The organism is Streptomyces sp. NPDC050535 (assembly GCF_044457665.1).
Lineage (GTDB): Bacteria > Actinomycetota > Actinomycetes > Streptomycetales > Streptomycetaceae > Streptomyces.
In genome coordinates, this window is sequence record NZ_JBITHE010000009.1 from 229,009 (window position 1) to 285,868 (window position 56,860).

General features: G+C 70.4%; 51 protein-coding genes and 1 pseudogene (2 of these 52 running past the window's edge). 28 read left to right on the top strand and 24 right to left on the bottom strand.

From position 1 onward, the window contains the following. Positions 1-653: the 3' portion of a uracil-DNA glycosylase gene (locus ACIBLC_RS21880; RefSeq protein WP_399212853.1), read on the top strand. It extends 121 nt beyond the left edge of the window; 653 of the gene's 774 nt are visible here — the last part of the coding sequence; its start codon lies off the left edge, out of view; it ends in the stop codon at positions 651-653. A 21-nt stretch (positions 654-674) separates the two neighbouring features. On the opposite strand, the gene ACIBLC_RS21885 is transcribed toward ACIBLC_RS21880, so the two are convergent. Continuing rightward, positions 675-1,334 (bottom strand): GntR family transcriptional regulator, encoded by a 660-nt coding sequence (locus ACIBLC_RS21885; RefSeq protein ID WP_399212741.1) that lies wholly within the window; start codon positions 1,332-1,334, stop codon positions 675-677. A 160-nt stretch (positions 1,335-1,494) separates the two neighbouring features. On the opposite strand from ACIBLC_RS21885, the gene ACIBLC_RS21890 reads away from it, so the two are divergent. The 6 genes from ACIBLC_RS21890 to ACIBLC_RS21915 all read left to right on the top strand — a co-directional run bounded on the left by ACIBLC_RS21890 (position 1,495) and on the right by ACIBLC_RS21915 (position 8,398). After that, positions 1,495-2,958: an NCS1 family nucleobase:cation symporter-1 gene (locus ACIBLC_RS21890; RefSeq protein WP_399212742.1), complete on the top strand. Its 1,464-nt coding sequence runs from the start codon at positions 1,495-1,497 to the stop codon at positions 2,956-2,958. Positions 2,959-2,960: 2 nt separating this feature from the next. Beyond that, positions 2,961-3,755 (top strand): aspartate/glutamate racemase family protein, encoded by a 795-nt coding sequence (locus tag ACIBLC_RS21895; RefSeq protein WP_399212744.1) that lies wholly within the window; start codon positions 2,961-2,963, stop codon positions 3,753-3,755. A gap of 90 nt (positions 3,756-3,845) precedes the next feature. Beyond that, entirely contained in the window at positions 3,846-4,577 is a 732-nt protein-coding gene (locus ACIBLC_RS21900) for a hypothetical protein (protein ID WP_399212745.1), read from the top strand. A gap of 623 nt (positions 4,578-5,200) precedes the next feature. Next, a complete protein-coding gene (locus ACIBLC_RS21905; protein ID WP_399212746.1) occupies positions 5,201-7,075 on the top strand; it encodes an FUSC family protein in 1,875 nt (624 codons plus the stop codon). Between the two features lie 305 nt (positions 7,076-7,380). Beyond that, on the top strand, positions 7,381-8,067 hold the full coding sequence (locus ACIBLC_RS21910) for a DUF899 domain-containing protein (protein WP_399212747.1): 687 nt from the start codon (positions 7,381-7,383) through the stop codon (positions 8,065-8,067). 157 nt (positions 8,068-8,224) lie between these two features. Then, the gene (locus ACIBLC_RS21915) at positions 8,225-8,398 is read left to right on the top strand and encodes a hypothetical protein (RefSeq protein WP_399212749.1); all 174 of its coding nucleotides are present in this window, start codon (positions 8,225-8,227) and stop codon (positions 8,396-8,398) included. A 26-nt stretch (positions 8,399-8,424) separates the two neighbouring features. Here ACIBLC_RS21915 and ACIBLC_RS21920 read toward each other — a convergent pair whose 3' ends face one another. The 3 genes from ACIBLC_RS21920 to ACIBLC_RS21930 all read right to left on the bottom strand — a co-directional run bounded on the left by ACIBLC_RS21920 (position 8,425) and on the right by ACIBLC_RS21930 (position 11,703). Then, positions 8,425-10,287: an ABC transporter ATP-binding protein gene (locus ACIBLC_RS21920; protein WP_399212854.1), complete on the bottom strand. Its 1,863-nt coding sequence runs from the start codon at positions 10,285-10,287 to the stop codon at positions 8,425-8,427. A gap of 289 nt (positions 10,288-10,576) precedes the next feature. Further along, a complete protein-coding gene (locus ACIBLC_RS21925; RefSeq protein ID WP_399212750.1) occupies positions 10,577-11,029 on the bottom strand; it encodes a hypothetical protein in 453 nt (150 codons plus the stop codon). Next, the gene (locus tag ACIBLC_RS21930) at positions 11,026-11,703 is read right to left on the bottom strand and encodes an ATP-binding protein (protein WP_399212751.1); all 678 of its coding nucleotides are present in this window, start codon (positions 11,701-11,703) and stop codon (positions 11,026-11,028) included. Before ACIBLC_RS21930 ends, ACIBLC_RS21925 begins: the two co-directional genes overlap by 4 nt. A gap of 202 nt (positions 11,704-11,905) precedes the next feature. On the opposite strand from ACIBLC_RS21930, the gene ACIBLC_RS21935 reads away from it, so the two are divergent. Then, complete coding sequence (locus ACIBLC_RS21935) at positions 11,906-12,766, top strand: helix-turn-helix domain-containing protein (RefSeq protein ID WP_399212752.1); 861 nt, start codon at positions 11,906-11,908, stop codon at positions 12,764-12,766. Continuing rightward, positions 12,767-13,030 carry a DUF397 domain-containing protein gene (locus tag ACIBLC_RS21940; protein WP_399212753.1) on the top strand — a complete coding sequence of 88 codons (264 nt, stop codon included), beginning with the start codon at positions 12,767-12,769 and terminating at the stop codon, positions 13,028-13,030. Positions 13,031-13,212: 182 nt separating this feature from the next. Here ACIBLC_RS21940 and ACIBLC_RS21945 read toward each other — a convergent pair whose 3' ends face one another. Then, the gene (locus ACIBLC_RS21945; protein ID WP_399212754.1) at positions 13,213-14,622 is read right to left on the bottom strand and encodes a PLP-dependent aminotransferase family protein; all 1,410 of its coding nucleotides are present in this window, start codon (positions 14,620-14,622) and stop codon (positions 13,213-13,215) included. Positions 14,623-14,663: 41 nt separating this feature from the next. Here ACIBLC_RS21945 and ACIBLC_RS21950 point away from each other — a divergent pair, with 41 nt between their 5' ends. Continuing rightward, positions 14,664-15,188 carry a carboxymuconolactone decarboxylase family protein gene (locus ACIBLC_RS21950; RefSeq protein WP_399212755.1) on the top strand — a complete coding sequence of 175 codons (525 nt, stop codon included), beginning with the start codon at positions 14,664-14,666 and terminating at the stop codon, positions 15,186-15,188. Positions 15,189-15,264: 76 nt separating this feature from the next. Here the strand turns inward: ACIBLC_RS21950 and ACIBLC_RS21955 are convergent, their stop codons facing one another. The 3 genes from ACIBLC_RS21955 to ACIBLC_RS21965 all read right to left on the bottom strand — a co-directional run bounded on the left by ACIBLC_RS21955 (position 15,265) and on the right by ACIBLC_RS21965 (position 18,491). Further along, positions 15,265-16,755, bottom strand: coding sequence for a glutamate synthase subunit beta (locus tag ACIBLC_RS21955; protein ID WP_399212756.1), 1,491 nt, complete (start codon positions 16,753-16,755; stop codon positions 15,265-15,267). A 197-nt stretch (positions 16,756-16,952) separates the two neighbouring features. Continuing rightward, positions 16,953-17,432, bottom strand: a complete 480-nt coding sequence (locus ACIBLC_RS21960; RefSeq protein WP_399212856.1) for a DUF1772 domain-containing protein — start codon at positions 17,430-17,432, stop codon at positions 16,953-16,955. A gap of 348 nt (positions 17,433-17,780) precedes the next feature. Next, entirely contained in the window at positions 17,781-18,491 is a 711-nt protein-coding gene (locus ACIBLC_RS21965; RefSeq protein WP_399212757.1) for an NAD(P)-dependent oxidoreductase, read from the bottom strand. Positions 18,492-18,743: 252 nt separating this feature from the next. Between ACIBLC_RS21965 and ACIBLC_RS21970 the strand changes: the two genes are divergently transcribed. The 3 genes from ACIBLC_RS21970 to ACIBLC_RS21980 all read left to right on the top strand — a co-directional run bounded on the left by ACIBLC_RS21970 (position 18,744) and on the right by ACIBLC_RS21980 (position 20,403). Continuing rightward, positions 18,744-19,385, top strand: coding sequence for a uridine kinase (locus ACIBLC_RS21970; protein WP_399212758.1), 642 nt, complete (start codon positions 18,744-18,746; stop codon positions 19,383-19,385). Positions 19,386-19,444: 59 nt separating this feature from the next. Further along, positions 19,445-19,840 carry a PPOX class F420-dependent oxidoreductase gene (locus ACIBLC_RS21975; RefSeq protein WP_399212759.1) on the top strand — a complete coding sequence of 132 codons (396 nt, stop codon included), beginning with the start codon at positions 19,445-19,447 and terminating at the stop codon, positions 19,838-19,840. Between the two features lie 125 nt (positions 19,841-19,965). Further along, positions 19,966-20,403 carry a CBS domain-containing protein gene (locus ACIBLC_RS21980; protein WP_399212760.1) on the top strand — a complete coding sequence of 146 codons (438 nt, stop codon included), beginning with the start codon at positions 19,966-19,968 and terminating at the stop codon, positions 20,401-20,403. 167 nt (positions 20,404-20,570) lie between these two features. On the opposite strand, the gene ACIBLC_RS21985 is transcribed toward ACIBLC_RS21980, so the two are convergent. Further along, complete coding sequence (locus tag ACIBLC_RS21985) at positions 20,571-21,698, bottom strand: magnesium and cobalt transport protein CorA (RefSeq protein WP_399212761.1); 1,128 nt, start codon at positions 21,696-21,698, stop codon at positions 20,571-20,573. A gap of 189 nt (positions 21,699-21,887) precedes the next feature. Here ACIBLC_RS21985 and ACIBLC_RS21990 point away from each other — a divergent pair, with 189 nt between their 5' ends. Continuing rightward, positions 21,888-22,682, top strand: a complete 795-nt coding sequence (locus ACIBLC_RS21990) for a class I SAM-dependent methyltransferase (RefSeq protein WP_399212762.1) — start codon at positions 21,888-21,890, stop codon at positions 22,680-22,682. A 290-nt stretch (positions 22,683-22,972) separates the two neighbouring features. On the opposite strand, the gene ACIBLC_RS21995 is transcribed toward ACIBLC_RS21990, so the two are convergent. From ACIBLC_RS21995 to fdhA, 3 genes are all read right to left on the bottom strand, one after another. Continuing rightward, on the bottom strand, positions 22,973-23,935 hold the full coding sequence (locus ACIBLC_RS21995; RefSeq protein WP_399212763.1) for a carbohydrate kinase family protein: 963 nt from the start codon (positions 23,933-23,935) through the stop codon (positions 22,973-22,975). Further along, positions 23,932-24,840, bottom strand: coding sequence for a pseudouridine-5'-phosphate glycosidase (locus tag ACIBLC_RS22000; protein ID WP_399212764.1), 909 nt, complete (start codon positions 24,838-24,840; stop codon positions 23,932-23,934). Before ACIBLC_RS22000 ends, ACIBLC_RS21995 begins: the two co-directional genes overlap by 4 nt. A 248-nt stretch (positions 24,841-25,088) precedes the next feature. Continuing rightward, positions 25,089-26,315, bottom strand: coding sequence for a formaldehyde dehydrogenase, glutathione-independent (gene fdhA / locus ACIBLC_RS22005; RefSeq protein WP_399212765.1), 1,227 nt, complete (start codon positions 26,313-26,315; stop codon positions 25,089-25,091). 169 nt (positions 26,316-26,484) lie between these two features. Here fdhA and ACIBLC_RS22010 point away from each other — a divergent pair, with 169 nt between their 5' ends. Then, the gene (locus ACIBLC_RS22010) at positions 26,485-26,847 is read left to right on the top strand and encodes a cupin domain-containing protein (RefSeq protein WP_399212766.1); all 363 of its coding nucleotides are present in this window, start codon (positions 26,485-26,487) and stop codon (positions 26,845-26,847) included. A 407-nt stretch (positions 26,848-27,254) separates the two neighbouring features. Here the strand turns inward: ACIBLC_RS22010 and ACIBLC_RS22015 are convergent, their stop codons facing one another. Continuing rightward, positions 27,255-27,809 (bottom strand): methylated-DNA--[protein]-cysteine S-methyltransferase, encoded by a 555-nt coding sequence (locus ACIBLC_RS22015; RefSeq protein ID WP_399212767.1) that lies wholly within the window; start codon positions 27,807-27,809, stop codon positions 27,255-27,257. Positions 27,810-27,891: 82 nt separating this feature from the next. Beyond that, a complete protein-coding gene (locus ACIBLC_RS22020; protein WP_399212768.1) occupies positions 27,892-28,761 on the bottom strand; it encodes a glycerophosphodiester phosphodiesterase in 870 nt (289 codons plus the stop codon). 330 nt (positions 28,762-29,091) lie between these two features. Here ACIBLC_RS22020 and ACIBLC_RS22025 point away from each other — a divergent pair, with 330 nt between their 5' ends. From ACIBLC_RS22025 to ACIBLC_RS22050, 6 genes are all read left to right on the top strand, one after another. Further along, positions 29,092-29,958 (top strand): MHYT domain-containing protein, encoded by an 867-nt coding sequence (locus tag ACIBLC_RS22025; protein ID WP_399212769.1) that lies wholly within the window; start codon positions 29,092-29,094, stop codon positions 29,956-29,958. Between the two features lie 40 nt (positions 29,959-29,998). Beyond that, positions 29,999-32,128 carry an excinuclease ABC subunit UvrB gene (gene uvrB / locus ACIBLC_RS22030; RefSeq protein ID WP_399212771.1) on the top strand — a complete coding sequence of 710 codons (2,130 nt, stop codon included), beginning with the start codon at positions 29,999-30,001 and terminating at the stop codon, positions 32,126-32,128. 165 nt (positions 32,129-32,293) lie between these two features. Next, on the top strand, positions 32,294-32,908 hold the full coding sequence (locus ACIBLC_RS22035; RefSeq protein ID WP_383682253.1) for a TerD family protein: 615 nt from the start codon (positions 32,294-32,296) through the stop codon (positions 32,906-32,908). Positions 32,909-32,953: 45 nt separating this feature from the next. After that, complete coding sequence (locus tag ACIBLC_RS22040; RefSeq protein ID WP_399212773.1) at positions 32,954-34,978, top strand: TerD family protein; 2,025 nt, start codon at positions 32,954-32,956, stop codon at positions 34,976-34,978. Positions 34,979-35,265: 287 nt separating this feature from the next. Beyond that, entirely contained in the window at positions 35,266-36,297 is a 1,032-nt protein-coding gene (locus ACIBLC_RS22045; RefSeq protein WP_399212774.1) for a TerC family protein, read from the top strand. 247 nt (positions 36,298-36,544) lie between these two features. After that, entirely contained in the window at positions 36,545-37,645 is a 1,101-nt protein-coding gene (locus ACIBLC_RS22050; protein WP_399212775.1) for a calcium:proton antiporter, read from the top strand. 138 nt (positions 37,646-37,783) lie between these two features. Here the strand turns inward: ACIBLC_RS22050 and ACIBLC_RS22055 are convergent, their stop codons facing one another. After that, on the bottom strand, positions 37,784-39,091 hold the full coding sequence (locus ACIBLC_RS22055; protein WP_399212776.1) for an MFS transporter: 1,308 nt from the start codon (positions 39,089-39,091) through the stop codon (positions 37,784-37,786). A gap of 59 nt (positions 39,092-39,150) precedes the next feature. Further along, positions 39,151-40,197: a S66 peptidase family protein gene (locus ACIBLC_RS22060; RefSeq protein ID WP_399212777.1), complete on the bottom strand. Its 1,047-nt coding sequence runs from the start codon at positions 40,195-40,197 to the stop codon at positions 39,151-39,153. Between the two features lie 102 nt (positions 40,198-40,299). Here ACIBLC_RS22060 and aroQ point away from each other — a divergent pair, with 102 nt between their 5' ends. Continuing rightward, positions 40,300-40,773 carry a type II 3-dehydroquinate dehydratase gene (aroQ, locus tag ACIBLC_RS22065; RefSeq protein WP_399212778.1) on the top strand — a complete coding sequence of 158 codons (474 nt, stop codon included), beginning with the start codon at positions 40,300-40,302 and terminating at the stop codon, positions 40,771-40,773. Positions 40,774-40,806: 33 nt separating this feature from the next. Here the strand turns inward: aroQ and ACIBLC_RS22070 are convergent, their stop codons facing one another. From ACIBLC_RS22070 to ACIBLC_RS22090, 5 genes are all read right to left on the bottom strand, one after another. Then, complete coding sequence (locus ACIBLC_RS22070) at positions 40,807-41,559, bottom strand: amino acid ABC transporter ATP-binding protein (RefSeq protein WP_399212780.1); 753 nt, start codon at positions 41,557-41,559, stop codon at positions 40,807-40,809. Then, positions 41,556-42,458 carry an amino acid ABC transporter permease gene (locus tag ACIBLC_RS22075; protein WP_399212781.1) on the bottom strand — a complete coding sequence of 301 codons (903 nt, stop codon included), beginning with the start codon at positions 42,456-42,458 and terminating at the stop codon, positions 41,556-41,558. The genes ACIBLC_RS22070 and ACIBLC_RS22075 overlap by 4 nt, the downstream gene beginning before the upstream one ends. Continuing rightward, a complete protein-coding gene (locus tag ACIBLC_RS22080) occupies positions 42,455-43,333 on the bottom strand; it encodes an ABC transporter substrate-binding protein (RefSeq protein ID WP_399212782.1) in 879 nt (292 codons plus the stop codon). Before ACIBLC_RS22080 ends, ACIBLC_RS22075 begins: the two co-directional genes overlap by 4 nt. Positions 43,334-43,668: 335 nt before the next feature. Then, entirely contained in the window at positions 43,669-44,325 is a 657-nt protein-coding gene (locus tag ACIBLC_RS22085) for an MBL fold metallo-hydrolase (RefSeq protein ID WP_399212783.1), read from the bottom strand. Positions 44,326-44,334: 9 nt separating this feature from the next. Beyond that, positions 44,335-45,021 carry a maleylpyruvate isomerase family mycothiol-dependent enzyme gene (locus ACIBLC_RS22090; protein ID WP_399212784.1) on the bottom strand — a complete coding sequence of 229 codons (687 nt, stop codon included), beginning with the start codon at positions 45,019-45,021 and terminating at the stop codon, positions 44,335-44,337. Positions 45,022-45,244: 223 nt separating this feature from the next. Between ACIBLC_RS22090 and uvrA the strand changes: the two genes are divergently transcribed. Next, positions 45,245-48,346, top strand: a complete 3,102-nt coding sequence (uvrA, locus tag ACIBLC_RS22095) for an excinuclease ABC subunit UvrA (RefSeq protein ID WP_399212786.1) — start codon at positions 45,245-45,247, stop codon at positions 48,344-48,346. Positions 48,347-48,448: 102 nt separating this feature from the next. Here the strand turns inward: uvrA and ACIBLC_RS22100 are convergent, their stop codons facing one another. From ACIBLC_RS22100 to ACIBLC_RS22110, 3 genes are all read right to left on the bottom strand, one after another. Further along, positions 48,449-49,360 (bottom strand): carbohydrate kinase, encoded by a 912-nt coding sequence (locus ACIBLC_RS22100; protein ID WP_399212787.1) that lies wholly within the window; start codon positions 49,358-49,360, stop codon positions 48,449-48,451. Beyond that, on the bottom strand, positions 49,357-50,601 hold the full coding sequence (locus ACIBLC_RS22105; protein ID WP_399212788.1) for a LacI family DNA-binding transcriptional regulator: 1,245 nt from the start codon (positions 50,599-50,601) through the stop codon (positions 49,357-49,359). The genes ACIBLC_RS22100 and ACIBLC_RS22105 overlap by 4 nt, the downstream gene beginning before the upstream one ends. 135 nt (positions 50,602-50,736) lie before the next feature. After that, complete coding sequence (locus ACIBLC_RS22110; RefSeq protein ID WP_399212789.1) at positions 50,737-51,684, bottom strand: hypothetical protein; 948 nt, start codon at positions 51,682-51,684, stop codon at positions 50,737-50,739. A gap of 336 nt (positions 51,685-52,020) precedes the next feature. Here ACIBLC_RS22110 and ACIBLC_RS22115 point away from each other — a divergent pair. The 5 genes and pseudogenes from ACIBLC_RS22115 to whiA form a co-directional block, all read left to right on the top strand. After that, positions 52,021-52,207: pseudogene (locus ACIBLC_RS22115) on the top strand (DNA-binding response regulator); the annotation flags it as partial. Between the two features lie 78 nt (positions 52,208-52,285). Beyond that, positions 52,286-54,331 carry an excinuclease ABC subunit UvrC gene (gene uvrC, locus ACIBLC_RS22120; RefSeq protein ID WP_399212791.1) on the top strand — a complete coding sequence of 682 codons (2,046 nt, stop codon included), beginning with the start codon at positions 52,286-52,288 and terminating at the stop codon, positions 54,329-54,331. Next, positions 54,328-55,329: an RNase adapter RapZ gene (gene rapZ, locus ACIBLC_RS22125; RefSeq protein WP_399212792.1), complete on the top strand. Its 1,002-nt coding sequence runs from the start codon at positions 54,328-54,330 to the stop codon at positions 55,327-55,329. The genes uvrC and rapZ overlap by 4 nt, the downstream gene beginning before the upstream one ends. Beyond that, entirely contained in the window at positions 55,326-56,396 is a 1,071-nt protein-coding gene (gene yvcK / locus ACIBLC_RS22130; protein ID WP_399212793.1) for a uridine diphosphate-N-acetylglucosamine-binding protein YvcK, read from the top strand. The genes rapZ and yvcK overlap by 4 nt, the downstream gene beginning before the upstream one ends. Further along, positions 56,387-56,860, top strand: partial view of a DNA-binding protein WhiA gene (whiA, locus tag ACIBLC_RS22135; protein WP_365428073.1) — the beginning only. The gene runs 516 nt beyond the window's last position; 474 of the gene's 990 nt are visible here — the first part of the coding sequence; its start codon is at positions 56,387-56,389; its stop codon lies off the right edge, out of view. Before yvcK ends, whiA begins: the two co-directional genes overlap by 10 nt.

A 56,860-nucleotide genomic window follows, 5' to 3' on the forward strand; every position in this document is an offset into this window, starting at 1 on the left:
CGTACTGGGGCCGGCCCGTTCCGGGGTTCGGACCCGCCGACGCGTCCCTGCTGATCGTCGGACTGGCGCCCGCCGCGCACGGCGCCAACCGGACCGGGCGGATGTTCACGGGCGACAGGTCGGGCGACGTGCTGTACGAGGCGATGTACGACGTGGGGCTGGCGTCGCGGAGTACGGCCGTGAGCGCGGACGACGGGCTGACCCTGTACGGCGTACGGATCACCTCACCCGTGCGCTGTGCTCCGCCCGCCAACAAGCCGACGCCGACCGAGCGCGACACCTGCCGGCCATGGCTCGTAAGGGAGTTGGAGCTGCTCCGGCCCTCGCTGCGGGCGGTCGTGGTGCTCGGGGCGTTCGGATGGCAGGCCCTGCTGCCGACGCTGGCGGCGGCCGGGTGGGCGGTGCCTCGGCCTCGACCGGTGTTCGGGCACGGGGTGCGGGTGGTGATCGGTTCGGAACCGATCGGCGAGGCGAGCGACGCGGCGGAGGCCGGCCCGACACCCACCGCCTCGACGCCCACCGCCTCCATCGACCTCTTCGGTTGCTTCCACGTCAGTCAGCGCAACACCTTCACCGGTCGCCTCACCCCCGCCATGCTGCGGGACGTGCTGAGTACGGCGGCGCGGGCGGCGGGGCTGCCGACGAGGGTGTAGGAGGGATAGCGCGGCGCCCGCCTAGGGGGTCCCCCGTTCGTCGCCGAAGAGGTGGCGCACCGTCGAGCGGTAGTTGGCCTGGACGTGGGCGAGCGCGTGCGCGCGGGCCCGGTCGGGGTCGCCGGACGCGATGGACTCGTACAACTCCCGGTGTTCGGTGAGGAGTTGCGGCCACTCCTCGTTCTGCCGGGTGAGCCAGCGCAGCCGGCCGTCGACCGGTTCCATGACGGAGATCAGCAGGCTGTTGCCGGCCATGGCGAGGATGCGGTCGTGGAAGCGGGTGTTGATGTCCGTGATCGCCTCCGCGTCATCGGCCAGGGTCGCGGCCTCCGCCTGGTCCAGCAGTTCCGCCAGTTCCGCCAGGGACTCCGGCGTGGCACGGGTCGCGGCGAGCCCGGAGGCGTACACCTCGAGCGCCTCGCGCAGCTCGAAGAGTTCCGCCACGTCCGTGGGGGTCAGCCGGCGCACCACCGTGCGGCGCGGAGTCTCGAAGTGCACGAACCCCTCGCCGACCAGGGAGCGGATCGCCTCACGCACCGGGACCCGGGAGACCCCGAAGCGCTCGGCGAGTTCCCGCTCGACCAGCCGGTCGCCGGGGCGCAGCCGTCCGGCGATGATCTCCTGCCGCAGCGTCGCGAGGACCCGCTCGCGCACCGCGCCCAGGGGTTCGATCTTCGTCATGGGTCCATGTTCGCCGATTCCGGGGGTGTTTTACGGAGTCGTAACTGCGAGGACATGGCCGTGAGTCATCGGCGGCGGGACCATGACGACAGTTTGGTATACCAAAAATGCCGAACGAGACCGCAAGGCCGCCCTCCGTCCCCTCGTCCATGGAGGCCCCGTGTCCCTCGCCGACCGTGCCGAAGCCACCGGTACCACCGAGTTCGTCCCCGATCCCCGGCTCACCAACGAAGACCTCGCGCCCGCCGAGAAGCGCAACTGGAAGGTGTTCGACCTCTTCGCCATGTGGATGTCCGACGTCCACAACCTCGGCAACTACACCTTCGCCGCGGGCCTGTTGGTCCTCGGCATGAACGTCTGGCAGATCTTCACCTCGCTGCTCGTCGGCTTCGTGATCATCTACGTCGGGATGAACCTGATGGGCCGGATCGGACAGCGCACCGGCGTGCCGTTCCCCGTCGTGAGCCGGATCAGCTTCGGTGTCTGGGGCGCCAACATCCCCGCGCTGATCAGGGCTGTCATCGCCATCATGTGGTACGGCATCCAGACCTATCTGGCGTCGGTCGCGGTCAACGTGATGCTGCTCGCGGCCTGGCCCGGCCTGGTGTCGTGGACCCATCACTCCTTCCTCGGCCTGGACGCGCTCGGCTGGGTGTCGTTCGTCGCGCTGTGGCTGGTCCAGGCGATGATCATCAGCCAGGGCATGGAGTCGGTCCGCAAGTTCCAGGACTTCTGCGGTCCGGCCATCTGGCTCGTGATGATCGCGCTCGCCGTCTGGGTGCTGTCCAAGGCGGGCTGGACGATCTCCCTCACCTCGACCCCGCACCCGGTGTCCGTCGGCGAGCAGTGGCGGCAGTGGTTCGGCGCGATCGGGCTGATCCTCGCCACGTACGGCACCCTGATGCTCAACTTCTGCGACTTCTCCCGCTTCGCGCCCAGCTACAAGACCGTCAGGCGCGGCAACTTCTGGGGCCTGCCGGTCAACTCGACGGCCTTCGTGATCGTCTCGGTCATCGTGACGGCCGGCTCCATCGAGGTGTTCGGCGAGGCCATCACCGACCCGGCGCTGCTGGTGGCCGAGGTCGGCAACACATGGGTGCTGGTCCTCGGCGCCCTGACCTTCGCCATCGCCACCATGGGCGTCAACATCGTCGCCAACTTCGTCTCACCGGCGTACGACCTCGCCAACGTCTGGCCGCAGAAGATCACCTTCAGGATCGGCGGCATGATCAGCACGGTCGCCGCGCTGCTGGTGACGCCCTGGAACCTCTTCTCCAACCCCACGGTCGTCAACTACTTCCTCGGCGGCCTCGGCGCCTTCCTGGGACCGCTGTTCGGCGTGATCATGCTCGACTACTACTGGGTCAAGCGCGGCCGCGTCGACATCGACCAGCTCTTCAACGCCCAGCCGGGATCGCCCTATTACTACCGCAAGGGCGTCAACCCCAAGGCCCTGTGGGCGTTCCTGCCCTCCGCCGCCCTCGCGGCGGTCCTCGCGCTGGTGAAGGACTTCAGCGACGTGGCCCCGTACTCCTGGTTCATCGGGACGGCGCTGGCGGCCGGACTGTACGCCGTGCTGTGCCGCTCGGAGCGCGCCGCCGTCCCCGCGTCCGCGGCGGTCTGAGCGTGCGGATCGTCGTCACCAACTGCAACACCACGCGGGAGATGACCGAGGAGATCGTACGAGGTGCCCGGGCCGCCGCAGGCCCGGGCACCACCGTGACCGGACTGACCCCCGCCTGGGGACCCGAGTCCGCGGAGGGCTGGCTCGACAGCTACCTCTCGGCCGCGGCCGTCCTCGACACCCTGCGGACGTACGAGGGCCCGTACGACGCCGTCGTCATGGCCGGCTTCGGCGAACACGGCCGCGAGGGCGCCCGTGAACTGGTCGACGTACCCGTCGTCGACATCACCGAGGCCGCCGCCCACCTCGCGTGCCTGCTCGGCCGCCGGTACGGCGTCGTCACCACCCTGGAGCGCTCGCGCGGCCAGATCGAGGACAGCCTGTACGCAGCCGGGGTCGCCGCCCACTGCGCCGCCGTCGTCGGCACCGGCCTCGGCGTCCTCGACCTCGGCGACGCGCGCCGCACCGAGGATGCCTTCGTGACCGCCGCCGAGCGCGCCCGGGCGGCCGGGGCCGAGGTCCTCGTCCTGGGCTGCGCCGGAATGACCGGGCTTCAGCGGGCGGTGGGGGAGAGGCTGGGGATGCCTGTCGTCGACGGGGTCGCGGCCGCGGTCAAGCTCGCGGAGTCACTGGTTTCGCTGGGGCTCGGGACCAGCCGGGTGGGGACCTACGCGCGGCCGTTGGGGAAGCGGCGGGTGTGGGGGTCCCCGGGGTCTTCCCCTGACCTCTCCCCGGCCTCCCCTGCGATCACGACGGGGATCCCTCGATCGGGTCGGGCACCACGGCGGTCGCCGTGATCTCCGCGAGCCGGCCGGGGTGTCCGAGGCAGGCCGTCCCGACGAATAACCCTTCGAGATCGGCCAGTTGACACTGCTAGCGTTCGTGACGTGGCGAAACTCAATCAGATCATCGCAGTGGAGAAGGGCATCAAGTCCAAGTCCCATCAGGACCTGACGTCCGCTCATCACGGGCTGCAGAAGCCCGCGTTGCTGGCCGGAATCTCGCGGACGTACCAGCCCAAGGACGAGGAGGGTGAGCAGTTGCCGCCCGAGTCGACCCGGGTGCAGGTGCAGGCCGAGGATGTGCTGCGGGACACCGCCGCGACCCTCACGCGGCTGTTCGATGTGACCGCCACCAAGGACTGGGCGAACTGCACGGCGCGGGCGGACGTGAAGGTCGACGGGCGGGTGCTCGTTCCCGAAGTACCCGTGTCCTACCTGCTGTTCCTGGAGAAGCAGCTCACCGACCTGCACACCTTCGTGCGGAAGCTGCCGCTTCTCGACGCCTCCGAGTCGTGGGTGCGGGACCCCTCCACCGACGCGTGGAAGACCGAGCCGGTGCGGACGCTCCGTACGAAGAAGGTGCCTCGCAACCACGTCAAGGCCGAGGCCACCGAGAAGCACCCGGCTCAGGTCGAGGTGTACTACGAGGACATCCCCGTCGGTTACTGGACGACCGTGAAGTTCTCCGGAGCCCTGCCCGCCCGGCGGGTGAACGAACTCCTCGACCGGGTCGAGAAGTTGCAGCAGGCCGTCAAGTTCGCCCGTGAGGAGGCGAACGGCGTGGATGTCGTCGACCAGCGCGTCGGTGACGCCGTGTTCGGCTACCTGTTCGGGTAGCCTCAGAGACTCCCCGGCCAACACGCATCACGGCCGGGGTGCGCGAGGAGCGCAAACTGAAGCTGAAGCTTGTCGTGATGGATCGGTCAGGGCTCTCAACCCTGCCGTGATCAATCTCAGACTCTCGCTCCAGACTCAGCATTCGCCGCCGATCGCCGGATCGACCGGGCCCAGGCCCCGGGACGTCGAAATGCCGGTTCAAGTCCGGCCCGCACAGCTCGATGTGCGGTGGTCCAAAGGCAGGACGCGGCGACATGACGACTGACCTGGGTCCTCAAGCGTGCCGGCGTGTGAATTGGGTGGCATCACAGGGTCCGGGGGCCGGCTACGCCCTCGGGCCCGCTCCCGTTTCCGGGCGGCACCCGTACAACTGGGCGCCCCTCGGTCCACCGGCGCCGACGGCTTCGTACACCGGTCGTGTCCACAAAGAACTGCTCAAGGAACTGCGCATGAAGAACTGCGCATGAAGAACCGTTCATAAAGAACACGGCATTCCGGGGAAGTGTCACACCGCTGAAACCCCCGTGTTCGCTTCCCTACCGCGATCCGATCTACGGTGGAAACCACCACAGCCCGGCCGACGTCGCCCGAAGGCAGCCCCGCCCTCGCCCGACAGGAGCCCCGTGCCACTCCCCAGTCTCGCCGCACCGCCCTGGCTCGCCCATGCCCTGCGTGCCCAGCGGGGGCCGGTTCCGTGGAACGCGGTCCTCCGGGGTGCGCTGGCGGCCGGCCCTCTGCTGCTCGTGGCGGTGGTCGCCGGACAGCCCTCCGTCGGAGTGGTCGCCGCGCTCGGAGCCATGTTCGCCGGGATCAACGACAGGCCGGGGAGCCGCCGGGCCGCGGTCAGAAGGCTCGGGGTACCCGCTCTCGCGGGGGCGGGCGGGTTGCTCGTCGGGTCGTACGCCGGACAGCATGTCGGGGCGGTGACGCTCACCCTGCTCCTCACCGTGCTCGGGCTCGTCGCGGGCGCCGTGAGTGCCGTCGGGCCCGTCGCCTCGGGGGCCGGGACCCAGCTGCTGGTGGCCACGGCCATCGGGGCGGGGATGCCGCTCCCCGAGCCCGGCTGGCAGCGCGCGCTGTTCTACCTCGCCGGAGCCGGCTGGCTGGTCACCCTGCGGCTGGCGCTCCCCACGACCGGGGCCACCGCCGGTGACTACCGGTTCGACGGGGAACGTGACGCCGTCGGCGCGGTCTACGACGCGATCGCCGACCTGCTGGCCGCCGCCGGGGGACCGGACGCGACCGCCCGCCGGGTCGCGCTGACCGCCGCGCTCGACCACGCGCAGGACGCGCTCGCCGGGCCCAGGCTGCGGAGATACGCCAGTTCCGGGGCCGAGCGTCGGCTGCACGCGCAGTATGCCGCCGCGCTGCCGCTCGCCGAGGCCGCGACCGCCCTCGCCTGGGCGGGAGAGGCGGTGCCCGCGCGGGCCGCGGAAGGACCCCGGCTGCTCGCCGCCACCGTACGGACCGGTGCGCACACCGGGCCCCTGCCCGCGCCCGCCCGCTCAGCGGCCGCACTGCGCGCCCTCGACGACGCGCTGCTGCACGCCGCCGACGCCTTCGACGGCGGCGGCGCCTCGAAGGCCCTGCACACCCGGCGGCGTACCGCCCTGTCCGTCGCGCGCACCGCCTTCGGTGCGGGAGGCCGGGAGTACGGACTCCGGGTCGCGCTCTGCTTCGGCGCCAGTGCGGCCGTGGCGCAGGCCCTGCTCCACGCCCAGTGGTACGGGAACCACTCCCACTGGTACTGGCTCCCCGCGACCGCCGTCTTCCTCGTCAAGCCCGATCTGGGGCCGCTCGCCTCGCGTGTGCTGTGCCGGGCGGCGGGAACCGCGCTGGGCGCCGTCGTCTTCGCCGGGCTCGCCGTGCTGCTGCCCCAGCCGGCCGGGCTCGTCGCCGTCGTGGCCGTCTGCGGCGCCCTGATCCCCGTCGCCACGCGGCACTTCGGCGCGCAGACCGCCGTCGTCACCGTGCTCGTACTCGCCCTCGTCCTGGTGGCGGGGGAGCCGCCGGCCGCCTGGAGCCGGATCGGCGAGACACTGCTGGCCTGCGCGATCGTGCTGCTCGTCGGGCATCTGCCGGCGCTCGGGCAGCGCGGCGGAACGGTACGGGCCCGGCTCACCCGCGCCGTGGAAGCCGCGGACGTCTATCTCACGCACGTGCTGAGCGACGACACTACGGACGACCGGGCGGGCCGCTGGACCCTGCGGCGCGAGGCCTACCGCACGCTCGCCGAGGCCCGTGCCGCGATCGATCTCGCCGCTGCCGAACTCCCCGCCCTCGCCCGGTACACGGAGGGCACGGGCGAGGTCGCGGCCACCCTCGGCCGGCTCGTCGACACGGCCACGGCGTGCGCCGTGCAGCTCGACGACTCCGGGCGGCTCACACCCCGCCACACCGAGCGGATCGCCGAACTCCTCGACGAACTGTCCGACCGGGAGGGGCGGGCGCGGCTTCGCGTCGGGCGGGCGACCGCCGGGATTCCCGTCGCGGTCTGACGCTCGTGCGGGTTGCCGGGTTGCCGGGTCGGCCGGTCCGCGGGTCGGCGGGATGGCGGGTCCGCGAACCCGCGGGTCGGCGGGATGGCGGGTCCGCGAACCCGCGGGTCGGCGGGATGGCGGGTCCGCGAATCGGCGGGGTCGGCGAGTCGGAGGAGCTGCGGTGGCGGCCCTTTGCGCGGGCCCGCGGCGTACCGAATTCGGCAGGTGCTCCGGGCCGGTTCCAGAAAGTTTCCGTCCCGCCGATGAGTTCCGCCGCTCCCTCCGGTCCACCCCACCAAGGCACCGTTTCGTAGGAGGGGCACATGACGCTTCCGCAGATCGTCTCGCGCAACGAGTGGCGCGCCGTGCGCGAGGAGCTGCTGGTGAAGGAGAAGGCCGCCACGCGTGCGCGGGACGCGCTCAACGCGGAGCGTCGCGGGCTGCCGATGGTCGAGGTCGACACGGAGTACGTGTTCGAGGGCGGTGACGGAAAGGCGACGCTGCTCGACCTCTTCGCCGGGCGGCACCAACTCGTCGTCTACCACTTCATGTTCGCGCCGGACTGGGCCGCCGGGTGCCGAAGCTGCTCGGGCTTCCTCGACCAGATCGGGCACCTCGCGCATCTACGCGCCCGGAGCACCGAGTTCGCCGCCGTGTCTCGCGCACCGCACACGAAAATTCTGCCGTTCAAGGCACGCATGGGATGGACGATCCCGTGGTATTCGGCGTATGAGAACGAGTTCAACTACGACTTCCAGGCATCCTTCGGCGGTGCGGAACCCTACGAGCGACCGGGAATCAGCTGCTTCCTGCGGGACCGGGACCGCGTCTTCCACACGTACTCGACGTACGAGCGGGGACTCGACGGGATCGGTTCCACGACCAGCCTGCTGGACCTGACCGCGCTGGGAAGGCAGGAGGAGTGGGAGGAGCCCAAGGGGCGCTCAGCCGCGCTGGGAGCGCCCGCCGGAAGTGAGCGGGTTCGATATCACGACGAGTACGAGGACTGACGCACACCCTTTATATGGAGTACGGACAGTCCGGTAGTTCCCCTTCGTCGAACCTGAGACGAAGCGTCGACTATGTCTCAGTACCGTTACGTTGCGAGCCGTTCACCCCATGAGGGGCGTTTAACTCTACGAGAGCAGCGCTACATGGAGGTGCAGGGTGAACGGGCGAACGGTACTGAAGCGCTTTCCCGCAGGTGGACCGCGTGGCTCATGGCCGGCGGAGGAGTTCGCGCAGGCGCGTCGGCTGGAAGGCCAGGCCGCCGAAGTGGTCATGGATCTCTCCTCGGACGCGTTCCTGGTGGTCGTGTGGGCCGGCGAGCTCGTCGAGTGAGGCAGGCGGCCCTCCTTTCCGACGCGTCAACGGGCCCCTCTGGTGGGGACCTTCGACGTGAACTGCCCGGCCTGGAGCGAATACAACTCCGCGTAGACGCCCCCGGTGGCCAGGAGCTCCTCCGGGCTGCCGGACTCCACAAGGCGGCCCTGGTCGAGGACGTGTACGAGGTCGGCGTGGCGTACGGATGCCAGCCGGTGCGTGATGAGGATGACGGTCTGGCCGGTGCCCGCCAGCGCCCTGATCTTCTCGAAGACCTCCAGCTCGGCCCGGGCGTCGAGCGCCGCCGTCGGCTCGTCCACGATCAGGATGGCGCCGCGGCGATAGGCGGCCCGGGCGATGCCCAGCCGCTGCCACTGCCCGCCCGACAGCTCGTGCCCGCCGCTGAAGCCGCGGGCCAGGAGCGTGTCGAGGCCGCGGGGCAGATCCGCCACGACGTCCTCGGCCCCGGCCTCGGCCACCGCTGAGGCGAGACGCTCGTCCGTGAGCGGCGCCGAGGCACGGCCGACCGCGATGTTGACGCGGGCCGTGAACGGCCACCGTTTGAAGTCCTGGGCCACCATCGCGATCCGCTCGGCGAGTTGATGCCGGTCCGCGGTCGCCGCGTCGACGTCGTCCCACAGGATCCGGCCGTGCTCGGGCGCGTACAGGCCCGCGAGCAGTTTCACCAGGGTCGTCTTGCCCGAGCCGTTCTCGCCGACGAGCGCCACTATCTTGCCGAGCGGCACGCTGAGGGTCACGTCCGCGAGCGCGGGGCGCGTCGAAGTGCCCGGATAGGTGAACGTGACGTTCTCGAAGCGTATTTCGCCCGGATCGTCGGGGAGCGGCTCGCCGCCCGGCGGGATGGCGCGCTCGGCGGCCTCGACGTACAGGCGCTGCAAGTCACCGACGAACAGGCCGTCCTCGTGGAGGGAGTTGATCTCCAGGACGAGGGTGCCGAGGCTCGCGGAGCCGGTGCGGATCGCGATCACCGCCGTACCGGCGACGGAGAGTGCCATCGCGCCGGCGATCAGCAGTCCGCCGAGGGTCGCGTACGTCGCGACGGTGGCGAGCCCTGTCCAGGCCGCCGCGATCAGACCGGTGCGGGCGGAGAGCCGGGCCAGCCGTGCCTGTTCGGCCTCGGCGGTCTCCGACATCGAGCGGAAGTGCCGCAGCAGGAAGGGACCGACGCCGTGGACCCGGATCTCCGGAGCCGCGCCGGGCTCGGTGAGCAGGTTGCCGATCAGACGCCCGGCGCGGATGTGCTGCACCCAGGTGTGGAACGACTGGTAGTGGCGCCGGGCGTTCGTCAGCGCGCTCCAGGCGCTCGGCAGCGTCATCGTCACGAGCAGCGGCAACAGCGCGGGATGCAGGACGGTCAGGACACCCGCCGCCGCGCAAAGCGAGATGATCGCGTTCACGACCCGGGCGGCGATCGTGATCATGCGGCGGGCGGAGTGGGCGCCGTACTGCGCGGTGTCCAGCAGTTTGTGGAAGGCGTCGTCCTCGATCGCGGCCAGCTCCACGGCCGCCGCGCGTTCCAGATAGAGCTCGGTCGCGACCCGCTCCACCTTCGGTTCCAGCCGGCCCGTCGCATAGGTCGACGCGGCCCGCAGCAGTGCCGCCACCAGCATCACGGTGGCGACCGTGACCAGCGCCGGGAGCGCGCCGCGCAGCCGGTCCTCGACCGGGCCGTTCGTCATCAGCCGCCCCAGCACGCTGTTGACGGCCAGCAGACTCACCGCCTGCGCCGCGCCACGGGTCAGCTCGGCGGCCAGGACGATACGGGCGGCGCGGCGGTCCGCGGTCCAGGCGAGCCGGAAACTGGACGCGAGCAGGGACGGCAGCCGCGTCATCATGGCGCGGAAGTTCAGCTCGAGGAACGCGTCGGCGTGCTGGGACCAGCCCATGTCGTAGCGCAGCGGGCCGCCGAAGAGCAGGTACTCCGACTCGGACGGCGCCGGTTTGCCGTCGTCGTGCTTCTTCTTCGACCTTTTCCGCACCGTTGGCCTCCCCCGGGAGTGGACGACCGGTGCATTCCCAGGGAACGGAGCGCTCCACCCGGGACGGACACGGGGATTCACGCCACCCGAGGCACTTCGGACACCTCCGGCGTACGCGGGGGTGCTTCCGGCGGGGTCCTACGCGCTGACTCGGACACCTCCGGCGTCCGCGGGTGATGCTCCCGGCGGAGTGGTCCTACGCGCTGATCGGACGCGACCAGACGGGTGTCGTTCCCACCACCTGGCAGACAGCCAGGAAGAGGGGTATCGGCGGGGTGTACGGAATGGTGCCGGTGGGCTTGTGGATGAGCCCGGGGGTGCCGGGCGCGTCGGCCACGACCGCACCTGTGGCGTACTGCGCGGGCGTCGGCCAGGCCAGGGCGACGTCGGAGTCGGAGGGCACGATCCACCACCAGTGCGCCTGGTCGGCGTAGATACAGCCCACCCGGGGCAGCAGCGGCAGCACCAAGGGCCCGAAACGGGCGGGCACGGACACCGCGTCGCAGCCCAGCGGCACCGTCATGCCCTCGGGCACGGGAAGACGTCTGACCGGTCCGGAGGCACGCAGACCGCGCTTGAGGCGGACCACCGTGTCCAGACTCAGAACCCGCGCTCCGACTCCCGCGGCCGACGTACCCCGCACGCTCATTCGGTCCCCGTTCCCCAGGACGCTTCCGTCCCGGTGCCCCGGCCGTCGGCCGGCGGCTTCTTCGCGCTCCACCCCAGGTCGGACCGGGCTCCGGTGTCGAAACCGGGCCCGTCTGCCCTGCGGAGGTCCGCCGAGTGCTCCAGCTCCGCCCACACCAGCAGCCCGGGGCCGGTTTCCTGAGCCCCCCAGGCTCTGCACATGGCCTCGACGAGGAGCAATCCCCTCCCGTGCTCCTCCTCGGGCCGCTGGGGCCAGGAACGCGGCTCACCCGGAGCGCATCCCTCGTCACGTACGGCTATGCGCACCAGGTCGTCGTCATGGTGCAGCTCACAGACGACGCGCTCACCCGCGGTGTGCACGATGGCGTTGGTGACCAGCTCGGAAACGACGAGCGTCGCCGTGTCGCAGGTGTCCTCGCACACCGCCCAGCCCGACAGCCACGCGCCGGTCAGGCGTCTGGCCTGGGCCACGGAGCCCGGGTGCGCGGCCAGCTCGAAGCGGAACCGGCGGTCTGCGGCCACGCCGGGGCGAGGCACCGCGACGGCACGCAGGCCGGTTCGGTCCTCGGCGGCGGCACCGGGACCAAGCGGGTCCTGGGCAGCGGCGGCGCCGGGACCGAATCGGTCCTCGGCGGCGTCTGTTCCTAACGGCACGGACGGAATCACGCTTGCCACTATCGCCCCGCCGTGAACACTTGGCAAGAGTCACTATGAAAAATGCAGAGTGCTGTGTGACTCGGTGAGGGCGCGTGGCACACTGCTCGCAACAGCACGCCGCGCGGCGCCAGTTGGGATCGTCGAAAAGGACCCCGAACGGCGCCGTCCGGGCTGTCAGGACTCTGTGAACCGGCTGTCAGTCACTCTGTGGAGGTGGGACGTGAGCGAACCGCGGTCCGCGCCGACGGTGGGCCAGGTCGTTCTGGGCCGGCGCCTGCTTGACCTGCGGGAACGTGCGGGACTCAAGCGCGAGGAGGCCGCACGCGTGCTGCGCGTCGCACCCGCCACGGTGCGCCGGATGGAAATGGCCGAGGTTTCCCTCAAGATCCCCTACCTCCAGCTCCTCCTGAAGTCCTACGGCGTCTCCGACGAGGAGGCCGAGTCCTTCGTCCTGCTCGCCGAGGAGGCGAACAAACCCGGCTGGTGGCAGAGGTTCCACGACATCCTGCCGGGCTGGTTCTCGATGTACGTCAGCCTGGAGGGTGCCGCCGCCGTCATCCGGCAGTACGAACCCCATTTCGTGCCCGGAATCCTGCAGACCGAGGACTACGCGCGAGGCGTCCTGAAATCGGGCGCCATCGGCCAGACCCAGCCCGAGGACATCGAGCGGCACGTGGCGCTGCGCATGCAACGCCAGGACCTCCTCACCCGTGCGGACGCCCCCCGGATCTGGGCCGTGATGGACGAGACGGCCCTCCTCCGCCCCATCGGCGGTCCCGAGGGGATGCGCGCCCAGGTCGACAAACTGCTCGAAGCCATGAAGCTGCCCAACGTGACGCTCCAGGTGATCCCGTTCTCCTCGGGACCGCACCCCGGCACGTACGGGCCCTTCGTGCTGTTCCGATTCGCCGTGCCGGAGCTTCCGGACATGGTCTACAGCGAGTACCTGACCGGCGCCGTCTACCTGGACGCGCGCTCTGAGGTGGCGACCCACCTCGAGGTCATGGACCGCATGGCGGCTCAGGCCGCTACTGCACATCGCACGAAGGAGATCCTCGAGGATCTCCGCAAGGAGCTGTGAATGGAACGTATGAAGCCGCGAATACGCAACGCGCGCATCTACAACGGCATGCCCGCCCGTGAACTGGGCAGCGAGGGATGGCACAAGCCGTGGAGCGGTGGCAACGGCGGCAACTGCCTGGAGGCGATGAAGCTCGCGGACGGGCGCATCGCGGTCCGCCAGTCGGCTGATCCGGACGGACCCGCCCTCATCTATACGCCCGGCGAGATGACCGCGTTCATCCAGGGCGCCAAGGCGGGGGAGGCGGACTTCCTCCTGTCCTGATCCGACTGCGCTCCTTTGTGTTCCTCTGGTGCAACTTCCTAATTCTGATGACCACTTGATCACTTGTCAGCACGCCGGCCCCGGTACTTCTCACAGCACCTTCGACAGGACGGACTTTCGGAGAACGGCACGACCGGACAGGGCGGCCCGTCCCGCGGGCTGCCGCCGTCGGCGTGCCGGGGTCAGCCCGGTGGCAGCACCCCGCACAACGCGTCGACCGCCGCCCCATAGGCGTGCTCGGCAGGAGTCGCGTATCCCACGACGAGCCCGTCCGGCGCCGCCGTCATCGCCTCCGGATGCCGGAACTCGGCCAGCCCGTCGAGCGCCACGCCCTGCCAGACCGCGGCCTTGACGGCCGACTGCTCGGTCCCCGGCGGCAGGCGCAGCACCGCGTGCAGGCCGGCCGCGATGCCGGTGACCTCGATGTGCGGGGCCCGCTCGGCGAGCGCGGAGACGAGACGGTCACGGCGCGCGCGGTACCGCTGCCGCATGCGCCGCACATGACGGTCGTAGGACCCGGACACGATGAAGTCGGCGAGCGCGAGCTGGTCGGGTACGCCCGCCCACGCCTCACGCTCGCCCTTGACCTCGAGCACGGCATCGACGTACCGCTCCGGAAGGACCATCCAGCCGAGGCGCAGCGCGGGCGACAGACTCTTGCTGACCGAGCCGATGTGGATGACCCGCTCCGGGTCCAGACCCTGTATCGCGCCGACCGGCCTGCGGTCGTACCGGAACTCCCCGTCGTAGTCGTCCTCCAGAATCACACCGCCACGCGCGCGTGCCCAGTCGATCACGGCGGTACGCCGCTCGGCGTGCAGCGGACCACCGGTCGGGAACTGGTGCGCGGGCGTGAGCAGTACGCCCCGCTCCCGCCCCAACTCGCCCACCTGGGCGCCGTCTTCGTCCAGGGGCAGCGGCACGGTCCGTACGGACGCGGCGGCCAGCAGCTCGCGATGGAAGCCGAGGCCGTACGACTCGACGGCCAGCGGACCCCGTAGAACCGCGGGAAAGAGCAGCCGCAGGGCGTGCGCGAAACCGGAGCAGACCACGATCCGTCCCGGCTCCGTGCGCACGCCACGCGCGCGTGCCAGGTACTCGGCGAGCGCCTGGCGCAGTTCGGCGCGACCGGCCGGATCACCGGGCCCGAAGGCCTCGTTGGGTGCCTGCTGGAGAGCCCGCCGGTAGGACGCGAGCCAGGCGGCGCGCGGGAACGACGACGCGTCCGGCGTGCCCTGCCGCAGGTCGTGCCGGGGCCCACGCGCGCGTGGAGGCGCCTTCACGGGTACGCGCGCGGGGGCGCCCAGCGGTTCCGCGCGCGCGGCGACCCGGGTGCCCGAGCCCTGCCGGGCGGTCAGCCAGCCCTCGGCGACGAGCTCGGCGTACGCGTCGGCGACCGTGTTGCGCGCGACACCCAGGTCCGCGGCCAGCGAGCGGTACGGCGGCAGCCGGGTGCCGGGGGCGAGCCTGCCGCCGCGCACCGCCTCGCGCAGGGCGTCGATCAGCGCGGCCCGGCGCCCACCGGACCCGGCCATCTCCAGATGCAGGTCGGCACCGATCCGCTCCGCTGAATTGACCCATTCTTTTGCCACAGAAATGCACCCTACAACGGGTCTTTCAAGCTCGTAGATTCATGGTCATGACGACGAACACGAACAAGAACACGAATTCGCAGGCCGCTGGGACCGTCGGAGCGGCCGCGACCGGCCAGGCCCGCATCGACTTCGCGAAGTCCGCCCCGAAGGTCTTCCGGGCGCTCATCGGCTTCGACGCGGCGGCCCGCGACGGGCTCGACCCCGCCCTCGTCGAGCTCATCCAGATCCGCGCCTCGCACCTCAACCACTGCGCGTACTGCCTCCACATGCACACCAACGACGCCCGCAAGGCAGGCGAGAGCGAGGACCGGCTGCACATGGTCGCGGTGTGGCGCGAGGCCGGGCACTTCTTCACGGAGAAGGAGCGCGCCGCGCTCGCCCTCACCGAGGCGGTCACCCTGATCGCCGACGGAGGCGTCCCGGACGACGTCTACGCCCAGGCCGCCGCGGTCTTCGACGACCAGGAACTGGCCCATGTCCTGGCCCTGATCCTCACGATCAACACCTGGAACCGGGTGGCACTGTCGACGGCGAAGAAGGCGGGCACGGACGAGCGCGCCTGACCCGGCTTCCGGCCTCAGCGCGGGTGTCGTGTCGCGATCGGCCGCACCGCCATGGGTGGTGGTACGGCTCGGTCGGCTACACCGTCATGGGTCGGTCGTAAGGCCCGATCGGCGCCGGCAGCGGGGAGTCGCGGCCCGTCAGCCAGCCGTCCACCGCGGCCGCCACCGCGCGGCCCTCGGCGATGGCCCACACGATGAGGGACTGGCCGCGGGCCGCGTCCCCGGCGGTGTACACCCCGGGCACGTTCGTCGCGAACCGCGCGTCGCGGGTGATCGTGCCGCGCGGGTCGAGGGCCAGGCCGAGCTGGTCGATCAGGCCGTCGTGCCGGTCGGGCCCGGAGAAGCCGAGCGCGATCAGCACCAGGTCGGCGGGGAGCGTCCGCCCGGAACCGGGTACCGGGCGGCGCCCCGCGTCCACCTCGACGAGATGCAGCGAGCGCACATGCCCGGCCGCGTCCCCGGTGAAGCGGAGCGTGGACGCCGCGAAGAGCCGCGCGTCCGCGTCCGCCGCGGGCGCCGTCTCCAGCGCGCCGGCCTCCTCGTGCGCGGCCGACAGCCGGTAGATCTTCGGGTACGTCGGCCAGGGCTCGGCGTCCTCGTCTCGCTCCGCCTCCGGCAGGGGATAGATGTCGAGCTGGGTCACGGAAGCCGCGCCCTCCCGCACGGCGGTCCCCAGGCAGTCGGCTCCGGTGTCGCCGCCGCCCACGATCAGGACGTGCTTGCCCGCCGCGGACAGCGGGGACTCCTCCAGGTCGCCCTCGCAGACCCGGTCGGCCAGCGGGAGGTACTCCATCGCCTGGTGGATACCCCGCAACTCGCGCCCCGGCACGGGGAGTTCACGCCAGGCCGTCGCGCCCACGGCGAGGACGACCGCGTCGTGGCGCGCCCTCAGCTCCGCCGCCCCGATGTCCCGCCCGACCGCCGTCGACGTACGGAACTTGGTTCCCTCCGCCCGCATCTGCCCGAGCCGCCGGTCCAGGTGCCGCCGCTCCATCTTGAACGCCGGGATCCCGTACCGCATGAGCCCGCCGATCCGGTCGGCCCGCTCGTACACGACGACGGTGTGCCCGGCCCGCGTCAACTGCTGTGCCGCGGCGAGCCCGGTGGGCCCCGACCCGACGACCGCGACCGTCCGCCCGGAGAGCCGGTCCGGCGGCCGTGGCGGTGTCAGCCCGTCCGCCCAGGCGCGGTCGGCGATGGCGACCTCGACGTTCTTGATGGTGACCGCGGGCTGGTTGATGGCCAGCACGCAGCCCGCTTCGCACGGCGCGGGGCACAACCGCCCGGTGAACTCGGGGAAGTTGTTCGTCGCGTGCAGCCGCTCGCTCGCCGCCGCCCAGTCCTCCCGGGAGACGAGGTCGTTCCACTCGGGGATCAGATTGCCCAGTGGACAGGCGTCGTGGCAGAACGGGATCCCGCAGTCCATACAACGGTCGGCCTGCCTGCTGATGATCGGCAGCAACGCCCCGGGGACATACACCTCGTTCCAGTCCCGCACCCGTTCCTCGACGGGCCGCCGCGGGTACTCCTCGCGCGGTGTGGTCATGAATCCCTTGGGATCGGCCATGGCCGTCTCCCTTACGTACGCGACGGGAACGGGGCCGCGGCCGACGGACGTCATCGGCCCACGGCCTGAACGCGGCACTCCTTTTCGGCCACGATACGTCGCCGCCGTGAGCCGCGCCGCTCGGCGGGGCCCGGCTCAGCGAGGTCTGGCTCGGCGCGGGCCGGCCCGCCTCAGCACGGGCCGGATCCGGTCGCGGCTCAGGCGAGGCCGATCATGTACGAGATCGACGCGGCGGCCCCGGCGGCCGTACGGACGTGGTTCCACACCATCCACTCGCGCACGTACGTGGGCCAGTACGCGGCGGCCTCCGGGCTGCCGGGGTCCATCCTGGCGAGCGTCTCGTTGCGGGGGACGTTCGCGGCGACGGTCACTCCGAAGCACCCGAACAGATACAGGGCGCTCCCCAGCAGCAGCTCCACCGTCCCCTCGTCGGGCAGCAGCACGAACGTGACCACGGCGAGGGCCGCGCACAGCAGCGCCGACCCGATGAACACGCTCATGAACGGGGGCCTCAGTACGACCACGTTGATCGACTTCATCGCGGCGACCCCCTGCGCGGCGGGCAACTCGGCGAGGGCCTTCAGCACGAACGTCGAGAACCCGTAGAACACCCCGGCCACCAGCCCACAGCCGAGCACACCCAGCACCGTCAGCACGAAGTACGGTCCCTCGATCATGTCCACTCCCACGTCGATCCCGAAGCCCAAGATCCTGCTCGTCACGAACCCTCACCACAAGTGAAAACCCGCACGGACGCCGCGACCATGGCCGAGCGCCGCACGGCCATGCGCGAGAGTCCAGAGGAGACCGGCTCTGCGACGCCGGGCGGGGGGCGGAGTTCTTGGCCGGTCCCGGTGGATGATTGGGCACGCCGCTCATCAGCAACCGGGTCGTACGGCGTGTCCGTGTGCCTTAGGTGTGCACGGCGATGTGGCCGTACGCGGCTCATTCCTCCGTCCGAGGCGCGATCCACGTCGTCGGCAAGTCGTCACCCCTGCCGTCCTCCTCGGGCAGGGAACCCGGATTCACCCCACAGGCGCCCCCGAGTTGAAGACCGACACCCGGGTACGGTGCGTCGTGGGCGCCTCGATCTCGTCGAGCACCGCCACCGCGAGGTCCGCGTACGACAGGTGCGCGGTGTCGTCCGGCGCGGTCTCGCCTCCCAACCGGTACCGCCCGGTGCGCGGGGCGCCGTCCTCCAGCCGGGCGGGCGGCGTGAGCATCACCCAGTCGACATCGGCCGCACCCCCCGTTCCCGTTCCTGCCCCGGACGCCTTCCGTAGCCGCCGCAGCCCTTCCGCGTGCGCCAGCGCGAACGGCCGGATCTCCACCGGGAACACCGCCGGATCATCCATCACCGCCCGCCCGTCCGCCCCGACCAGGTTCGCGAACAGCCCGACGGCGACGAGCCGGTGCACCCCCGCCCCGGCGAGGCCTTCGAGCAGCGCGTCCGCCGCCCTGGCGAAGAACTCCGGGTCGAGCGAGTCGAACCCCTGCTCCGGACCACTGAACGGCGACACGGCCTGCACGGCCGCGACATGGCCGCCGACCACCCCGGCAACCGACCCGGGGTCGGTGACATCACCCCGTACGACCGAGACACCGTCCGCCCCGAGCCCCGGATACCTCGCCGGCTCACGCACCACGGCCGTCACCCGCTGCCCCCGCCTCCGGGCCTCCTCCGTCACCGCCCGGCCCGCGCGACCACCCGCCCCGAACACGACGATCCCAGCCATCCCCAACCCCCTTGTCAGGCAGCGCGTTTCACCACCTGACCCGGACGGTATGCAGGGGCTACCGGTTACTTCAACGAAACCGGCGCCGGCCTCGAACGATGACCGAGCCGCCGCGCCCCGCCCTGCCGGACACCCCGGACCTCCTCGCGCCGGGGAACCTCGCCCCCGACCTCCCGCGACTCCTCGCGGTCGGCCACGCCAGCGAGGACGGCTTCCGCCGCGCCCGCGAGAACGCCTCCCGCTCGCGGCATCATGGGCCATGTGCGACTCCAAGCGATCACCTGGGAACGGCTCGGCGACCTCCTCGCCGAGCGACTGCTCGACCTGGAACCGGACGACGGCAGCCCCTGGCCACGCATCGCCTTCGACGGAGCCCCGGCCGCCCGTCCCGGTGAACTCGCGCACCACGTCTCCGAGGCGCTCCGCATACGGGGCCGGTCCTCGCTCGTCGTCGGTACGGAGGGCTTCCTGCGTCCCTCGTCGGTGCGGCTGGAATACGGCCGTGAGGACGTGGACTCGTACTACGACGGCTGGTTCGACACCGGGGCCCTGTGGCGTGAGGTCTTCGGCCCCCTCGAACCCGGCGGCGACGGCCGTGTCCTGCCCGACCTCTGGGACCCCGTCACCGACCGCGCCACCCGCACCCCGTACGTCCAACTCCCGCCCCGCAGTCCCCTGTTGCTGCACGGCCCCTTCCTCCTTCGCCACTGGTTCCCCTTCGACCTCAGCGTCCATGTACTCCTCTCGCCGGGCGCCCTCCGCCGCCGTACCCCCGAGGCCGAGCACTGGACCCTCCCCGCCTTCGCGCGCTACGAGACCGAGACGGACCCGGCCGCCGCGGCCGATGTCCTGGTACGCGCCGACGATCCACGCCATCCCGCGTGGAACGGCTGATCGCGGGCAGTCATCCAAAACCCTTCTGCATGCACGTGCATGTAGTTATGCTGAGAGGCATGACGATCTCCTTCGGTGAATCGGTCCGCGCCCTCCTCGACGCCAAGAACTTCGCCAGCGTCGCCACCCTCGGCCCCGGCGGCGCTCCCCAGAACTCGGTGGTCTGGATCAAGCGGGAGGGCGACACCGTACTGTTCTCCTCCACCGCCGGACGTCAGAAGGTGCGCAACCTCCGGCGGGACCCCCGGATCAGCCTCTCGGTCTTCGACCTCGCCAATCCCTACACCTCGGTGGAGATCCGCGGCACCGCCGAGATCCTCCCCGACGACGCCAAGAGTCTCCCGCGCGAGCTCTCGCACAAGTACCTCGGCATCGATCCTCCCGCGGAGAAGGACGACGAGGCCCGCGTGATCATCCGTGTCGTGCCCGAGAAGATCTCCGGGTTCTCGGCCTGACGCGAGGTGGCCCGGTACCGGGAACCTCCGGATGCGGTTGCCCGTGGACCCGGCGAGAATGTAGGGCGCCGGGACTAGCGGTGTGTTGCGCGCCGCGCCGGCCGCCCGGCACCGGGAGGTACTTCATGACCACCGCCGGAGACATCATGCACCGTGGGGCCCAGTGGATTCCCGCCCACGAGACCCTGGACCGCGCCGCCCAGCTGATGCGCGAACTCAACGTGGGAGCCCTGCCCATCAGCGACGAGAACGAACGGCTCTGCGGCATCCTCACGGACCGCGACATCGTCGTCGGCTGTGTCGCCATGGGGCACGACCCGGCGCGGGTGACCGCGGGCGAGATGGCCCAGGGCACCCCGCGCTGGATCGACTCGGACGCCGACGTCGGCGACGTGCTCCAGGAGATGCAGGGCCATCAGATCCGCCGGCTCCCCGTGATCGAGAACAAGCGGCTGGTCGGCATGATCAGCGAGGCCGACCTGGCCCAGCACCTGACGGACGAACAACTCGCCGCCTGGGTCGAGAAGGTCTACGCGAGGAGCGCGACGAGCCCGATGAGCTGATCTCGCCGATCCTCGCGATCTCGTGGATCTTCGCGAGCCGGTGGACTCTCGCGATTCCGTGGGCTCTCGCGATCCCGTGGTCCGCCGGAACCTGCGGGTCCGCCGGAACCTGCGGGATCGCGGTGGTGCCCATCCTCTCCGCCCCGGTCAGGAACTCTCAGGTTCTCTCAAAGCCAGCCGTTGCGCCGGAACCCCCGGTACAGGACGAGACAGGCGGTGGCGATCACGCCGAGGACCAGCGGGTAGCCGAACGTCCAGCGCAGTTCCGGCATGTGCTCGAAGTTCATGCCATACACCCCGCAGACCATCGTCGGTACGGCGACGAGGGCCGCCCACGCCGTGATCTTCCGCATGTCCTCGTTCTGCGCCACCGTGACCTGCGCCAGGTGTGCCTGAAGGATCGAGTTGAGCAGTTCGTCGAAGGCGGCGATCTGCTCGGTGACGCGCAGCAGATGGTCGGAGACGTCGCGGAAGTAGGCCTGTATCTCCGGGTCGATCACCCGTATCGGCCGGGTGGCGAGCTCCTGGACCGGGCGGGCGAGCGGCACCACGGCCCGCTTCAGTTCAAGGAGTTCACGCTTGAGCTGGTAGATGCGGCCCGCGTCGGCCCGAGCGCCGTTCTCCGCGAAGACGTCCGCCTCGACCTGGTCGATGTCCGCCTGGGCGGAGTCCGTGACACTCACGTAGTCGTCGACCACGTGGTCCGCGATCGCGTGCAGTACCGCGGCCGGGCCCTTGGAGAGCTGGTCGGGATTCGCCTCCAGCTCCTCGCGCAGCGGACCCAGGGACCCGTGCCGTCCGTGCCGCACGGTAATGACGAAGTCGGGCCCGACGAAGACCATGATCTCGCCGGTGTTCACCACCTCGCTGGTCGCTGTCAGTTCCTTGTGCTCGACGTAGCAGACCGTCTTGAACACAGCGAAGAGTGTCTCGCCGTACCGCTCGAGCTTCGGGCGCTGGTGGGCTTCCACCGCGTCCTCGACGGCCAGGGGGTGCAGGTCGAAGAGGTCGGCGAGGCCGGCGAACTCCTGGTCCGTCGGCTCGTGCAGCCCGAGCCAGACGAAGCCGTCGTCCTTCTTGCGGACCCGCTCCACCGTGTCGACCAGATCGCGGCCGCCGGGGATTCTGGCGCCGTCCTGGTAAGCCACGCAGTTCACCACCGCCGAGCCCAGCGGGGACCGGGCGGGATGGCTCAGGTCGACCCGAGGGCGTCGCCGTGCCAGCCGCGCGACCTTGCGGAGACCGCCGACCTTGTCTAGGCCGGTGACCTTCCGCAGATTCCCTGCCATGGACATCTGGTCTCCTTGCGTGGATCCCCTCGCGCCGCACTTTGCGCCTTGGCGTGCCAGTTTGCCAGGCCGGATCGGTCGCCGGAAAAGCCTGTAGGAACGGAACATTCCGCTCCGGTACATCGGGCTGAGCGGGTGCGGATGTCGGGAGCGTCGAGGATTCGGGACAAGACGATCAAATGGGAAGATCTCCCCATGACGCGAACCGACGGGTACCTCCTCGACAACCGGCAGACCGAGGCGAAACAGCGCTTCGACGCCTTCGCCAATCTCTTCGACCCCACGACGTTCCGGCACATCGAACGGTTCGGTATCGGCTCCGGCTGGCGCTGCTGGGAGGTCGGTGCGGGCGGCACGTCCGTGGTGACTTGGCTCGCGAAGAAGGTCGGCCCCACCGGACGGGTCGTCGCGACCGACATCGACACGTCGTGGGTGGCCGCGGCCCGCCGGCCGCCGGTCGACGTGCGCGTCCACGACGTGGCCGCCGACGAGCCGCCGGGGGAGGGCTTCGACCTGGTGCACGCCCGGCTCGTGCTGGTCCATGTGCCGGACCGGGAGCGGGCGTTGCGGTCGATGATCAAATCGCTGCGGCCCGGCGGCCGGCTCCTCGTCGAGGACGCCGACCCCGCGCTCCAGCCCCTGTGCTGCCTCGACGAGTACGGCCCCGAGCAGCAGCTCGCCAACCGGCTGCGCCAGGGCATGCGCAGCCTGCTCGCGGACCGCGGGGCCGACCTCGGGTACGGCCGCAAACTCCCGCGACTGCTCCGCGAGTCGGGGCTGCGCGGCGTGGAGGCCGACGCGTACTTCCCCGTCACCTCGCCGGCCTGCGCCGCCCTCGAAACCGCGACGATCCGCCAGATCCGGGAACAGCTCGTCACCGCGGGAATCGCCACCGACCAGGACATCGACCTTCACCTGGCCAATGTCGCCTCCGGCTCGATGGACCTGGCGACGGCGCCGATGATCTCGGCGTGGGGGCGGAAGGGGTAGGGGAGGGCTGGACCGGCAGGGGGACCGGTCGCCATGGGTGGCGCCGGGGTCGCACCGGCGGGGGAGTCCGCCGGTGGGCTCCTTCGGTGTCGCCCGGCGCGCTTACGACTCACCGGGAGTCGGCATGTGCCTGTCGGCGTACGTCTCACCGGGCGCCGTCAGGTGACTGATGGCGGACGCTTGGCCGGGTGTCGGCGCTTGCTTACCGGCGTACGTCTCACCAGGCATCGTCAGACGGCCGACCGCACACGCGTGACCGGGCGCGGTCCGCGTGCCCAGCGGCGTACGTCTCACCGGGCACTTTCAGGTGTGCGCGTCGGCGGCCGCCCTCCGATCCGCTCCACGGCCATCGCTCCAGCCCCGCACCCTTCCACCGCGGCTTCCTCGGGTTCCGCGCCCGCGAGCAGGGCGGCGAGGAACGCTCCGGTGAAGGCGTCGCCCGCGCCGGTGGTGTCGCGGGGAGTGGCGGGCGACGCCGGAACGCGGGCGTGGACTGCGCCCGCACGGGCCACCAGGGCACCGTCGCGGCCCTGCTTGGCGACGACCAGGGGGACGTGCCGGCTCAACTTGGCCGCCGCGTCCGCCGGATCGGGCAAACCCGTCAGCAGGCAGGCCTCGTCACGGCTGGGGAGCAGGATGTCGACGCCCTCGGCCAGCGCGAGGAAGCGGTCCACACCCAGGCGCGTGAGAAACCCGGCGGACGCCGGGTCCAGGCTCACCGGTACTCCACGCGCGCGTGCCGACTCCAGCGCCACCGACACCAGTGCCCGGCCCGACTCGGAGAAGAGCAGATAACCCGACAGGTGCAGCCGCGCGACCCCGTCGAGCAACTCGTGAGACCAGTCGGCCGGTTCGAGCCGCAGGGAGGCCCCGCTGTCCGTGAGGAACGTGCGCTCGGCCGAAGCGCCCGCGTCCACCAGGCAGATGACCGTCCCCGTCGGCGCCTCCGGATCGACGACCAGGAGGGGCCGTACGCCGCAACCCGCCAGCTCACGTTCGTGCCAGTCGACCGCGTCCGCACCCACCCGCCCGAGCAACCGCACGTCCGCGCAGCCCCGGTTCGCCGCCCAGCACGCGACGTTGGCGCCCGCTCCGCCCGGCAGGGTCCGGATCACGGCGGCCGTGTCGGTGCCCGCGGCGAGTGGATCGCGATGCCGGGCGACGACATCCGTCACCACGTCACCGACGACGAGCAGCGCCCCCGTGGCCGCGCTTCCGCTTCGATCGGCAGCCGCGCGATCCCTCCCGCTCACACCGCCTCGGCCCAGGCGGCGGCGATCCGCCCCGCGAGGCGTACGTTGCCGCGTACCGCCGCGAGGTTGGCGCTCAGCGAGGCGCCGTCCGTGTGCCGCATCAGATAGTCGAGCAGGAACGGAGTCACGGCCTGCCCCGTCACGCCCTCCGCCTCGCACGCGTGCAACGCGTCGGCGAGCACGCGCGCGTGGAGCGTGGGATCGAGCTGCTCCTCCTCGGGGACGGGGTTCGCGACGATGAACGCCGACTCGGGGCCGTCCAGCGTGTCCTGCGCGCGCATGACATCCGCCACCTGTCCGGGCGACCGAAGCGTCCACTCCACCGGATGCCCGGAGTCCGACAGATAGAAGCCGGGGAACCGTTCCGTGTCGTACCCGGCCACCGCCACGCCCAGAGTCTCCAGGCGCTGGAGCGTCGCGGGCACGTCCAGGATCGACTTGACGCCCGCGCACACCACCGTGATCCGGGTACGCGCCAGAAGACCCAGATCGGCGGACTCGTCCTGCGTCGCCGTCCACTGCCGGTGCACCCCGCCGAGCCCACCCGTCGCGAACACCCGTACGCCCGCGCGGGAGGCCAGCAGCGCCGTCGCGGACACGGTCGTCGCGCCGCTCGCCCCCGACGCCACCGCGAGCGGCAGATCGCGGTGACCCAGCTTGCGGATCCCGTCCTCGTTCGCGACCCGCTCCAACTGCTCCTTGTCCAGTCCGACAAGAGGCTTCCCGTCTAGCACGGCGATCGTCGCGGGCACGGCGCCCTCCCGCCGTACGACATCCTCCAGCTCCAGAGCCACCTGTAGGTTGCGCGGGCGGGGCAGCCCGTGCGCGATGATCGTCGACTCCAGGGCCACCACCGGCCGGCGCGCGTCGAGCGCCTCCCGCACCTCTTCGGACACCACGATCACGCGCCTGCCTCCTGCCGGTCGGTCGTCTTTCCTCATCTCTGGCGAGCGGCACGCCAGGTCAAACCCCTGCGACCGCCGCCGCGTGCCCACAGCAAGGGCAATGACGGGCAACTCGGCACGACTCGACCACGTCGTCCTCTTGTACGACTCCGGCACCACGGGCGGCGCACAGGGGTGCCCACGCGCGTGGGCACCCCTGTCAGCCGGCTGGGTCGTATGCCTTTCCTTACCTCAGACGGGTCCTTACCTCAGACGGGTCGTACGCCGTCCAGGGCCCCATGTGGATTGATCACGTACTTGCGGCTGGCGCCCTGGTCGAACTCGGCGTAGCCGCGCGGTGCGTCCTCCATGCTGATGACCGTGGCGTTGACCGCCTTGGCGATGTGCACCCGCTCGTGGAGGATCGCCTTCATCAGCCCCCGGTGGTAGCGCATCACCGGGCACTGGCCCGTGGTGAACTGATGGCTCTTCGCCCATCCCAGGCCGAGCCGCACCTTCAGGGTCCCTGTCCGGGCGTCCTGGTCGATCCCTCCCGGGTCGTCGGTGACGTACAGCCCGGGTATGCCCAGGGCGCCGCCCGCGCGCGTGACGCCCATCAGCGAGTTCAGGACCGTCGCGGGCGCCTCCTGGGCGTCCGGGCCGTGGGCGCGGGCCTCGAAGCCGACCGCGTCCACAGCCGCGTCGACCTCGGGCTCTCCGAGGATCTGCGCGATCTGGTCCTCCACGCTGCCACGTGACACATCGACCGTCTCGCAGCCGAAACTCCTTGCCTGGGCGAGGCGTTCGGTGTTGAGGTCCCCGACGATGACGACCGCGGCGCCGAGGAGCTGCGCCGAAGCCGCCGCGGCGAGACCGACCGGGCCGGCCCCGGCGACGTACACCGTCGAACCGACCCCGGCGCCCGCGGTGACCGCACCGTGGAATCCGGTCGGGAAGATGTCCGACAGCATGGTGAGATCGAGGAGCTTCTCCCGTGCCTGGTCCCGGTCGGGGAACCGCAGGAGATTGAAGTCCGCGTACGGGATCATGGCGTACTCGGCCTGCCCGCCGCCCCAGCCGCCCATGTCGACATATCCGTAAGCGGCGCCCGGGCGGGCCGGGTTGACGTTCAGACAGATGCCCGTTGCCCGCTCCTTGCAGTTGCGGCACCGTCCGCACGCGATGTTGAACGGCACCGACACGATGTCCCCGACCTCGATGAACTCGACGTCCGGGCCCCGTTCCAGTACCTCTCCGGTGATTTCGTGTCCGAGGACCAGCCCCTCGGGCGCGGTCGTACGGCCCCGCACCATGTGCTGGTCACTTCCGCAGATGTTGCTGGCGAGCACCTTCAGGATGACCCCGTGCCGGCACTTGCGGCCGACGTTCTCGGTTGCCACTCCTGGCCCGTCCTGCAGTTCAAGCGTCGGGTGGTCGATGGTCCTGACCTCCACCGCACCCGGCTTGAGATACGCGACTGCCCTGTTTCCGCTCATGCCTGATCGCCGTCCCTTCGGCCCCGTTGCTTCGGACGCCAGCGGCTGTGCGCATGGCGGAGTCTGCTACCAGCCGTGCCTTCCGGCCACCCTCCGCGGCAGGGCCTTTTCCGAGGAGAGCCGACCCCTCGTCGCCCGCTGGGTCCGCGAGCCCATAAGGTGACCGCTCATGACCACGAACTCCCAGGCCACGCCCTCATTCGCCGTGCACATCCCCGACGCGGAGCTCGAACCGGAGCCGCTCGACCCGGCCCAGATCGTCTCCGGCGACCCGGTCGTGACGGGCAAGGTTCTGTGGGAGTCGGCCGACGGCAAGCAATTGCGCGGCATCTGGCAGATCACGCCCGGCGTCGTGACCGACACCGAGGCGAACGAGCTCTTCGTGGTCGTCAGCGGACGCGCCACGATCGAGGTCGAGGGAGGCGACGTCATCGAGGTGGGCCCGGGCGACGCGGCGATCCTGCGCGAGGGCGACCGCACGACCTGGACGGTGCACGAGACGCTCCGCAAGGCGTATCAGATCGGGCTCTGAGGGTTCGCTCGGCCGCCAGCCGCCAGCCGCCAGCCGCCAGCCGCCAGCCGCCAGCCGCCAGCCGCCAGCCGCCAGCCGCCAGCCGCCAGCCGCCAGCCGCCAGCCGCAGCTGTCAGCCGCGCCAGCCGAGCGCGGCGCAGGCCGTGGGTGTGCATCACCGGCCCGCTGAGATCTCCCGCGGCGCGAACGACGAGCTCCGGCAGCGACGTACTCGATGAGCCCCCGCGGTGATCCACCGAGGAGCCCCCGCGCCGATCCACCGACGAGCCCAGCGGCGACGCACCAAAGCCCCCCGGCGACTCACCGAGGAGCCTCCGGCGGCGACGCTCCAACGCGCCCCGGCGAGTCACCGAGGAGCCGGACCGTGCCCTCTCGGTGGCTCACGGCGGTAACTCATCGAGGTGCGGTCAGAACAGCGGCTCCGGAAGCACCCCTTCCAGCGCGAGCAGCTTCCGCTTGGTCTCCAGCCCGCCCCCGAAGCCCCCTATGCCGCCGTCCCGCTCGACGACCCGGTGGCACGGCACGACGACCGGCAGCGGGTTGGAGCCCATGGCCACACCCACGGCCTGCGCCGCGCCCGGCTGGCCGACCCGTCCGGCCAGGTCGCCGTAGCCCACGACCGCGCCGTACGGAACGCCGGACGCCAGCTCGCGCAGCACCTGGCGGTTGAAGCCGGAGATCAGCGACCAGTCCAGCGGCAGCTCGAAGTCGCGCCGCTCGCCCGCGAAGTACGCCGTCATCTGACGTATCGGCTCGGCCAGGAGCGGGGAGTCGGGTGCCTCGACCGGCTCGCCGCCCAGCCGTGAGGCGAGCCGGTCGAGCGTCCTGTCGCGCACCGCGTCCGTGGCGTGGAACACGACGTTCACCAGGCCGTCCCGCGTCGCCGCCAGCAGCAGCGGCCCGATGCTCGTGCCGACGACCGCCCACACGACCTGCTGCTCGTACTGCCCGTGGCTGTTCATGCGATCCACCGTACGGCGAGCCACTGACAACGCCCGCGGCGCGGCCGCCGGCCCGCGACCGAGCCACCTGCAGGGGGAGCCCTCAGCGCAGCGCCCGCCGGACCACGTCGGGTGCGTTCGTGATGATGCCGTCCACGCCGTATCCCGCCGCCCGCCGGGCACTGTCCGAGTCGTCCACCGTCCAGGTGAAGATCTCCATCGGCCTGCCGTGCGGGCCCTGGAGCGCGCGGACCGCGGCGACATAGCCGGTGGAGAGGGAGGTGTACGCCGGGTTGATCTGGTCGGCGAAACGCGCGCACTCGGAGAGCTCGCCGAACGAAGGCGTGCCCAGGAGGGCCGTCTTCACGCTGGGGCGCAGATCGTGGACCGTCCGCACGCTGTCGGCGCTGAAGCTCTGGATGATCAGGCGGCCCTCCACATGTGCCGGGTCGAGCCAACCCTCGTTGCTCAGCAGCTTGAGGGTCTGCCGTTCGATGCCGGGGTAGAGCTCGGGACTCTTGATCTCCAGGAGGAGCTTCTGGTGGTTGCGCGAAACCTGGTTCACGTACTGCTTCAGTGTCGGCACGCGCGCGCCCGCGTGCTGGGGGCCGAACCAGCTTCCCGCGTCCAGGAGGGCGATCTCCGCGGCGGTGAAGTCCTTGACCTTCCAGGGCGTCCGGCCGGGACGGAGCTCGGCGACATCGGTCGTGCGGTCCAGCGTGGCGTCGTGGAGGACGACGAGCTCACCGTCCCTGGTGCGCTGGACGTCCGTCTCCACCCAGTCGAATCCCAGCTCGGCCGCCTTGTCGACGGCGGCCAGGGTGTTCTCGGGCGTGTAAGCGCTGGCGCCTCGGTGGGAAATGATCACCGGACCGGTGCCCCGGGGCCTGAGCTCGGTGTGGTGGCCGGGGAACATCAGGAGGGTGCCCCCTAGAAGTGCGGCGGTGGTGACGGCGGCAACGCGCGCGTGCATACGTATTCCCCGCGTCGTGCGGTCGCGGACAGCGTGAGGGTGACGTGTGAGGGTGACGACGGACACTCGACGAGAGAGGCCGGCGCCAGGCTGACACCGCGAGGACAACGGAACAGGGGCGCGGGATGACCACACATTGAACGGAGATGCCCAAGTCCGCACACCTGTGCCGCACAAGTGGGGTGAGGCCGTAATTCTTTGCCGGAAAATCGTTCGACCATTCCAGGGGGAGTCATACTCTCTGCCTCGACCCTGACCGTTCTCACGGTCTCGAGGGTGGGGGAATTTCATGGATTTTCGGGCATAACAGGGCGGGAAGGGCAGCCGTACATGCAGGGCACGGTCGACGACTTCAGCTACGGACTCGTCACGCCTGTGGTGGCATATCTCATGGCCTGTCTGGGTGGAGCGCTCGGTCTGCGCTGCACCACCAGATCCATGCTCGTCACCCGGTCCTGGCGTGCGGGCTGGCTCGCACTCGGCTCGGCCGCGATCGCCTCGGGCATCTGGACCATGCACTTCATCGCGATGATGGGGTTCACCGTCGAGCAGACCCCGGTCCGCTACGACAAACCGTTGACGTTCGCGAGCCTGGGCGTGGCGATCGTGATGGTCGGCATCGGGATCTTCATCGTCGGCTACAGGGGAGCCACCGGAACGGCGCTCTTCACCGGGGGCACCATCACCGGCCTGGGAATCGCCTCGATGCACTACCTGGGCATGGCCGGCATGCGCCTCAACGGGAAGCTCGAATACAACACCCTCACCGTCTCCGCCTCGGTCGTCATCGCCGTCATCGCCGCCACCGCCGCCCTGTGGGCGGCGGGACAGGTCCGCGGATTCCTCTGGAGCGTGGGCGCCAGCCTCATCATGGGGCTCGCCGTCAGCGGCATGCACTACACGGGGATGGCCGCCCTCAGGGTCCATCTGCACAGCGCCTCAGGCAATCCCGCCGGGGACTCGCCCGCCGCCCTGCTCGCACCGATGATGATCGGCCCGCTGGTCTTCCTCTGTCTGGCGGGTGTCGTCGTGATGTTCGACCCGCTGATGGTCATGGGGAAGCCGGACTGGACACCTGTGGAGAACAGGCCGGGTGTCCCCGCCCACCCTGTCGTCCAGCATCCCGGACGTCGCCCGCCGGCCCGCCCCGGCCGGGACCGTGGAAGGCGCAGGTCCCGCACCCCGCAGAGCTGGTGATCCGGCCCCGTTGTCAGTGCGGGGTCGTACCGTTGATTCCATGCGGCCCGTATCCAAGATCGAACGTTCGGTGGCGCCCTTCGAGGTCGTCAGCTCCTACCAGCCGAGTGGTGACCAGCCCGCGGCCATCGCCGAGCTGGAAAAGCGCATCCTGGCAGGTGAGAAGGATGTCGTCCTGCTGGGCGCGACCGGCACCGGCAAGTCCGCCACCACCGCCTGGATGATCGAGAAGCTCCAGCGCCCCACGCTCGTCATGGCGCCGAACAAAACCCTGGCCGCCCAGCTGGCCAACGAGTTCCGCGAGCTGCTGCCGAACAACGCCGTCGAGTACTTCGTCTCGTACTACGACTACTACCAGCCCGAGGCCTACGTCCCGCAGTCGGACACCTACATCGAGAAGGACTCCTCGGTCAACGAGGAGGTGGAGCGCCTGCGCCACTCCGCGACCAACTCGCTGCTCACCCGCCGTGACGTAGTCGTGGTCGCCTCGGTCTCCTGCATCTACGGCCTCGGCACGCCGCAGGAGTACGTGGACCGGATGGTGCACCTCAAGGTCGGCGACGAGATCGACCGGGACGACCTGCTGCGCCGTTTCGTCGACATCCAGTACACGCGCAACGACGTGGCCTTCGCGCGAGGCACCTTCCGGGTCCGCGGCGACACCATCGAGATCTTCCCGGTCTACGAGGAGCTGGCCGTCCGCATCGAGATGTTCGGTGACGAGATCGAGGCCCTCTCCACGCTCCACCCGCTCACCGGAGAGGTCATCACCGACGACACCTCCCTGCACATCTTCCCGGCGTCGCACTACATCGCCGGCCCCGAGCGTCTGGAGCGCGCCGCCAACGACATCGAGAAGGAACTGGGGGAGCGCCTGACCGAGCTGGAGAAGCAGAGCAAGCTCCTGGAGGCCCAGCGCCTGCGCATGCGCACGACGTACGACCTGGAGATGCTCCGCCAGATCGGCTCCTGCTCCGGCGTCGAGAACTACTCGATGCACTTCGACGGCCGAGAGCCCGGCACCGCACCGAACACACTGATCGACTACTTCCCGGAAGACTTCCTGCTCGTCCTCGACGAGTCGCACGTCACGGTCCCGCAGATCGGCGCCATGTACGAGGGCGACGCCTCCCGCAAGCGCACCCTCGTGGACCACGGCTTCCGGCTGCCTTCCGCACTGGACAACCGACCCCTCAAGTGGGAGGAGTTCCAGAAGCGGATCGGACAGACGGTCTATCTGTCGGCCACCCCGGGGAAGTACGAGCTCTCCCGGGGCGACGGCTTCGTCGAGCAGATCATCCGTCCCACCGGCCTCATCGACCCCGAGGTCGTCGTCAAGCCCACCGAGGGACAGATCGACGACCTGGTGCACGAGATCCGCAAGCGCACCGAGAAGGACGAGCGCGTCCTGGTCACCACGCTCACCAAGAAGATGGCCGAGGACCTCACGGACTACTTCCTCGAGCTCGGCATCCAGGTGCGTTATCTGCACAGCGACGTCGACACCCTGCGCCGCGTCGAGCTGCTGCGCGAGCTGCGCGCGGGCGAGTACGACGTCCTGGTCGGAATCAACCTCCTCCGTGAGGGCCTCGACCTGCCCGAGGTCTCCCTCGTGGCGATCCTCGACGCCGACAAGGAGGGCTTCCTGCGTTCGGGCACCTCCCTCATCCAGACCATCGGCCGCGCGGCGCGCAACGTGTCGGGGCAGGTCCACATGTACGCGGACAAGATCACCCCGGCGATGGAGAAGGCCATCGACGAGACCAACCGCCGCCGGGAGAAGCAGGTCGCCTACAACAAGGAGAGGGGCATCGACCCGCAGCCTCTCCGCAAGAAGATCAACGACATCGTGGCCCAGATCGCCCGCGAGGACGTGGACACGGAACAGCTGCTCGGCTCGGGCTACCGCAAGGGCAATGACGGCAAGAGCGCCAAGGCCCCGGTGCCCGCCCTCGGCGGCAAAGCGGCCAAGTCAGCCAAGGGCAAGGCCAGGGAGACGGTCCCGACCGACCGCCCCGCGGCCGAACTCGCCGGGCAGATCGAGGACATGACCACCCGGATGCGTGCCGCGGCGGCCGATCTCCAGTTCGAGATCGCGGCCCGGCTGCGCGACGAGGTCTCCGAGATGAAGAAGGAACTTCGGCAGATGAAGGAGGCGGGGCAAGCCTGACGGCGTTCCGCCGGTGCGGTGCCGGACGTCGGTCAATACGCACTGTGTTGCAAGACCGACACAAAGTTCGCCCCAGGGTGCGGCACTGTCAGTGCCGCTGCGTAGGGTTCTGGTCATCCGTGGATTCCGCGGAAACAGGGGACAGTCCGAGAGGGGAAACAGCGCGTGGTCGACGTATCCAAGGGCGGTACGCCCGGTGGGCCTGGCGTCAACCTGACCAAGGGTCAGGCCATCAGTCTGGAGAAGAGGGGCGGGGGAACCCTCACCGCCGTGCGGATGGGGCTCGGCTGGCAGGCGGCCCCCCGGCGCGGCCTGTTCGGTTCGCGTACGCGGGAGATCGACCTCGACGCGTCCGCCGTGTTGTTCGCCGACAAGCAGCCCGTCGACGTCGTGTTCTTCCGTCACCTCGTCAGCGACGACGGCTCCGTGCGGCACACCGGTGACAACCTCGTGGGCGGTGCGGGCCAGGGCGGTGACGACGAGTCGATCCTCGTCGACCTCCAGCGCATCCCGGTCCACATCGACCAGATCGTCTTCACCGTGAACTCCTTCACGGGCCAGACGTTCCAGGAGGTGCAGAACGCGTTCTGCCGTCTGGTCGACGAGACCAACGGACAGGAGCTCGCCCGCTACACGCTGGCAGGCGGTGGGCAGTACACGGCCCAGATCATGGCGAAGGTGCACCGGGCGGGCACGGGCTGGCAGATGACGGCCATCGGCACGCCGGCCAACGGCCGCACGTTCCAGGACCTGATGCCCGCGATCCTGCCGCAGCTGTAGGCGGCCGGGCGCGCGGTACACGAAGCGGTTTAGGGGGACAAGGCGATGACGGCTGAGCTGGTCCGGGGGCAGAACCATCCGCTCTCCCAGGTCCGTCTAGAGGTCCGCGTTTCGGCCGGCAAGCCGATCGTGGCCGGTGCCACGCTCAGCGACGCGCAGGGCCGGGTCCGCGGTGTCGAGTGGGTCGCCCACCCGGGCGCACCCACTCTCCCCGGACTCGAGGTCTCCAGGCAGGCCGCGGCCGACCACCGCCTCGCGATCGACCTGGGCGCCCTGTCGGATGCGGTGCACCGGGTCAGCGTGCTGCTCGCGCTGCCGTCCGGTGTCGGCGGTCCGGTCCGGTTCGGAGCCGTCGCCGCCCCCTTCGTCGCGGTCACCGGCCTCGACGGCTCCGAGGTCGCGAGCTACACGGTCACCGGCCTGGACGCCGAGTCGGCCGTCATCGCCCTGGAGCTCTACCGCCGACAGGACGCCTGGAAGGTCCGCGCGGTCGGTCAGGGCTACGCGGGAGGTCTCGCCGAACTCCTCACCGACCAGGGCCTGCCCGAGGCACGGCAGCTCGCGGGCACCATCAACGAGGCGGTCGCGCAGGGCCTGGCCCGCTCGGTGGCGGCGCCTCCGTCCCGTACGCCCGACGCTGACCGCTCACGACAGGCTGCCGCATCGGCGACGGGAGGGGATCAGCCGTACGCCGCACCGCCCCAGGGCGCCCCCGCGGACGTACCGCCGCCGCAGTCGCCGTACGACGTGCCCGGTGCGCAGGGCATCACGGCGCCGCAGACGAACTACCCGGCCGGTCCCGGGCAGAGCGATCCCTCCGCCGTCACGCAGCCGTCCGCGCCTGTCGCCGGAGGTCCGGTCGACTACAGCCACCCGAGCCGGCAGACCGCGCCGCCTCCACCCCCGCCGACCGCGCCACCCACTCAGCCCGGGCAGCCCGCACCGCCCGTCGCGGGCGACGCGACCGGCTGGTCCATGGACGAGCGGCTCTACAACCAGGTGTGGGGCATGTTCGAGGACCTGGCCCGCAGCGCCGCCGCGTATCGCAGCGCCGTCGACTTCGCCGACTCGCGCATGGAGCAGGAGCTCGACAAGGTCCTGTCCGACCCGCGCAGCCGGATCGGCGGGCAGGGCGACGCGGCACGCGAGGCGGCCCAGGCCAAGCACGCCCAGCTCGTCGATCAGGCACGGGCGGCCCTCGACCGGGACCTCGCGCAGCTCGGAGCCGAGGCCGACGTCGTCGAGCCCGCGCTGCCCGCGGCGTTCGCGCGCTGGGACAACCCGGTCTGGCACGGCTACCGGGTGCCCATGGAGGTCCCGATGGCCCTGCGCCTGGGCGACCTCCAGCTGCCCGAGAGCGAGCGGCTGAGCATTCCGATGCTGGTCCGGCTGCCGTTGGAGCGCGGCCTGTGGATCGACAGCGGCCGGGCCGGCCTCGGCGACTCGTTCGCCGACTCCGACGAACTGCGTCGCCTCGCCATGGACGCGGCGGTGTCGCATGCCGGGCGCCTGCTCGCCGTCCATCCGCCGGGCGAGTTCACCGTGCACGTCATAGACGCGGCCGGTTCGGCCGCCGCGTCCCTCGCGCCGCTGGTGCGGTCGGGGGTGCTGGACGGCCCGCCCGCCGTCGGCGCCACGGGGGTGGCCGACGTGCTGGCCCGGCTCACCCAGCGTGTCGACCTGGTGCAGATGGCGGTGCGCGGTGGAGCGGCCGACTCGCTGCCCCCGGACCTGGACACCGCTGAACAACTGCTGATCGTCAACGACTTCCCGCACGGCTTCGACGACCGTGCCGTGACTCAGCTGCGCTATCTCGCCGACGAGGGGCCGGCCGTCGGCGTCCATCTGATGATGGTGGCCGACCGGGAGGACGCGGAGGCCTACGGGCCGCTGCTCGACCCGCTGTGGCGATCGCTTTTGCGACTCACCCCGGTGCCCGACGACCACCTCGCCGACCCCTGGGTCGGGCACGCGTGGACGTACGAGCCCGGGCTGGTCCCGCCGGGCAGTCAGATCCTCCAGCAGGTGCTCACGCAGGTCGCGGCGGCCCGCCGTTCCTGGAACCGCTGACGCCTCACGAGCTTGTGCCAAGCATCGGTAAAGTCCTCTGACCAGGCGACTTGGCCTTTCTTTTACTAACGGCTTTACCTTTCCTTGGTGATTCGGGTACTGTTCTCCGTACGGAGGGGAGTACTCCCCATCAACTATTGCGACGTACCCGTCAATACGGATCAGGCCAGATCCCGGGGCGTCGGCCCGCAGGCACCGGGCGCACCACGCGTCCGGTCGCCTCGGGTGGAAGAGACCTCCGGCAGCGACGACGCTGAAATTTGCCGTTACGAACTGCCGGAGGCGCAGTGAATGTTTCCGTGGCCCTATGGGTCCTGACGATCGCGGGCCTTGCCGCCCTCATCGCCGTCGATTTCTTCATCGGCCGCAAGCCGCACGACGTGTCGATCAAGGAAGCCGGAATCTGGACGGTCGTCTGGATCGTCCTGGCCGGACTGTTCGGACTCGGCCTGCTCGTCTTCTCCGGCGGCCAGCCCGCCGGAGAGTTCTTCGCCGGCTTCATCACCGAGAAGTCGCTGAGCGTCGACAACCTCTTCGTCTTCGTACTGATCATGGCGAAGTTCGCGGTGCCCACGCAGTACCAGCAGCGAGTGCTCCTAGTAGGTGTGCTCATCGCCCTCGTGCTGCGCGCGATATTCATCGCCGCCGGAGCCGCGGTCATCGCGAACTTCGCGTGGGTCTTCTACATCTTCGGCGCGTTCCTCATCTACACCGCCTGGAAGCTGATCCAGGAGGCCCGGACGGACGCCGACGACGAGGAGTTCGAGGAGAACCGGCTGCTCAAGGCCGCCGAACGACGCTTCGGCGTGGCCGACCGCTACCACGGCACCAAGCTGTGGATCCAGCAGAACGGCAAGCGCGTCATGACGCCGATGCTGGTCGTGATGCTCGCGATCGGCACCACCGACGTACTCTTCGCGCTCGACTCGATCCCCGCGATCTTCGGCCTCACCCAGGACCCGTACATCGTGTTCACGGCCAACGCGTTCGCGCTGATGGGTCTGCGACAGCTGTACTTCCTCATCGGCGGCCTGCTCAGGAAGCTGGTCCATCTCAGCTACGGCCTGTCGGTCATCCTCGGCTTCATCGGCGTCAAGCTGGTGCTGCACGCGCTGCACGAGTCGGGTGTCCATGTCCCGGAGATCTCGATCCCGGTCTCCCTCGGCGTGATCTGCGGCGTCCTGGTCATCACGACGATCACCAGCCTCATCGCCTCCAAGAAGCAGGCGGCGCGGGAAGAGGCCGACGGTGCCCCGAAGGACAGCGACGGTGCTTCGAAGGACAGTGACGGTGCTTCGAAGGACAGCATCGACGTCTGACCACGCCGGCCGTAGGAACGCCGTAGGAACAAGCAGTCCTGGAGCGGTGCCCGGCGAATCGCCGGGCACCGCTCCCGCTGTTTGCCCGGATTCGAGGCCCCGGCCCGGGGGCGCCGTGGCCGGGCGGAGGCAGGCGTCGAGGCCGAGCCCTACGAAGACGCCATGCGAAACAGCAACGCGGTCGGCCCCGTGGCGGGCACCGCATCACCGAAATGCGGGGCCGCACCCCGCCTGAAAGGATCGCCGCATGATCATTCGGTTCCGGTCGCTCGTGACGCAATGGACGTCCCTCGTGCCGGTGATCGCGGTGGTCCTGTTGGCCTTCACCTGGGGACGTGATCTGTCCGGGGTGGTCGTCGCGCTGGTGACGGCGGTTCTCGCCGGGGCCGTGCTGGCCGCCGTGCACCACGCCGAAGTGATCGCGCACCGGGTCGGGGAACCGTTCGGTTCACTCGTCCTGGCCGTCGCCGTCACGATCATCGAGGTCGCCCTGATCGTCACCTTGATGGCGGACGGCGGTGACAAGAGCTCGACGCTGGCCCGCGACACCGTGTTCGCGGCCGTGATGATCACCTGCAACGGCATCGTCGGGGTGTGCCTGCTCGTCGCCTCGCTGCGCCACGGACTGGCGGTCTTCAACGCGGAGGGCACCGGGGCAGCCCTCGCGACCGTAGCGACACTGGCCACGCTCAGCCTGGTGCTCCCGACCTTCACCACCAGCAAGCCGGGACCGGAGTTCTCCTCGGCCCAGCTCACCTTCGCCGCACTCGCCTCACTGGTCCTGTACGGCCTCTTCGTGACGACGCAGACCGTGCGCCACCGTGACTACTTCCTGCCGATCACCCGGCAGGGCGAGGTCATCCACGTGGACGACCACGCCGACGCCCCGTCCGCCCGTACCGCCGGAATCAGCGTGGCCCTGCTCGGTGTGGCTCTCATCGGCGTGGTCGGGCTCGCCAAGGGCGTGTCGCCCACCATCGAGTCCGGGGTCGAGGCGGCCGGGATGCCGGCCGCGGTGGTCGGTGTGATCATCGCGTTGCTCGTGCTGCTCCCCGAGACCATCGCCGCACTGCGGTCGGCCCGCCGCGACCGTGTGCAGACCAGCCTGAACCTGGCCCTCGGCTCGGCGATGGCCAGCATCGGCCTCACGATCCCCGCCGTAGCGCTCGCCTCCATCTGGCTCTCCGGACCGCTCGTCCTCGGCCTCGGTTCCACGCACATGGTGCTGCTCGCACTGACCGTGGTGGTCAGCGCCCTGACGGTGGTTCCCGGGCGCGCCACGCCGCTCCAGGGCGGTGTCCACCTGGTGCTCTTCGCCGCGTACCTGGAGCTTGCCATCAATCCCTAACCGGCGGCCGCCCAGCGGTCGGTCCCGACGACACCCGTCAGCCCGGGGCCGTACGACGCTCGTCATGCTGGGGCCCGTACGACGTCCGTCAGCACCTGGCCCGTACTCCATTCCTCAGCCCCTGGCCTACGGCGTCCGTCAGTCCGTGGCCTGTACGACGGCCAGCCGTGGCACCGGCCGGGTCTCCGGCAGCAGGGCGAAGCATCCCAGGCTGAGCAGCGCGATTCCCGTCAGGTAGGCGGCCACGCCCCAGGGGGTGCCTTCCCCCTGGGACACCGCTGTCGCCACGATCGGGGTGAGCGCACCGCCGAGGACCCCGCCCAGGTTGTAGCCCACCGCCGCGCCGGTGCAGCGCACCCGGGGCTCGTACAGCTCCGGCAGATACGCGGCGATCACGGCGAACATCGTGATGAACGCGGTCAGGGCCACCAGGAAGCCGAGGAACATCAGCAGGGGCTCGCCGGTCGAGAGCAGCGCGATCATCGGGAACATCCACAACGCGGCGGTCGCGCAGCCCACGAGGCACAGTGGCCGCCGTCCGTAACGGTCGCCGAGCAGGGCCATCACAGGCGTCAGGGACCCCTTCACCACCACGGCCGCCATGATGCAGGCCAGCATGACGGTTCGGCTCACCCCGAGCCGTTCCACGCCATAGGCGAGTGCCCAGGTCGTCACCGCGTAGAACACCGCGTACCCGACCGCGAGGCCGCCGGCCGTCAGCAGCACCAGTCGCCAGTGATCGCGCACCACCTCGGCGAGCGGCACACGCGCGTGGTCGCCCATTTCCATTTCCAGAAACTGCGGGCTCTCCACGAGCGAACCGCGCAGCCACAGCCCGCCCGCCGCGAGCACCCCGGCGGCCCAGAACGGCACCCGCCACCCCCAGGCCGCGAACTGGGCGTCGGACAGCGTCGCCGACAGCACCAGCATCACGCCGTTGGCCAGCAGGAACCCCAGGGAAGGGCCGATCTGCGGGAAGCTCGACCACAGCCCGCGCCGCTCGGCGGGAGCGTGCTCGGCGGTCAGCAGCACCGCCCCGCCCCACTCCCCGCCGAGTCCGAGTCCCTGGATAAAACGCAGCATCAGCAGGAGTACGGGGGCGGCCACCCCGATCGTGCCGTACGTCGGCACGCAGCCGACGGCGACGGTCGCCGCACCGGTCAGCAGCAGTGAGGCGATGAGGACCGGCCGTCTCCCGCGCCGGTCCCCGAGGTGCCCGAAGAGCACCGAGCCGAGCGGGCGGGCGACGAAGCCGACACCGAACGTCGCGAAGGCCGCCAGCGTCCCCGCCAGTGGGGAGAACGTCGGGAAGAACAGCGGCCCCAGGACCAGCGCGGCCGCCGTCCCGTAGACGAAGAAGTCGTAGAACTCGATGGCCGTCCCCGCGAGCGAGGCGGTCGCGAGCCGGAGCATGGAGGGTTTCTTAACTGTGTGTACGTCGTGCATGCCGCGTCAACTACCCACGGTGACCGGCAGTTACGGGGGCGTGTGGGGCTTGTGCCGTGTCAGTAGGTGACCGTGATGCGCCGGGCGGGGCCGTCCACGCTGATCGTTCCCCCGTAGGGGACGACTGTCTGGGGGTCGGTGTGTCCGAGGTCCACGTCGAAGACGGTGAGCAGGCCGGGGGCGTACGCTTCCAGCGCGCGCAGTACGCTCTCGCGCTGCTCGGTGGCGTAACGGGCCCCCTCCTCAGGGCTGTTGGGGCACTCGAACGACCAGGTCTTGGGGCGGCCCATCAGCAGTGCGGAGAAGCGCTGGAGGAGACCACGCTCGCCCATGCTCCGCAGGACGCGGAAGACCTCCTCGGCGCTCGGCAACTCCTCCGAGGTCTCCAGGAAGAGCACTCCGCCGTCGTACACCGTGAGGTCGCGCGAGATCTCACGGTCTGCCATGAGCAGTTGGCCGACGATCTCCAGGCAGCCGCCCCAACTGCGGCCCCCGACCGCCTGGTCGGCATTCATCCAGGACCAGCCGGAGCCGGGCCGGGTCTCCGGCTCCGACTCGAACGTCACCGGGTCCGCCCAGTCGCGGTCGACGTCGCGCCAACGGGCGGCCGGCTTCAGCTCGTACTCGCCGGAGGTGAACAGCGCGGCCCGCAGCGACTCGGCGGTCAGCGGGTCCATGGCGCCGGGGCGGCCGAGTTCGCACATCACCGATCCGCCGTGGTAGCCGACGATCCCGGCGTTCCACAGGTACGCGAGGAGGTTCGTGTTGTCGCTGTACCCGAAGAACGGCTTCGGGTTGGCGCGTATCAACTCCCGGTCCAGCAGCGGCAGCACGGTGATCTGGTCGTCGCCGCCGATGGAGGTGATGACCACCTTGACCGTCGGATCGGCGAACGCCGCGTGTATGTCGTCGGCCCGCTCCCGCGGTGTCGAGCCCATCTTCCGGGTCGCCGGATACTCGACCGGTTCGAGGCCGTACTCCTCGCGCAGCCTCTCCAGACCCAGCTCGTACGGGAGCGGGAGGAGCCCGGGGAGTCCGGAGGAGGGCGAGATCACCGCTGCCCGGTCGCCCGGCGAGGGCTTGGGAGGGTAGGCAGGTGTCGTCATGGCGGGAGCGTATGGGGCGGTGCCGTCCGAGCGCACCGTGATAAACCGGGTCCGAGCAGCGGTCCTCGACGGGCCGGCATACCTGGAAGGACCGGAGGAACTGTGCCCCGCACACTCGCCAACGCCCCGATCATGATCCTCAACGGGCCCAACCTGAACCTTCTCGGGCAGCGCCAGCCGGAGATCTACGGTTCGGACACGCTCGCCGACGTCGAGGCCCTGTGTGCCAAGGCGGCGGCCGCGCACGGCGGCACGGTCGACTTCCGCCAGTCCAACCACGAGGGTGAGTTGGTGGACTGGATCCACGAGGCGCGCCTCAACCACGCCGGGATCGTGATCAACCCGGCCGCCTACTCGCACACCTCCGTCGCGATCCTGGACGCGCTCAACACCTGCGACGGCCTCCCGGTGGTGGAGGTCCACATCTCCAACATCCACCAGCGTGAGGAGTTCCGGCACCACTCCTACGTCTCCCTCCGCGCCGACGGAGTGATCGCCGGGTGTGGTGTGCAGGGGTACGTCTTCGGAGTGGAGCGGGTCGCGGCCCTCGCGGGGACGGGGCACGCGGAGGCCTGACGGCGCGCGTCGGCGCGGAGACCCGCCGGTGGTTCAGAGCCGTCCCGCCTCCACGACGCGCCGCAGGAAGCGCTGCGTCCGCTCCTGTCGCGGGTTCCCGAAGATCTCCTCGGCCGTGCCGTGTTCGAGGACCACGCCACCGTCCAGAAAGCAAACCTGGTCCGCGACCTCGCGGGCGAAGCTCATCTCGTGGGTGGCCAGGACCATGGTCATGCCGTCGTCCTTCAGGTCCCGGACGACGGCGAGGACTTCGCCCACGAGTTCCGGGTCGAGGGCGGCGGTGATCTCGTCCAGGAGCAGCAGCCGGGGACGTACGGCCAACGCGCGGACGATCGCGGCCCGTTGCTGCTGGCCGCCGCTCAGCCGGTCCGGGTACTCGCCCGCCTTGGCGCCGAGCCCGAGCCGGTCGAGCAGCTCACGGGCGTGTGCCTCCGCGTCCGCGCGGTTCGCGCCGTGCACGCGGCGCGGGGCGAGGGTGATGTTCTCCAGGACGGTCATGTGCGGAAAGAGGTTGTACGCCTGGAAGACCACGCCGATCCTGCGGCGTACCGCGTCCTGGTCGGCCCGTGGGTCGGTGATCTCCTCGTCGTCCAGCCAGATCGCGCCGTCGTCGATCTCCTCCAGGAGGTTGGCGCAGCGGAGCAGGGTGGACTTGCCGGAACCGGAGGCGCCGATCAGCGCGGTCACCGTGTGCGGGGCGACTTCGAGGTCGACGTCCCGCAGCACGACCGATTCGCCGAAGGTCTTGCGGACGGCCTCCATGCGCAGTACCGGAGCGGCGGTCATATGGTCCCTCCCTGTGCCCGCCGACGGTCCATCCGGGCCGTGACCCAGTCCGTGAAGCGGGTCATCGGGATGGTCAGGGCGACGAAGACCAGTCCCGCGACGATGTACGGCGTGTAGTTGAGGCTGCGGCCCACGATGATGTCCGCCGCGCGCACCGCGTCGACCGCGCCGCCGATCGAGACGAGCCCGGTGTCCTTCTGGAGGGACACCAGGTCGTTGAGGAGGGGCGGCACCTGACGGCGTACGGCCTGGGGGAGTACGACGAACCGCAGAGCCTGCCGGTTGGTGAGGCCGAGCGAACGGGCGGCGGCGCGTTGCGAGGGGTGCACGGACTCGATGCCGGCGCGGAACACCTCGGCGACGTAGGCCGAGTACGTGAGCGTGAGCGCGGTGCCCCCGAGGAGGATCGGGTCGACGGTGACGCCCTGGAGCCGCAGCGCCGGGACGCCCAGAACCACGATCATCAGGTTGATGATCAGCGGGAGCCCGCGGAAGAAGTCGGTGTACGCGGCGGCCAGCGCCCGGAGCGGGAAGAACACCGGGCCGCGCAGGGTGCGGGCGATCGCGATCAGCATGCCGAGGACGAGCACCGCGACACCGCAGACCAGGAGCAGCCGGACGTTGAGCCACAGCCCTTCGAGGACCTTGGGGAACGCCTCGCGCGCGTACTCGGCGCTGAAGAACGTCTCCTTGGTGCGCGGCCAGCCCGGCGCACTGACGACGACGAGGTACAGGACGACACCGGTGACCAGGGTGGAGAGCGTGGCGATCGCCGTCGCACGGCGGGAGCGGGTGCGCTTGTGGCGTTCCCGCTCGATCCGCCGCGGCGAGGGGACGTACGCCTCGCGCGTGTCCCCCTCGCCGGAGCCCCCGCCGGGCTCGTCCTTCACGACCGTCACTTGAGTACCGGGGCGTCGACGGCGTCGGACAGCCACTGCTTCTCGATCGAGGCCAGCGTGCCGTCCTCGCGCAGGGCGTCCACCGCGCCGGTCACGCACGAGGTCAGCGCGCTGCCCTTGTCGAGGACGAGCCCGAACTGCTCGGGAGTGCCGGTGCCGTTCTCGAACTGTCCGACGATCTTCGCGTCCGTCACCTCGGCCGCGGTGATGTAGAAGGCGGTCGGCAGGTCGACCACGATGGCGTCCACCTGGCCGTTCTTCAGCGCGGACTTGGCCTGGTCGTTCTTCGCGTACGCGGCCGGCGCCTCGGCCGGCTTCACCACGTCGTTGATGTAGTCGAGGCTGGTGGTGCCGACCTGGGCGCCCAGCTTCACGTCCTTGAGGTCCGCGATGCTCGCCGCCTTCGCCGCCTTGGAGCCCTTCAGCGCGATGACGGCCTGGCGTACGTCGTAGTAGCCGGACGAGAAGTCCACGGCCTTCTTGCGCTCGTCGCTGATCGACACCTGGTTGATGTCGAAGTCGAAGGTCTTCTCACCGGGTGCGAAGGCCTTGTTGAAGGGGACGCTCTGCCAGACGACGTCGCTCTCGGCGTAGCCGAGCCGCTTCGCGACGGCGTACGCGACCGCAGACTCGAAGCCCTCGCCGTTCGCGGGCTTGCCGTCCTTGAACCACGGTTCGTACGCGGGCTCGTCGGTCGCGATCGTCAGCTTGCCGGACGTCTCGGTGGCCAACTCGCCCTGCTCGCAGGCGTTCGCGGAGGGCGAGGCGGCCGCGTCGTCCTCGGGCTGCGGGGCGCAGCCCGAGGCGACGACGGCGAACAGGGCGACGGTGGCGGCGGACGCGGTGCGGCGCAGGGCGCGTTGGGCGAGAGGCATGGCGGGAGAGTGACAGTGCGGCGTCCTGTTTGTCGAGGTCACAGGGGCAACTGTCCGCATATTGGGAACGGGTGTTGCAGTCCTGTGAACACGTGTCCGGAGACTCCGCCGAGCGTCCCGTCGAGACGCTCGCCGGGGCCGCCGGCCGAGGGCGGGAACCGACAGGCCGGCGGCCCATCCGTGCAGGAGCCGTCATCCCGCGCGGGGCTGTTTCCAGTGGACTGCACCAGGGCGTACGCCGGGAGCGCGCGCGTGGCACCGGCGTGTGCGCTCGGTTCACACGGGGCGCGTACGGGGAGCGCATCTCAACGTTTCGCGCCCCCCGGAACCGGGGTTCACCACCCCCGGGCGCGCCACTCCGGCAGATGCGGTCGTTCGGCGCCCAGCGTCGTGTCGTTGCCGTGGCCCGGGTAGACCCAGGTCTCGTCCGGCAGCGCCGCGAAGATCTTCGTCTCGACATCGTGGATGAGGCTGGCGAACGCCTCCGGGTCCTTGCGCGTGTTGCCCACACCGCCCGGGAAAAGACAGTCCCCGGTGAACACGTGCGGGTGCCCGTGCGGATCGTCGTAGACGAGCGCGATCGAGCCCGGCGTGTGCCCCACGAGGTGGCGCGCGGTGAGTTCCACGCGCCCCACCCGGATCGTGTCGCCGTCCTGGACCGCGACATCGGTCGGCACCGGGATGCCGTCGGCGTCGTCCCGGCCCGCGTAGGTGCGGGCGCCCGTCGCCGTCACGACCTCCGCGAGGGCCTGCCAGTGGTCGCCGTGCTGGTGGGTGGTGACCACGGACGCGATGCCGTCGTCACCGATCAGCGTGAGCAGGGTCGAGGCGTCGTCGGCCGCGTCGATCAGGAGCTGCTCGTCGGTGGCCCGGCAGCGCAGCAGATAGGCGTTGTTGTGCATCGGGCCCACCGCGACCTTGGAGATCATCAGGTCCCGCAACTCGTGCACGTCGGCAGGGCCGCCGACCTTCACCGCTCCGCTGTACGTCATGGCGGCAGCCTATAGCGGGGGAAGGGCGGGCAGCGGGCCGCCGTCGGTGGTCAGCGCCGCATCGTCACGGCGCCCTGCGAGCCAGCCGAGCAGGTCGGCCCGGCGACCGGTGACCAAGATCGGCTCACCGTCCTGACGGCCGGAGGGGATCAAGCGGCCGTCGTCCTCCTTCATCAGGAACGCGGGTACGCCGGGGTGCCCCCGGAAACGCTCCGCGAGGAAGTCGGTCTCGCGCCGGGTGAACTCCTCGGGGAGGTCCTCCAGCTCGTACCCGATCCCCAGATCGACGTGGTGCAGCTCGACCTCGGCCCACCGCCGGAACGGCACCCGGGACGCGGAGTCCGTGACCCCGTTGCGCAGCTCCACCGTGCGGGACCAGTCCGCGGGCGCGGCCCCGGCCTCCTGGAAACGCACCGCGCTCTCCCGTACGTCTGTGACCTGCACGTTCAGGGGGCGCGGAGCGTCCCGCCGGATCTCGGCGTCGCGGGCCTCCCCGGAGGCGTACATGGGGCGTCCGGCGAGGACGTTCACCAGGGCGTCCGCGTTGCGGGCGATGTGAGCGAGCAGATGACCGCGACTCCAGCCGGGAAGCCGTGTCGGCTCGGCCACAGAAACGTTGTCCAGTCGGGCTGCTGCGGTGAGCAGCCGTTCGGTCGCGTCACGTACAGACGCCAGGTCACGCACATGATCGTTCATGGGTATGACGATAGCTCCGCCACACGTTCGGGTGAAGGCGGTCGACCACACCCACAAATCGAATGCACGTGCTATAGGCTCGGGTGCGGCGTCGGGCATGCTGGATGGCCCGGGATTGTTGTGAACCAGGGAAACCGACCCGGCGTTGTCAGTGGCTCCCCCTAGTCTGAAAACGACGGGGGCCCCGCCCCTGTCACTTCTCTCAAGAAAGGTGCGGACCGGCGTGGCCGACCGTCTCATCGTCCGTGGAGCGCGCGAGCACAATCTCAAGAATGTCTCGCTCGACCTTCCGCGCGACTCGCTCATCGTCTTCACGGGCTTGTCGGGGTCGGGCAAGTCCTCCCTCGCCTTCGACACGATCTTCGCCGAGGGGCAGCGCCGCTACGTCGAGTCGCTGTCCTCGTACGCCCGGCAGTTCCTCGGACAGATGGACAAGCCGGATGTGGACTTCATCGAAGGCCTCTCCCCGGCGGTCTCCATCGACCAGAAGTCGACCTCGCGCAACCCGCGCTCGACGGTCGGCACCATCACCGAGGTCTACGACTACCTGCGCCTTCTCTTCGCGCGCATCGGCAAGCCGCACTGTCCCGAGTGCGGCCGGCCCATCACGCGCCAGTCGCCGCAGGCCATCGTCGACAAGGTCCTGGAGCTGCCGGAGGGGAGCCGCTTCCAGGTCCTGTCGCCGCTCGTGCGCGAGCGCAAGGGGGAGTTCGTCGACCTCTTCGCCGACCTCCAGACCAAGGGCTACAGCCGGGCCCGGGTCGACGGCGAGACGATCCAGCTCACCGAGCCGCCCACGCTGAAGAAGCAGGAGAAGCACACCATCGAGGTGGTCATCGACCGCCTCACGGTGAAGGACGGTGCCAAGCGCCGCCTGACCGACTCCGTGGAGACCGCCCTCGGCCTGGCCGGGGGCATGGTCGTGCTCGACTTCGTCGACCTCCCCGCCGACGACCCCGAGCGCGAGCGGATGTACTCGGAGCACCTGTACTGCCCGTACGACGACCTGTCCTTCGAGGAGCTGGAGCCCCGCTCCTTCTCGTTCAACTCGCCGTTCGGCGCCTGCCCCGAGTGCACCGGTATCGGTACGCGCATGGAGGTCGACCCCGAGCTGATCGTCCCGGACGAGGACAAGTCCCTCGACGAGGGCGCCGTCCACCCGTGGTCGCACGGGCACACCAAGGACTACTTCGGCCGTCTCGTCGGCGCCCTCGCCGACGCGCTGGGGTTCCGGACCGACATCCCCTTCGCCGGTCTGCCGCAGCGCGCCAAGAAGGCCCTGCTCTACGGACACAAGACGCAGATCGAGGTCCGTTACCGCAACCGGTACGGACGGGAGCGGGTCTACACCACGGCGTTCGAGGGCGCCGTCCCGTTCGTGAAGCGGCGGCACAGCGAGGCGGAGAGCGACGCGAGCCGCGAGCGCTTCGAGGGCTACATGCGCGAGGTGCCCTGCCCCACCTGTGAGGGCACGCGCCTCAAGCCGCTCGTTCTCGCGGTCACTGTCATGGAGAGGTCCATCGCCGAGGTCTCCGCGATGTCCATCAGCGACTGCGCGGACTTCCTGGGCAAGCTGAAGCTCAACGCCCGCGACAAGAAGATCGCCGAGCGCGTGCTGAAGGAGGTCAACGAACGGCTGCGCTTCCTGGTCGATGTCGGCCTCGACTACCTGTCGCTGAACCGCGCGGCCGGCACCCTCTCCGGCGGTGAGGCCCAGCGCATCCGGCTGGCCACCCAGATCGGCTCCGGACTCGTCGGTGTGCTGTACGTCCTCGATGAGCCCTCCATCGGTCTGCACCAGCGCGACAACCACCGCCTGATCGAGACCCTGGTCAGGCTGCGCGACATGGGCAACACGCTCATCGTCGTCGAGCACGACGAGGACACCATCAAGGTCGCCGACTGGGTCGTCGACATCGGCCCCGGCGCGGGCGAGCACGGCGGCAAGGTCGTGCACAGCGGTTCCCTCAAGGATCTGCTGAGCAACCCCGACTCGATCACCGGGCAGTATCTGTCGGGCAAGCGGCAGATCCCCCTGCCGGACCTGCGCCGTCCCACCGACCCGAGCCGCAGACTCACCGTGCACGGCGCCAGGGAGAACAACCTCCAGGACATCGACGTCTCCTTCCCTCTAGGTGTCCTGACGGCCGTCACCGGCGTGTCGGGCTCCGGCAAGTCGACTCTCGTCAACGACATCCTCTACACGCACCTGGCCCGCGAGCTCAACGGTGCGCGGAGCGTTCCCGGGCGGCACACGCGCGTGGAGGGCGACGACCTCGTCGACAAGGTCGTGCACGTCGACCAGTCGCCCATTGGCCGTACACCCCGGTCCAACCCGGCGACGTACACCGGAGTCTTCGACCACGTCCGCAGGCTGTTCGCCGAGACCACCGAGGCGAAGGTGCGGGGCTATCTGCCCGGCCGCTTCTCCTTCAACGTCAAGGGCGGCCGTTGCGAGAACTGTTCGGGCGACGGCACCATCAAGATCGAGATGAACTTCCTGCCGGACGTGTACGTCCCCTGCGAGGTCTGCCACGGGGCGCGCTACAACCGGGAGACCCTGGAGGTCCACTACAAGGGCAAGTCCATCTCCGAGGTCCTCGACATGCCGATCGAGGAGGCGCTCGGCTTCTTCGAGGCCGTGCCCGCGATCGCCCGCCACCTCAGGACGCTCAACGACGTCGGTCTCGGCTACGTCCGGCTCGGCCAGTCGGCGCCGACCCTGTCCGGCGGTGAGGCGCAGCGCGTGAAGCTGGCCTCCGAGCTCCAGAAGCGGTCGACGGGGCGTACGGTCTACGTGCTCGACGAGCCGACCACCGGTCTGCACTTCGAGGACATCAGCAAGCTCATTACGGTGCTGTCCGGCCTGGTCGACAAGGGCAACACGGTCATCGTCATCGAGCACAACCTCGACGTCGTCAAGACCGCGGACTGGGTCGTCGACATGGGCCCCGAGGGCGGCAACGGCGGCGGTCTCGTGATCGCCGAGGGCACGCCCGAGGAGGTCGCCGGGGTTCCGGCCAGCCACACCGGCAAGTTCCTGCGCGAGATCCTCGGCGCCGACCGGATCAGCGACGGGACGTTCGTGAAGGCCCCGCGCAAGGCGCCGGTCAAGAGGACGGTGGCGGCCAAGTCCGCCCCGAAGAAGACGGCCACCAAGGCGGTCGACAGCACGGCGACCAAGAAGACGGCCGCGACCGCGAAGTCGACGTCTGCGAAATCGACAGCCGCAAAGTCGACAGCCACGAAGTCGACGGCCACGAAGAAGGCAGCCACGAAGAAGGCGGTCCCCGCGAAGAGGACCACGCGGGCCCGCGAGGCCTGACAAGCCGGCACAGAACGGCGCCCCACGGGAACTCCCCGGGGGCGCCGTCCGTTGCACGGTCAGCCGCCCTGCACGGACCTGAGGGCGTACGGGGCGGTGGTCTCAGAGGATGTCGAGTTCGGACGCGTACGGCGGCTCCGCCCCCGCACGTGAGCAGGTGATCGCCGCCGCGCGGGCCGCGAAGCGCAGCAGTTCGGTCCAGCCCTCGGGACCCAGATCGGCCAAGCCCGCCGGAGACAGGGCGTCGCGGGCGGCCAGACCGTGCAGCAGGGCCGCGTTCACGGTGTCGCCGGCGCCGATGGTGTCCACGACCTCGACCTCTACGCCGGGCACGGGGTGCACCGAGCCGTCGCGGGTGAACGCCGTCAGGCCGTCGCCGCCGTGCGTGATCACCACGGCCGTGGGCCCGGACGCCAGCCATTCACGCGGGGTGCCTCCGAGCCACTGGGCGTCCTCCTCGGAGAGCTTGAGCAGCGACACCGACGGGAGCCAGCTCCTGAACCGGGCCCGGTAGGCGTCCGCGTCGGGAATCAGCCCGGCCCGGATGTTCGGGTCGAGGGTGGTGAACACGCCCCGCGCGGCCGCGGTCCGCATCAGCTCCTCGTAGGCGCTCGCGCCCGGCTCCAGGACGAGCGAGCAGGTACCGAAGGACACCGCCCTTGTCGCGTCCGGGAGTTGGGCCGGGGCTGTGAAGAGGCGGTCCGCCGTGCCCTCGACGTAGAAGGAGTACGAGGCCGAGCCGCTCGCGCCGATCGAGGCGACGGCGAGGGTCGTCGGCTCCGCTCCGCGCTGCACCGACGACACGTCGACGCCCGCCCCGCGAAGCCCGTCGAGGAGCGCCTCGCCGAAGGCATCGCCTGAGACCCGGGAGCAGAAGGCCGTCGGGGAGCCGAGGCGGCCGAGCGCCACCGCGGTGTTGTAGGGCCCGCCGCCGAGCGCCGGTTGCAGGCCGACGAGCGCGCCCGCGCCCTGCGGCACCAGATCGATCAGGGCCTCACCGGCGACGACGATCACGACACGGGTCCTTTCTCGTAACTGCTGGGGCTGCTGGCGCTGTTGCGGTTCGTGGGGCTGCTGGGGTTCCCGGGCGGGCCGGGAGCCGCGGAACCGTCGGGCATCCCGGACTTCGCGGGCTCGTCAGGCCTCTCCGGGCAGCCGCACGAGCTGCGGTGGACGAGGGTGGAGGGCAGCCGCACGGTACGGCCCGGGCGGCCGGGCGATGTCAGCCGTTCCAGGAGCAGCCGGAGGGCCTGGGCGCCGATCTCCCTGCTGGGCTGGGAGATCGCGGTCAGCCGGGGCGTGAACAGGTCCGCCCAGGAGAAGTCGTCGAAGCAGCACAGCGCCACGTCGGCCGGCACGGACAGGCCTCGCGCGCGCAGGGCCCGCAGCGCGCCGATTGTCATGGCGTTGTTGCCGGTGACCAGGGCGGTGGGCGGTGCCGCCAGGGACAGCAGTGCGCCGGTGGTGCGCTCGGCGGCACCGGACTCGGAGTCACCGTGTGCCACGAGCCGCTCGTCGTAGGGGAGTCCGGCGTTCGCCAGGCCGTGGCGGTAGCCGGTGATCCGCTCGGTCGTGGTGCTGAGCCCGGGCAGGCCGGCGACCAGTCCGACGCGTTTGTGGCCCAGCTCGGCCAGATGCGTGACCAACCGCGCCATGGGCTCGGCGTTCTCGGCGCAGACCTGGTCGTAGCGGAAGGAGGAACGAGGGGCGGCGTCGGGAGGGCTGTCGGAGGGGGCGTGAGCGTGGGGCTCGACGGGTGTCCCTGCTGGTGTCCCGGCGGGAGTCTTGGTGGGCGTCTTGGTGGGCACATCGACCAGTCGGTCCAGGAACACGGTGGGCACGTCGTGTTTCCCGAGGTATTCCAGCAGTTCGCCCGGGTCCGCCGAGGGTGCGACGATCATGCCGTCGACGCGGCGCTCATGCAGCAGTTGGGCGACTTTCCGCTCATGCACGGGGTCGTCGTGCGGATCGGCGAGGAGCAGCCCGTAGCCGTGCTCCAGGGCTCCGGCCTCGACGCCCTGGAGGATCTCCGTGAAGTACGGGTTGCTGATCGCCGACACCGCCAGGCCGATGGACCGCGTGCGTGAGGTGACCAGCGAACGGGCCAGGGTGTTGGGCGTGTACCCGAGCGTGTCCATCGCGTCGAGAACCGCCTGACGGGTGGCCGGCCGCACGGGTCGCGTGTCGTTGAGTACATGCGAGACGGTCGCGATGGACACACCCGCGCGCTGGGCCACGTCGGTCATCGTCGCCATCGCGCCTCCGTCCCCGGAACCTGGGCCTCAGCCCATCGGCCAACCCGCTCCTCGCACGGAACGTATCCCATCGGGCGGCAGACGTAAACGCTTACGTAAGCGTTTACGTCCGCCGGGTCGCACGGAGTCGGGCGGCTACCCCCAGTCCCACTCGATCCCCAGGATCCCCGGCCGCAGCCGCGGCTCGACAAGGTGCACCGAGCGGTGGTGACCGCTCAGCGTCAGTTCCTGGCGGCCACTGCGCGGAGCCGCCGCCGACTGCTGGGTGAACCGGTGACAGCGCACGGGCAACGTCTCCCCGGTGAACCGCACTTGGAGGGCGTACTGTCCGCCGGCGAAACTGAATCCGCGTGCGTACTCGCCGGACGCCCCGGCGGTGCCGTCGTCGAAGCCGTAACGGAAGAGATAGGTGTCTCCGGCGCGCAGTCGGGTGTCGAAGAGCAGCTCGGCCACGAGGATTCCGGTCTCCTGGTGCCACCGAACCCGCCCCGTACGGCAGTTCTCCAGCGGGTGCACCGCCATACGGTCCGGAGCGCACCCCGGGTCGCCATGGTGGACGGCCACATAGCGGTCCACGCCCTCCCGGTGTGCGCGCACTATGTGGTGCGACTCGCGGCCCACCAGCTCGCGCCGCGCTCCGATGCGTACGCATTCGTGGTGGCCGAGGGTGTGCAGCCCGCTGTCGAGGGGCGACTCCAACTCGCCCAGGAGCCGCTCCAGGACGCCGGAGGCCTCCACGAGCGAGCGGTACGAACGGCCGGCGGTGCGATCCGCGGGGGAGGGTTCGTCGGCCTTGACGAGCAGCCGGATCAGCGAATCGTCCGGAAGTTGCAGGATCTCCTCCAGGGCGCGGACGGCCCGCAGCGACTCGGGGCGTTGTGGGCGCCGGGCGCCCTGCTGCCAGTAACTCAGGCTGGTCACACCGACCTTGACCCCGTACCGCGACAGGTGGTGCTGTACCCGCTGCAGGGGCAGCCCGCGGGCGGCGATCGCGGCGCGCAGCGCGATGTGGAAGGGGCCGCCGCGCAGGGCGGTCTCCAGTTCCTCCGTGGCGAGGTCCGCGTGCTGTGTGCCGTGCCGCATACAGGGGCCTTTCTGTGAATGCTCACAACGGCTGGTCAGGCCGCTCGTGCGGGTGAGGCCGCCGGGTCGGCGCGCGGGGGCTGTTCACGCGCGCGTGTGGCCGTTCGCGGCCCAAGTTCCACCGCATTGAAGCGTGTTGACCAGGCCGGGACAACACCTGACGCGCAACGTGCATCTCAGCTGCCGCGTGAACCCCCGACCGACCTCTCCTGCCCCAGCAGCCCCATGGACTCCCACAAGCCCCTCCCGTCACACTGGCCCCCTGCTCCCCTGGTGTCTCCACCCCTCCCGCATGGGGAGGCAGGCGCGACGCCGCGCGGGTTCTTCTTCGACGGACGGGAGCGGGAGGTTCTCGCCCTCATGGCCGAGTGCCCCTCCGAGGCGGTCGTCGGCCGACGGCTGTGGGTCACCGAGGACACCATCGAGAAATCACGTCCGCGGCGGGCTGGGCAAACCGCGCATTCCGGAAGCCTCCGGCGACCACCGCCGCGTCCTGGCCGTGCTCACGTTCCTCGAATCGTGAGACCCCCCGGCTCGATCTGTCCACAGGCGGGGCCGGGACGCCGCCGCGCTGTCAGCCCTCGCCAGTAGGGTGTGAGACATGGCCGACCCCTCCAGCTACCGCCCCAAGCCGGGACAGATCCCGGAGTCTCCCGGGGTGTACAAATTCCGCGACGAGCACCGCCGGGTGATCTACGTCGGGAAGGCGAAAAGTCTCCGCCAGCGCCTGGCCAACTACTTCCAGGACCTGGCGAGCCTCCACCCGCGCACCCGCACGATGGTCACCACCGCCGCGTCCGTGGAGTGGACGGTCGTGTCCACGGAGGTCGAGGCCCTTCAGCTGGAGTACTCCTGGATCAAGGAGTTCGACCCCCGGTTCAACGTCAAGTACCGCGACGACAAGAGCTATCCGTACCTCGCGGTGACCATGAACGAGGAGTTCCCGCGCGTCCAGGTGATGCGCGGCCACAAACGCAAGGGCGTGCGCTACTTCGGCCCCTACGGACACGCCTGGGCGATCCGCGACACCGTGGACCTGCTGCTGCGCGTCTTCCCCGTGCGCACCTGCTCCGCCGGCGTCTTCAAGAACGCTGTCCGCACCGGCCGCCCCTGCCTCCTCGGCTACATCGGCAAATGCTCCGCCCCCTGCGTCGGGCGTGTCTCCGAGGACGAACACCGGGATCTGGCCGAGGAGTTCTGCGACTTCATGGCAGGGCGTACGGGGACGTACCTCCGCCGCCTCGAAAGGCAGATGACGGACGCCGCCGAGGAGATGGAGTACGAGCGGGCGGGCCGCCTGCGCGACGACATCGAGGCCCTGAAGAAGGCCATGGAGAAGAGCGCGGTCGTGCTCGCCGACGCGACCGACGCCGACCTGATCGCCGTCGCGGAGGACGAGCTGGAGGCGGCCGTGCAGATCTTCCACGTGCGCGGCGGACGCGTGCGCGGCCAGCGCGGCTGGGTCACGGACAAGGTGGAGGCCGTCACCACCGGTGACCTCGTCGAACACGCGATCCAGCAGCTCTACGGCGAGGAGACAGGCGACTCCGTCCCCAAGGAAGTGCTCGTCCCCGCGCTGCCCGAACCGACGGAGCCCGTCCAGGAGTGGCTGACCGAGCGCCGCGGCGCCATCGTCTCCCTGCGCATCCCGCAGCGCGGCGACAAGAAGGCGCTCATGGAGACGGTGCGCCGCAACGCGCAGCAGTCGCTCGTCCTGCACAAGACCAAGCGCGCCTCCGACCTGACCACCCGCTCGCGGGCCCTGGAGGAGATCGCCGAAGCCCTCGAACTGGACAGCGCGCCCCTGCGCATCGAGTGCTACGACATCTCGCACCTCCAGGGCGACGACGTGGTGGCCTCGATGGTCGTCTTCGAGGACGGCCTCCAGCGCAAGAGCGAGTACCGGCGCTTCCAGATCAAGGGCTTCGAGGGGCAGGACGACGTCCGGTCCATGCACGAGGTGATCACCCGCCGCTTCCGGCGCTACATCGCCGAGAAGGAGAAGACGGGGGAGTGGGCGGACGGCGAGACCGCGCTCACCGAGGACGACGGGCGCCCCAAGCGCTTCGCCTACCCCCCGCAGCTCGTCGTCGTCGACGGCGGCCAGCCGCAGGTCGCGGCCGCCAAGAAGGCCCTGGACGAGCTCGGCATCGACGACATCGCCGTGTGCGGCCTCGCCAAGCGCCTGGAAGAGGTGTGGCTGCCGGACGACGACAACCCGGTGGTCCTGCCCCGCACCAGCGAGGGGCTCTACCTGCTCCAGCGCGTCCGTGACGAGGCGCACCGGTTCGCGATCACCTACCAGCGCGCCAAGCGGGCCAAGCGCTTCAGGGCGGGCCCTCTGGACGACGTGCCGGGGCTGGGCGAGACACGCAAACAGGCGCTGATCAAGCACTTCGGTTCGGTGAAGAAGCTGCGATCCGCGACAATCGACCAGATCTGCGAGGTTCCCGGCATAGGCCGTAAAACGGCCGAGACGATCGCCGTGGCCCTCGCCCAGGCGGCCCCGGCCGCTCCCGCCGTGAACACGGCTACTGGAGAGATCATGGAAGACGAGGAAGACGGGGCGCCCGAAACGACGGCGGACTCCCCGGAGGAGCCCGTGACCGCGGGCGCCTCGGACAAGCGACGGGGGCAGGAGACATGACCGAGAACGAACGCCAGGAACACGAACCGAAGACCGACGACGACCAGGAGAACGGGCCGCAGCCCGACAGCGGCGCGGACACCGCTGACAGCGCACAGGAGAGTACGACGATGGACACGGCCGCGGTGCCCGAGACCGCCATCCCCGAGCTGGTGATCATTTCGGGGATGTCCGGTGCCGGACGGTCGACGGCGGCCAAGTGTCTGGAGGACCTCGGCTGGTTCGTCGTCGACAACCTGCCGCCCGCGCTGATCCCCACCATGGTGGAGCTCGGCGCCCGCTCCCAGGGCAACGTGGCCAGGATCGCGGTCGTCGTCGACGTACGAGGCCGCCGCTTCTTCGACAACCTCCGCGAATCGCTCGCCGACCTGGCGTCCAAGCACGTCACCCGGCGGATCGTCTTCCTGGAGTCCTCCGACGAGGCCCTGGTGCGCCGCTTCGAGTCGGTGCGCCGCCCGCACCCCCTCCAGGGCGACGGCCGCATCGTGGACGGCATCGACGCCGAGCGCGAACTGCTGCGCGAGCTGCGCGGCGACGCCGACCTGGTGATCGACACCTCCAGCCTGAACGTGCACGAGCTGCGCGCCAAGATGGACGCCCAGTTCGCCGGCGAGGAGGAGCCCGAGCTGCGGGCCACCGTGATGTCCTTCGGCTTCAAGTACGGCCTTCCGGTCGACGCCGACCTGGTGGTGGACATGCGCTTCCTGCCGAACCCGCACTGGGTTCCGGAGCTGCGCCCCTTCAACGGCCTCAACGAGGAGGTCTCGGCGTACGTCTTCAACCAGCCGGGCGCCAAGGAGTTCCTCGACCGCTACGCCGAGCTGCTCCAGCTCATCGCGGCCGGATACCGCCGTGAGGGCAAGCGGTATGTGACCATCGCGGTCGGCTGCACCGGCGGCAAGCACCGCTCGGTCGCCACCTCCGAGAAGCTCGCCGCCCGCCTCGTCTCCCAGGGCGTGGAGACGGTGGTCGTGCACCGGGACATGGGCCGCGAGTGACCGGACGTGCCGCTCTGCGGCTGAGCAGGCTGCGCCGGGTGGCCTCCGAGGGCCAGAGCGGCAAGCCCGCCGTGGCGCGCGGTGCCAAGCCGCGCCGCCGCGGCACCCAGCCCAAGGTCGTCGCCCTCGGCGGCGGCATGGGCCTGTCCGCCTCGCTCACCGCGTTGCGCCGGATCACGGGTGACCTCACGGCCGTCGTCACCGTGGCCGACGACGGCGGCTCCAGCGGGCGCCTGCGCGAAGAACTGGGCGTGCTCCCGCCCGGCGACCTGCGCAAGGCCCTGGCCGCGCTCTGCGGCGACGACGACTGGGGCCAGACCTGGGCCCGGGTCATCCAGCACCGCTTCCAGTCCAAGGGCGACCTGCACGAGCACGCGGTGGGCAATCTGCTGATCGTCGCCCTGTGGGAGCAGCTCGGTGACCATGTCCAGGCCCTGGACCTGGTGGGCAGGCTGCTGGGCGCGCACGGCCGCGTGCTGCCCATGTCCGCCGTACCCCTGGAGCTCCAGGCCCTGGTCAAGGGACACGACCCGGACCGGCCCGAGGACGTCGACACCGTGCGTGGCCAGGCCACCGTGGCGCTCACGCCCGGCGAGGTGCAGTCCGTGCACGTCGTGCCGCACGACCCGCCCGCCGTCCCCGAGGCCGTCGCCGCGGTCCTCGACGCGGACTGGGTGGTGCTCGGCCCCGGCTCCTGGTTCTCCTCGGTGATCCCCCATCTGCTCGTGCCCGACCTGCTCGACGCGCTCATCCAGACCAAGGCCCGCCGGGTACTCTCCCTGAACCTCGCGCCGCAGCCCGGAGAAACCGATGGCTTCTCCCCGCAGCGTCATTTGGAGGTTTTGGGACGACACGCCCCTAAACTCGCCCTGGACGTGGTGCTGGCCGACGAGGCCGCCGTGCCCGACCGCGATTTGCTCACCGATGCCGCCAAGCGGCTCGGCGCCGCGGTCGAGCTGGCGCCGGTGGCCCGGACCGACGGTAGCCCGAGGCACGACCCGGAGCTGTTGGCCGCCGCGTACGACCGTATTTTTCGGATGCATGGAAGGATCGGCCCATGGCGATGACGGCAGCGGTGAAGGACGAGATTTCCCGGCTTCCCGTCACCCGGACCTGCTGCAGAAAGGCGGAGGTCTCCGCCATTCTGCGGTTCGCCGGCGGCCTCCACCTGGTGAGCGGCCGGATTGTGATCGAGGCGGAGCTGGACACCGCGATGGCGGCGCGCCGGCTGAAGCGCGACATTCTGGAGATCTTCGGCCACAGTTCCGAACTGATCGTGATGGCACCCGGCGGTCTGCGCCGCGGCTCCCGCTACGTGGTGCGGGTCGTCGCGGGCGGCGACCAGCTGGCCCGCCAGACAGGGCTCGTCGACGGCCGCGGCCGTCCCATCCGCGGGCTGCCCCCGCAGGTGGTCTCGGGGGCCACCTGCGACGCCGAGGCGGCCTGGCGGGGGGCGTTCCTGGCGCACGGCTCGCTCACCGAGCCGGGTCGCTCGTCCTCCCTGGAGGTGACCTGCCCCGGCCCCGAGGCG

Bases quoted from the DNA above. Each gene is read 5' to 3' on its own strand.
- ACIBLC_RS21885 (WP_399212741.1), bottom strand. From the start codon at position 1,334: ATGACGAAGATCGAACCCCTGGGCGCGGTGCGCGAGCGGGTCCTCGCG.
- ACIBLC_RS21910 (WP_399212747.1), top strand. From the start codon at position 7,381: ATGACGCTTCCGCAGATCGTCTCGCGCAACGAGTGGCGCGCCGTGCGC.
- ACIBLC_RS21920 (WP_399212854.1), bottom strand. From the start codon at position 10,287: ATGGGCTGGTCCCAGCACGCCGACGCGTTCCTCGAGCTGAACTTCCGC.
- ACIBLC_RS21925 (WP_399212750.1), bottom strand. From the start codon at position 11,029: ATGAGCGTGCGGGGTACGTCGGCCGCGGGAGTCGGAGCGCGGGTTCTG.
- ACIBLC_RS21940 (WP_399212753.1), top strand. From the start codon at position 12,767: ATGGAACGTATGAAGCCGCGAATACGCAACGCGCGCATCTACAACGGC.
- ACIBLC_RS21950 (WP_399212755.1), top strand. From the start codon at position 14,664: ATGGTCATGACGACGAACACGAACAAGAACACGAATTCGCAGGCCGCT.
- ACIBLC_RS21955 (WP_399212756.1), bottom strand. From the start codon at position 16,755: ATGGCCGATCCCAAGGGATTCATGACCACACCGCGCGAGGAGTACCCG.
- ACIBLC_RS21960 (WP_399212856.1), bottom strand. From the start codon at position 17,432: ATGATCGAGGGACCGTACTTCGTGCTGACGGTGCTGGGTGTGCTCGGC.
- ACIBLC_RS21965 (WP_399212757.1), bottom strand. From the start codon at position 18,491: ATGGCTGGGATCGTCGTGTTCGGGGCGGGTGGTCGCGCGGGCCGGGCG.
- ACIBLC_RS21970 (WP_399212758.1), top strand. From the start codon at position 18,744: ATGGGCCATGTGCGACTCCAAGCGATCACCTGGGAACGGCTCGGCGAC.
- ACIBLC_RS21975 (WP_399212759.1), top strand. From the start codon at position 19,445: ATGACGATCTCCTTCGGTGAATCGGTCCGCGCCCTCCTCGACGCCAAG.
- ACIBLC_RS21980 (WP_399212760.1), top strand. From the start codon at position 19,966: ATGACCACCGCCGGAGACATCATGCACCGTGGGGCCCAGTGGATTCCC.
- ACIBLC_RS21985 (WP_399212761.1), bottom strand. From the start codon at position 21,698: ATGTCCATGGCAGGGAATCTGCGGAAGGTCACCGGCCTAGACAAGGTC.
- ACIBLC_RS21990 (WP_399212762.1), top strand. From the start codon at position 21,888: ATGACGCGAACCGACGGGTACCTCCTCGACAACCGGCAGACCGAGGCG.
- fdhA (WP_399212765.1), bottom strand. From the start codon at position 26,315: ATGAGCGGAAACAGGGCAGTCGCGTATCTCAAGCCGGGTGCGGTGGAG.
- ACIBLC_RS22010 (WP_399212766.1), top strand. From the start codon at position 26,485: ATGACCACGAACTCCCAGGCCACGCCCTCATTCGCCGTGCACATCCCC.
- ACIBLC_RS22015 (WP_399212767.1), bottom strand. From the start codon at position 27,809: ATGAACAGCCACGGGCAGTACGAGCAGCAGGTCGTGTGGGCGGTCGTC.
- ACIBLC_RS22020 (WP_399212768.1), bottom strand. From the start codon at position 28,761: ATGCACGCGCGCGTTGCCGCCGTCACCACCGCCGCACTTCTAGGGGGC.
- ACIBLC_RS22025 (WP_399212769.1), top strand. From the start codon at position 29,092: ATGCAGGGCACGGTCGACGACTTCAGCTACGGACTCGTCACGCCTGTG.
- uvrB (WP_399212771.1), top strand. From the start codon at position 29,999: ATGCGGCCCGTATCCAAGATCGAACGTTCGGTGGCGCCCTTCGAGGTC.
- ACIBLC_RS22040 (WP_399212773.1), top strand. From the start codon at position 32,954: ATGACGGCTGAGCTGGTCCGGGGGCAGAACCATCCGCTCTCCCAGGTC.
- ACIBLC_RS22050 (WP_399212775.1), top strand. From the start codon at position 36,545: ATGATCATTCGGTTCCGGTCGCTCGTGACGCAATGGACGTCCCTCGTG.
- ACIBLC_RS22055 (WP_399212776.1), bottom strand. From the start codon at position 39,091: ATGCACGACGTACACACAGTTAAGAAACCCTCCATGCTCCGGCTCGCG.
- ACIBLC_RS22060 (WP_399212777.1), bottom strand. From the start codon at position 40,197: ATGACGACACCTGCCTACCCTCCCAAGCCCTCGCCGGGCGACCGGGCA.
- ACIBLC_RS22070 (WP_399212780.1), bottom strand. From the start codon at position 41,559: ATGACCGCCGCTCCGGTACTGCGCATGGAGGCCGTCCGCAAGACCTTC.
- ACIBLC_RS22080 (WP_399212782.1), bottom strand. From the start codon at position 43,333: ATGCCTCTCGCCCAACGCGCCCTGCGCCGCACCGCGTCCGCCGCCACC.
- ACIBLC_RS22085 (WP_399212783.1), bottom strand. From the start codon at position 44,325: ATGACGTACAGCGGAGCGGTGAAGGTCGGCGGCCCTGCCGACGTGCAC.
- ACIBLC_RS22090 (WP_399212784.1), bottom strand. From the start codon at position 45,021: ATGAACGATCATGTGCGTGACCTGGCGTCTGTACGTGACGCGACCGAA.
- ACIBLC_RS22105 (WP_399212788.1), bottom strand. From the start codon at position 50,601: ATGGCGACGATGACCGACGTGGCCCAGCGCGCGGGTGTGTCCATCGCG.
- ACIBLC_RS22110 (WP_399212789.1), bottom strand. From the start codon at position 51,684: ATGCGGCACGGCACACAGCACGCGGACCTCGCCACGGAGGAACTGGAG.
- uvrC (WP_399212791.1), top strand. From the start codon at position 52,286: ATGGCCGACCCCTCCAGCTACCGCCCCAAGCCGGGACAGATCCCGGAG.
- rapZ (WP_399212792.1), top strand. From the start codon at position 54,328: ATGACCGAGAACGAACGCCAGGAACACGAACCGAAGACCGACGACGAC.